The sequence below is a fragment of the Bradyrhizobium sp. 157 genome (assembly GCF_023073815.1).
Classification (GTDB): Bacteria; Pseudomonadota; Alphaproteobacteria; order Rhizobiales; family Xanthobacteraceae; genus Bradyrhizobium.
Genome location: NZ_JADPKF010000015.1, coordinates 1 through 54,168, shown reverse-complemented (window position 1 = coordinate 54,168; position 54,168 = coordinate 1). Strand labels below are relative to the sequence as shown.

Annotated in this window: 60 protein-coding genes and 2 pseudogenes (1 of these 62 only partly in view); 24 read left to right on the top strand and 38 right to left on the bottom strand. The window is 62.6% G+C overall.

Translation table 11 applies throughout. The features are described from left to right. The 4 genes in view from IVA95_RS02935 to IVA95_RS02920 are tightly spaced (at most 14 nt apart) and all read right to left on the bottom strand, a layout consistent with a single transcriptional unit that may run on beyond the window. Positions 1–260: the 5' portion of an SMP-30/gluconolactonase/LRE family protein gene (locus IVA95_RS02935; RefSeq protein ID WP_247509185.1), read on the bottom strand. 625 nt of this gene lie to the left of the window's left edge; 260 of the gene's 885 nt are visible here — the first part of the coding sequence; its start codon is at positions 258–260; its stop codon lies beyond the left edge, outside the window. Positions 261–274: 14 nt separating this feature from the next. Then, entirely contained in the window at positions 275–1,414 is a 1,140-nt protein-coding gene (locus IVA95_RS02930; protein ID WP_247509131.1) for an aldose epimerase family protein, read from the bottom strand. Next, positions 1,411–2,343 (bottom strand): Gfo/Idh/MocA family oxidoreductase, encoded by a 933-nt coding sequence (locus IVA95_RS02925; RefSeq protein WP_247509130.1) that lies wholly within the window; start codon positions 2,341–2,343, stop codon positions 1,411–1,413. Before IVA95_RS02925 ends, IVA95_RS02930 begins: the two co-directional genes overlap by 4 nt. Beyond that, positions 2,340–3,119, bottom strand: coding sequence for a FadR/GntR family transcriptional regulator (locus tag IVA95_RS02920; RefSeq protein WP_247509129.1), 780 nt, complete (start codon positions 3,117–3,119; stop codon positions 2,340–2,342). Before IVA95_RS02920 ends, IVA95_RS02925 begins: the two co-directional genes overlap by 4 nt. A gap of 280 nt (positions 3,120–3,399) precedes the next feature. Between IVA95_RS02920 and garD the strand changes: the two genes are divergently transcribed. Then, positions 3,400–4,935: a galactarate dehydratase gene (gene garD, locus IVA95_RS02915; RefSeq protein WP_247509128.1), complete on the top strand. Its 1,536-nt coding sequence runs from the start codon at positions 3,400–3,402 to the stop codon at positions 4,933–4,935. Between the two features lie 60 nt (positions 4,936–4,995). Here the strand turns inward: garD and IVA95_RS02910 are convergent, their stop codons facing one another. After that, positions 4,996–5,451, bottom strand: a complete 456-nt coding sequence (locus IVA95_RS02910; protein WP_213252352.1) for a host attachment family protein — start codon at positions 5,449–5,451, stop codon at positions 4,996–4,998. A 184-nt stretch (positions 5,452–5,635) separates the two neighbouring features. Next, positions 5,636–6,181, bottom strand: coding sequence for a DUF1236 domain-containing protein (locus IVA95_RS38955; protein ID WP_247509127.1), 546 nt, complete (start codon positions 6,179–6,181; stop codon positions 5,636–5,638). An 803-nt stretch (positions 6,182–6,984) separates the two neighbouring features. Here IVA95_RS38955 and IVA95_RS02900 point away from each other — a divergent pair. Then, positions 6,985–7,320 carry a hypothetical protein gene (locus IVA95_RS02900; RefSeq protein WP_247509126.1) on the top strand — a complete coding sequence of 112 codons (336 nt, stop codon included), beginning with the start codon at positions 6,985–6,987 and terminating at the stop codon, positions 7,318–7,320. Positions 7,321–7,458: 138 nt separating this feature from the next. Then, on the top strand, positions 7,459–7,890 hold the full coding sequence (locus tag IVA95_RS02895; protein WP_213252355.1) for a CBS domain-containing protein: 432 nt from the start codon (positions 7,459–7,461) through the stop codon (positions 7,888–7,890). Between the two features lie 512 nt (positions 7,891–8,402). On the opposite strand, the gene IVA95_RS02890 is transcribed toward IVA95_RS02895, so the two are convergent. After that, a complete protein-coding gene (locus IVA95_RS02890) occupies positions 8,403–8,645 on the bottom strand; it encodes a DUF6496 domain-containing protein (protein WP_213252356.1) in 243 nt (80 codons plus the stop codon). 746 nt (positions 8,646–9,391) lie between these two features. Here IVA95_RS02890 and IVA95_RS02885 point away from each other — a divergent pair. The 3 genes from IVA95_RS02885 (at position 9,392) to IVA95_RS02875 (ending at position 12,279) form a co-directional block, all read left to right on the top strand. Beyond that, the gene (locus IVA95_RS02885) at positions 9,392–9,703 is read left to right on the top strand and encodes a hypothetical protein (protein WP_213252357.1); all 312 of its coding nucleotides are present in this window, start codon (positions 9,392–9,394) and stop codon (positions 9,701–9,703) included. Positions 9,704–9,938: 235 nt separating this feature from the next. After that, a complete protein-coding gene (locus IVA95_RS02880; RefSeq protein WP_247509125.1) occupies positions 9,939–10,661 on the top strand; it encodes a DUF72 domain-containing protein in 723 nt (240 codons plus the stop codon). Between the two features lie 79 nt (positions 10,662–10,740). Beyond that, positions 10,741–12,279 (top strand): FAD-dependent oxidoreductase, encoded by a 1,539-nt coding sequence (locus tag IVA95_RS02875; RefSeq protein WP_247509124.1) that lies wholly within the window; start codon positions 10,741–10,743, stop codon positions 12,277–12,279. A 15-nt stretch (positions 12,280–12,294) separates the two neighbouring features. On the opposite strand, the gene IVA95_RS02870 is transcribed toward IVA95_RS02875, so the two are convergent. Next, positions 12,295–13,413, bottom strand: a complete 1,119-nt coding sequence (locus IVA95_RS02870; RefSeq protein ID WP_247509123.1) for an NAD(P)/FAD-dependent oxidoreductase — start codon at positions 13,411–13,413, stop codon at positions 12,295–12,297. 4 nt (positions 13,414–13,417) lie between these two features. Here IVA95_RS02870 and IVA95_RS38710 point away from each other — a divergent pair, with 4 nt between their 5' ends. Both IVA95_RS38710 and IVA95_RS02865 read left to right on the top strand, forming a co-directional pair. Continuing rightward, positions 13,418–13,546, top strand: a complete 129-nt coding sequence (locus IVA95_RS38710) for a hypothetical protein (RefSeq protein ID WP_256470142.1) — start codon at positions 13,418–13,420, stop codon at positions 13,544–13,546. 50 nt (positions 13,547–13,596) lie between these two features. Next, the gene (locus IVA95_RS02865) at positions 13,597–14,454 is read left to right on the top strand and encodes an SDR family oxidoreductase (protein ID WP_247509122.1); all 858 of its coding nucleotides are present in this window, start codon (positions 13,597–13,599) and stop codon (positions 14,452–14,454) included. Positions 14,455–14,493: 39 nt separating this feature from the next. Here IVA95_RS02865 and IVA95_RS02860 read toward each other — a convergent pair whose 3' ends face one another. Next, on the bottom strand, positions 14,494–15,084 hold the full coding sequence (locus IVA95_RS02860) for an NUDIX domain-containing protein (RefSeq protein WP_247509121.1): 591 nt from the start codon (positions 15,082–15,084) through the stop codon (positions 14,494–14,496). 158 nt (positions 15,085–15,242) lie between these two features. Here IVA95_RS02860 and IVA95_RS02855 point away from each other — a divergent pair, with 158 nt between their 5' ends. Further along, a complete protein-coding gene (locus tag IVA95_RS02855; RefSeq protein ID WP_247509120.1) occupies positions 15,243–15,413 on the top strand; it encodes a hypothetical protein in 171 nt (56 codons plus the stop codon). Between the two features lie 417 nt (positions 15,414–15,830). Here IVA95_RS02855 and IVA95_RS02850 read toward each other — a convergent pair whose 3' ends face one another. From IVA95_RS02850 to IVA95_RS02840, 3 genes are all read right to left on the bottom strand, one after another. Beyond that, on the bottom strand, positions 15,831–16,067 hold the full coding sequence (locus IVA95_RS02850) for a hypothetical protein (RefSeq protein ID WP_057847844.1): 237 nt from the start codon (positions 16,065–16,067) through the stop codon (positions 15,831–15,833). A gap of 81 nt (positions 16,068–16,148) precedes the next feature. Continuing rightward, on the bottom strand, positions 16,149–16,334 hold the full coding sequence (locus tag IVA95_RS02845; RefSeq protein WP_213252411.1) for a hypothetical protein: 186 nt from the start codon (positions 16,332–16,334) through the stop codon (positions 16,149–16,151). A gap of 49 nt (positions 16,335–16,383) precedes the next feature. Beyond that, positions 16,384–16,539 carry a hypothetical protein gene (locus tag IVA95_RS02840; protein WP_213252365.1) on the bottom strand — a complete coding sequence of 52 codons (156 nt, stop codon included), beginning with the start codon at positions 16,537–16,539 and terminating at the stop codon, positions 16,384–16,386. Between the two features lie 438 nt (positions 16,540–16,977). Here IVA95_RS02840 and IVA95_RS02835 point away from each other — a divergent pair, with 438 nt between their 5' ends. Beyond that, positions 16,978–17,205: a DUF2188 domain-containing protein gene (locus IVA95_RS02835; protein WP_213252366.1), complete on the top strand. Its 228-nt coding sequence runs from the start codon at positions 16,978–16,980 to the stop codon at positions 17,203–17,205. 181 nt (positions 17,206–17,386) lie between these two features. Here the strand turns inward: IVA95_RS02835 and IVA95_RS02830 are convergent, their stop codons facing one another. Both IVA95_RS02830 and IVA95_RS02825 read right to left on the bottom strand, forming a co-directional pair. Next, on the bottom strand, positions 17,387–17,536 hold the full coding sequence (locus tag IVA95_RS02830) for a hypothetical protein (protein WP_213252367.1): 150 nt from the start codon (positions 17,534–17,536) through the stop codon (positions 17,387–17,389). 28 nt (positions 17,537–17,564) lie between these two features. Then, entirely contained in the window at positions 17,565–17,909 is a 345-nt protein-coding gene (locus IVA95_RS02825) for a cupin domain-containing protein (protein WP_247509119.1), read from the bottom strand. Between the two features lie 160 nt (positions 17,910–18,069). Here IVA95_RS02825 and IVA95_RS02820 point away from each other — a divergent pair, with 160 nt between their 5' ends. Together IVA95_RS02820 and IVA95_RS02815 are read left to right on the top strand one after the other, a co-directional pair. Next, positions 18,070–18,297: a hypothetical protein gene (locus IVA95_RS02820; RefSeq protein WP_213252369.1), complete on the top strand. Its 228-nt coding sequence runs from the start codon at positions 18,070–18,072 to the stop codon at positions 18,295–18,297. A 200-nt stretch (positions 18,298–18,497) separates the two neighbouring features. After that, on the top strand, positions 18,498–18,710 hold the full coding sequence (locus IVA95_RS02815) for a hypothetical protein (protein ID WP_247509118.1): 213 nt from the start codon (positions 18,498–18,500) through the stop codon (positions 18,708–18,710). A gap of 30 nt (positions 18,711–18,740) precedes the next feature. On the opposite strand, the gene IVA95_RS02810 is transcribed toward IVA95_RS02815, so the two are convergent. The 13 genes from IVA95_RS02810 to IVA95_RS02750 all read right to left on the bottom strand — a co-directional run bounded on the left by IVA95_RS02810 (position 18,741) and on the right by IVA95_RS02750 (position 30,094). Next, positions 18,741–20,075 (bottom strand): c-type cytochrome, encoded by a 1,335-nt coding sequence (locus IVA95_RS02810; RefSeq protein WP_247509117.1) that lies wholly within the window; start codon positions 20,073–20,075, stop codon positions 18,741–18,743. Positions 20,076–20,088: 13 nt separating this feature from the next. Then, positions 20,089–20,475, bottom strand: coding sequence for a DUF971 domain-containing protein (locus IVA95_RS02805; protein WP_213252372.1), 387 nt, complete (start codon positions 20,473–20,475; stop codon positions 20,089–20,091). Positions 20,476–20,483: 8 nt separating this feature from the next. Further along, the gene (locus IVA95_RS02800; protein ID WP_247509116.1) at positions 20,484–20,639 is read right to left on the bottom strand and encodes a hypothetical protein; all 156 of its coding nucleotides are present in this window, start codon (positions 20,637–20,639) and stop codon (positions 20,484–20,486) included. A 35-nt stretch (positions 20,640–20,674) separates the two neighbouring features. Continuing rightward, the gene (locus IVA95_RS02795) at positions 20,675–21,700 is read right to left on the bottom strand and encodes a formate dehydrogenase subunit gamma (RefSeq protein WP_247509115.1); all 1,026 of its coding nucleotides are present in this window, start codon (positions 21,698–21,700) and stop codon (positions 20,675–20,677) included. A gap of 67 nt (positions 21,701–21,767) precedes the next feature. Further along, a complete protein-coding gene (gene fdh3B, locus IVA95_RS02790; protein ID WP_028348819.1) occupies positions 21,768–22,364 on the bottom strand; it encodes a formate dehydrogenase FDH3 subunit beta in 597 nt (198 codons plus the stop codon). A gap of 14 nt (positions 22,365–22,378) precedes the next feature. After that, positions 22,379–25,345, bottom strand: coding sequence for a formate dehydrogenase subunit alpha (locus IVA95_RS02785; RefSeq protein WP_247509114.1), 2,967 nt, complete (start codon positions 25,343–25,345; stop codon positions 22,379–22,381). A gap of 13 nt (positions 25,346–25,358) precedes the next feature. Beyond that, positions 25,359–25,568, bottom strand: a complete 210-nt coding sequence (locus tag IVA95_RS02780) for a hypothetical protein (protein WP_213252375.1) — start codon at positions 25,566–25,568, stop codon at positions 25,359–25,361. 34 nt (positions 25,569–25,602) lie between these two features. Next, the gene (locus tag IVA95_RS02775) at positions 25,603–26,391 is read right to left on the bottom strand and encodes a Cro/CI family transcriptional regulator (protein WP_247509113.1); all 789 of its coding nucleotides are present in this window, start codon (positions 26,389–26,391) and stop codon (positions 25,603–25,605) included. A gap of 125 nt (positions 26,392–26,516) precedes the next feature. Continuing rightward, positions 26,517–27,221, bottom strand: a complete 705-nt coding sequence (locus tag IVA95_RS02770; protein ID WP_247509112.1) for a DUF3306 domain-containing protein — start codon at positions 27,219–27,221, stop codon at positions 26,517–26,519. Beyond that, a complete protein-coding gene (locus tag IVA95_RS02765) occupies positions 27,218–27,736 on the bottom strand; it encodes a DUF3305 domain-containing protein (protein WP_247509111.1) in 519 nt (172 codons plus the stop codon). Before IVA95_RS02765 ends, IVA95_RS02770 begins: the two co-directional genes overlap by 4 nt. A gap of 21 nt (positions 27,737–27,757) precedes the next feature. Further along, positions 27,758–28,780: a DUF6352 family protein gene (locus IVA95_RS02760; RefSeq protein WP_247509110.1), complete on the bottom strand. Its 1,023-nt coding sequence runs from the start codon at positions 28,778–28,780 to the stop codon at positions 27,758–27,760. Beyond that, the gene (locus IVA95_RS02755; RefSeq protein WP_247509109.1) at positions 28,777–29,352 is read right to left on the bottom strand and encodes a DUF6505 family protein; all 576 of its coding nucleotides are present in this window, start codon (positions 29,350–29,352) and stop codon (positions 28,777–28,779) included. Before IVA95_RS02755 ends, IVA95_RS02760 begins: the two co-directional genes overlap by 4 nt. Before the next feature lie 7 nt (positions 29,353–29,359). Then, complete coding sequence (locus IVA95_RS02750) at positions 29,360–30,094, bottom strand: biotin/lipoate--protein ligase family protein (RefSeq protein WP_247509184.1); 735 nt, start codon at positions 30,092–30,094, stop codon at positions 29,360–29,362. Positions 30,095–30,329: 235 nt separating this feature from the next. Between IVA95_RS02750 and IVA95_RS02745 the strand changes: the two genes are divergently transcribed. Next, positions 30,330–32,321, top strand: a complete 1,992-nt coding sequence (locus tag IVA95_RS02745) for a 4Fe-4S binding protein (protein WP_247509108.1) — start codon at positions 30,330–30,332, stop codon at positions 32,319–32,321. 61 nt (positions 32,322–32,382) lie between these two features. Beyond that, a pseudogene (locus tag IVA95_RS02740) lies at positions 32,383–33,180 on the top strand (Mrp/NBP35 family ATP-binding protein); the annotation flags it as partial. A gap of 27 nt (positions 33,181–33,207) precedes the next feature. Here IVA95_RS02740 and IVA95_RS02735 read toward each other — a convergent pair. Together IVA95_RS02735 and IVA95_RS02730 are read right to left on the bottom strand one after the other, a co-directional pair. Continuing rightward, positions 33,208–34,233 carry a histone deacetylase family protein gene (locus tag IVA95_RS02735; protein ID WP_247509107.1) on the bottom strand — a complete coding sequence of 342 codons (1,026 nt, stop codon included), beginning with the start codon at positions 34,231–34,233 and terminating at the stop codon, positions 33,208–33,210. Beyond that, positions 34,230–34,967 (bottom strand): GntR family transcriptional regulator, encoded by a 738-nt coding sequence (locus tag IVA95_RS02730; protein WP_247509106.1) that lies wholly within the window; start codon positions 34,965–34,967, stop codon positions 34,230–34,232. The genes IVA95_RS02735 and IVA95_RS02730 overlap by 4 nt, the downstream gene beginning before the upstream one ends. A 127-nt stretch (positions 34,968–35,094) precedes the next feature. Between IVA95_RS02730 and IVA95_RS02725 the strand changes: the two genes are divergently transcribed. The 6 genes from IVA95_RS02725 to IVA95_RS02700 all read left to right on the top strand — a co-directional run bounded on the left by IVA95_RS02725 (position 35,095) and on the right by IVA95_RS02700 (position 41,937). Next, the gene (locus IVA95_RS02725) at positions 35,095–35,883 is read left to right on the top strand and encodes a class II aldolase/adducin family protein (protein ID WP_247509105.1); all 789 of its coding nucleotides are present in this window, start codon (positions 35,095–35,097) and stop codon (positions 35,881–35,883) included. 59 nt (positions 35,884–35,942) lie between these two features. Further along, positions 35,943–37,496 (top strand): ABC transporter substrate-binding protein, encoded by a 1,554-nt coding sequence (locus tag IVA95_RS02720; RefSeq protein WP_247509104.1) that lies wholly within the window; start codon positions 35,943–35,945, stop codon positions 37,494–37,496. A 72-nt stretch (positions 37,497–37,568) separates the two neighbouring features. Further along, positions 37,569–38,540 carry an ABC transporter permease gene (locus tag IVA95_RS02715; RefSeq protein WP_247509103.1) on the top strand — a complete coding sequence of 324 codons (972 nt, stop codon included), beginning with the start codon at positions 37,569–37,571 and terminating at the stop codon, positions 38,538–38,540. Further along, on the top strand, positions 38,537–39,376 hold the full coding sequence (locus IVA95_RS02710; protein ID WP_247509102.1) for an ABC transporter permease: 840 nt from the start codon (positions 38,537–38,539) through the stop codon (positions 39,374–39,376). Before IVA95_RS02715 ends, IVA95_RS02710 begins: the two co-directional genes overlap by 4 nt. Before the next feature lie 2 nt (positions 39,377–39,378). Then, positions 39,379–40,986: an ABC transporter ATP-binding protein gene (locus IVA95_RS02705; protein ID WP_247509101.1), complete on the top strand. Its 1,608-nt coding sequence runs from the start codon at positions 39,379–39,381 to the stop codon at positions 40,984–40,986. Between the two features lie 15 nt (positions 40,987–41,001). Further along, on the top strand, positions 41,002–41,937 hold the full coding sequence (locus tag IVA95_RS02700) for a glyoxylate/hydroxypyruvate reductase A (RefSeq protein ID WP_247509100.1): 936 nt from the start codon (positions 41,002–41,004) through the stop codon (positions 41,935–41,937). A 479-nt stretch (positions 41,938–42,416) separates the two neighbouring features. On the opposite strand, the gene IVA95_RS02695 is transcribed toward IVA95_RS02700, so the two are convergent. Both IVA95_RS02695 and IVA95_RS02690 read right to left on the bottom strand, forming a co-directional pair. After that, positions 42,417–43,289 carry an alpha/beta hydrolase gene (locus tag IVA95_RS02695; protein WP_247509099.1) on the bottom strand — a complete coding sequence of 291 codons (873 nt, stop codon included), beginning with the start codon at positions 43,287–43,289 and terminating at the stop codon, positions 42,417–42,419. A gap of 31 nt (positions 43,290–43,320) precedes the next feature. Continuing rightward, positions 43,321–44,370 carry a hydroxyacid dehydrogenase gene (locus tag IVA95_RS02690; protein ID WP_247509098.1) on the bottom strand — a complete coding sequence of 350 codons (1,050 nt, stop codon included), beginning with the start codon at positions 44,368–44,370 and terminating at the stop codon, positions 43,321–43,323. Between the two features lie 342 nt (positions 44,371–44,712). On the opposite strand from IVA95_RS02690, the gene IVA95_RS02685 reads away from it, so the two are divergent. From IVA95_RS02685 to IVA95_RS02675, 3 genes are all read left to right on the top strand, one after another. Then, on the top strand, positions 44,713–45,267 hold the full coding sequence (locus IVA95_RS02685; protein WP_247509097.1) for a thiamine pyrophosphate-binding protein: 555 nt from the start codon (positions 44,713–44,715) through the stop codon (positions 45,265–45,267). An 8-nt stretch (positions 45,268–45,275) separates the two neighbouring features. Beyond that, positions 45,276–45,884, top strand: coding sequence for a thiamine pyrophosphate-dependent enzyme (locus IVA95_RS02680; protein ID WP_247509096.1), 609 nt, complete (start codon positions 45,276–45,278; stop codon positions 45,882–45,884). Between the two features lie 75 nt (positions 45,885–45,959). Continuing rightward, complete coding sequence (locus IVA95_RS02675; RefSeq protein WP_247509095.1) at positions 45,960–46,313, top strand: VanZ family protein; 354 nt, start codon at positions 45,960–45,962, stop codon at positions 46,311–46,313. A gap of 160 nt (positions 46,314–46,473) precedes the next feature. Here the strand turns inward: IVA95_RS02675 and IVA95_RS02670 are convergent, their stop codons facing one another. The 5 genes from IVA95_RS02670 to IVA95_RS02650 form a co-directional block, all read right to left on the bottom strand. Further along, positions 46,474–46,857, bottom strand: coding sequence for a DUF1236 domain-containing protein (locus IVA95_RS02670; RefSeq protein WP_247509094.1), 384 nt, complete (start codon positions 46,855–46,857; stop codon positions 46,474–46,476). A gap of 129 nt (positions 46,858–46,986) precedes the next feature. Then, the gene (locus tag IVA95_RS02665) at positions 46,987–47,874 is read right to left on the bottom strand and encodes a 2-hydroxy-3-oxopropionate reductase (protein WP_247509093.1); all 888 of its coding nucleotides are present in this window, start codon (positions 47,872–47,874) and stop codon (positions 46,987–46,989) included. A 27-nt stretch (positions 47,875–47,901) separates the two neighbouring features. After that, positions 47,902–48,687: a hydroxypyruvate isomerase gene (gene hyi, locus IVA95_RS02660; protein WP_247509092.1), complete on the bottom strand. Its 786-nt coding sequence runs from the start codon at positions 48,685–48,687 to the stop codon at positions 47,902–47,904. A 15-nt stretch (positions 48,688–48,702) separates the two neighbouring features. Beyond that, positions 48,703–50,502 (bottom strand): glyoxylate carboligase, encoded by a 1,800-nt coding sequence (gcl, locus tag IVA95_RS02655; RefSeq protein ID WP_247509091.1) that lies wholly within the window; start codon positions 50,500–50,502, stop codon positions 48,703–48,705. 192 nt (positions 50,503–50,694) lie between these two features. Beyond that, a complete protein-coding gene (locus IVA95_RS02650) occupies positions 50,695–51,024 on the bottom strand; it encodes a PepSY domain-containing protein (RefSeq protein WP_247509090.1) in 330 nt (109 codons plus the stop codon). Between the two features lie 90 nt (positions 51,025–51,114). Here IVA95_RS02650 and IVA95_RS02645 point away from each other — a divergent pair, with 90 nt between their 5' ends. Beyond that, complete coding sequence (locus IVA95_RS02645; RefSeq protein ID WP_247509089.1) at positions 51,115–52,530, top strand: APC family permease; 1,416 nt, start codon at positions 51,115–51,117, stop codon at positions 52,528–52,530. A 106-nt stretch (positions 52,531–52,636) separates the two neighbouring features. Here IVA95_RS02645 and IVA95_RS02640 read toward each other — a convergent pair whose 3' ends face one another. Together IVA95_RS02640 and IVA95_RS02635 are read right to left on the bottom strand one after the other, a co-directional pair. Then, complete coding sequence (locus IVA95_RS02640) at positions 52,637–53,698, bottom strand: 2-dehydropantoate 2-reductase (RefSeq protein ID WP_247509088.1); 1,062 nt, start codon at positions 53,696–53,698, stop codon at positions 52,637–52,639. 261 nt (positions 53,699–53,959) lie between these two features. Next, a pseudogene (locus IVA95_RS02635) lies at positions 53,960–54,168 on the bottom strand (hypothetical protein); the annotation flags it as partial.

Here is a 54,168-nt window from a genome sequence, read left to right as displayed (position 1 = left end):
ATTCGCCCATCCGCGGTATCGCGGACATAGAGACCGTCATCCGCGACGAGCAACTGCCGATGCGCATCGATCCGTCCAAGCGCGCTGCCCATCACACGGAGGGAATGGATGGTGGTCCGCCTGGTGTCGAGCCGCGCCTCGAACAGCCGGCGTTCGACGATATCGAACCACCAGGCGGTATCGGTGGCGGCGTCGTAGGTCGACCCCTCGCCAAGATGGCACCGCTCGCTGCAGAGAACGGTGGTCGGCACCTCCTCCATCTTGTGACCACCGATCATCGCCCGCTCTCCCCGGGCAACTCTACCGCGGATTGTGTCCCGATTGCGCCGGGGATCGCATGCGTGAAGTGATACAGCGTGGAGTGGCGATAGATCTCGCCCGGCGAAAGCCGTGCCGTCGGGAAGTCCGGCCGATTGGGCGTATTGGGCCACGCGTGCGGCTCGAGGCAGATGGCATCGGACTGGCGATAGAGGCGGCCACCCTTTCCAGCTGTCGAGCCGTCGAGAAAGTTTCCGGAATAGACCTGCAGGCCCGGCTGGTTGGTGAGCAGTTCGAGCACGCGGCCGGACGTTGGCGCTGCGAGCCGCGCGGCGAAGCGAGGCTCGCCGCTTGGCGGCGCGAGGCAGAAATTGTGATCGTAGCCGCGGCCCACGCGCAGTTGCGGATGGTCGTTGCGGATCCGCGCCCCGATCTCGACACCGGCGCGGAAATCGAACGGCGTACCCTCCACCGCACAAGGCGGCTCGGGCAGCGGGATCGCCTCCGCATCGATGGCGAGGAAATGATCCGCCGCCACGGTGAGGTGATGATCAAGAATGTTCCGGCCGGAGCACGCACCGGACAGATTGAAAAAGCTGTGATTGGTGAGATTGACCATGGTGGGACGATCGGTCCGCGCCGTCATGTCGAGAGAGAGTTCCATCGGCCTGGTGAGACGCCAGGTCACCTCTACGCCGAGCGCGCCGGGATATCCCTCCTCACCATCGGCGCTGGTGTAGGCGAGCGTCACGGCCGGACAGTCTCCCTCCTCGATCCCAACAATCCGCCAGTTGCGACGATCGAAGCCCTCAAGTCCGCCATGCAACGCATTGGGGCCATTGTTGGCCGCGAGCTGCACCTCAGTGCCATCGAGCACAAAGCGCGCGCCGGCGATACGGTTGGCGTACCGCCCGACAGTGGCGCCGAAGAACTGCCGCCGGGCGAGATATCCCTCGAAGGCGTCATGACCGAGCACGATGTCGTCGCGTCGTCCGGAGACATCCGGCACCAGCAAGGCCTGCAGGCTTGCACCATAGGTAATGATGCGTGCTTCCAGTCCATCCGCCGCCTGCAAGACGACGCGCTCGACTTCGCTGCCGTCAGGCAGGACTCCGAAGCGGGAGCGCGCCACGCGCGGGGCGGACGGCGTGTTCATGTCTCGTCCTCGAATGGCTCAACCGTGCGGCGGCGCCCCAGCAAGAACGCGTCGGCGACGAGTTGCAGCGGCGCAAGATCGACGTCGCAGTCGCCGGTTGCAGCGAGTTCGCGAAAGCGATGATAGAGGCCAGCATATTCGGCGTCCGCGGCATCGACGAGTTGTTTGCCCCCTTCCCTTAACCTTGCCCCGCCCATGGACAAGGTGACGGAACCGCCGTCGGTATCGAGATCAATGTCCCAGCTTTGCGGGCCAGTCTGGCGGAAGTCGAATTCGGCCGTGATCTTCAGCCCCTGCGCGTCACTGAGCGCAAGGGTCGCAGCGATCGGGGCGTCGCGATTGGCGGGGAACGCCAGATCGGCCGAGGTCACGAACAATGGCTGCGGCAAAATACGCGTCAGGATCGAAAGCGCGTTGATGCCGGGATCGAACACGCCGAGCCCACCTGGCTCAAAGATCCAGGCCTGTCCGGGATGCCAGACCCGCACGTCTTCCTTCCAGGTAATTTTGACAGCAGTGATCTTCCGGCCGGCCAGCAATTGCCGCGCTGGCTCGACCGCCGGAGCGAAGCGCGAATGCCACGTGGCGAACAGCGTGCGTTGCACGGTCCTCGCGGCGGTCACGAGCGGATTGATTTCAGCCACCGTGGCGCCCGGTGGCTTTTCCAGCATCACATGCTTGCCCGCCGCCAGCGCCGTCGCGGCCTGCGCGTGACGAACCTGCGGCGGGGTGCACAGCGCCACCGCGTCGATTGCTGGACCGTCGCGCAACAACTCATCGAGCGTCGCCGCATGCGGCACGCCGGGAAGCGAGGCATTGCGGCTGGCGACGGCAACCAGCTCCACGCCGGCGGTTGCAGCAATCGCCGGCACGTGCTGGTCGCGCGCGATCTTGCCGAAGCCGACGATGGCGACGCGAAGCGGGTTCATGATTGCTCCCCAGGCTCGACCGCTGCGGGAATCGCAGGCGCGGCGCCGGACAATGGCGAAAAGCCCTCATGACGGCGCAATCCGTTGTGGATCACCTCGGTCATGGCCGCGGTGGCCGCCTCGGCATCGCCGGTGGCGATCGCATCGACGATGCGCTGATGCCACAGCAGCACCGTCTCGCGGTCCTGCGTTTCGACCGGGGCGCTGAGCAGGAACGAAGCGCGCAACGCCGCCTCGATGACGTTGCCGATCGAGCGCATGAACAAATTGCCGGAAGCGTTGGCGACAGCGAGATGCAGGGCAAGATCGCCGTCGGCAAAGCCGACGGAGTCGGAGGCTTCACGCCGCATCCGCTCCATGCTCCGATTGAGTTCGGCGATGTCGGCCTCCGAGCGGCGGCTAGCGGCGAGCGCAGCCGCCCGCGGCTCAACCGCAAGCCGGATCTCGGCGAGATCGTTGAGAAAGCGCCGATCGATGCCGGCATCGAGATGCCAGGCCAGCACGTCGGCATCGAACATATTCCAGGCGCCGCGCTCACGCACCACCGTGCCGACCCGCGCCTTGGTGGTGAGCAGCCCCTTCGCGACCAGGGTCTTGACGCTCTCGCGCAACACCGGCCGGGAAACCCCGAACATCGCCGTGAGCTCGGCGTCACCCGGCAGGCGGCCGCCTTCGGCGTAGCGTCCGGCGATGATGTCGACGCCGATGCTGCGGGCGACCTCGGCGTGATTGGAATGCGCGCGCCGCGTCGGGATGACGACAAGACGGGACGTCATGGTTTGAGGACTCCTGACTTGGAGATTGGTATCAAGGCACCTTTCACCCTTCAATTGACCTGCGAGGCTGGTAATAATTCCACGGATCGGCCTCCCTGACTAGTAATATTATTTTACTATTGGTTTCTAAGTGCGACCGGCGCCGGCTTCTGCATATGCCCAAGCGCCGGCTTATTTTTCTGATGGCAGCTTGATCGCTTGGGCGGCTTTGACCTTGATTGCCTCAGTCATGCGGCGCAGTTACGCGTCGCCTGATGCCGCCCGAGAACAAGGATTCCATATGCAGCCCGCCACCGCGAAACCGCTCTACATCCGCATGCACGCGGACGATAATGTCGCGATCGTCGCGAACCGCGGAGGTCTGCATCCGGGCGCTGAGTTCTCGTGCGGTTTGCGGCTGATCGAACAGATCCCGCAAGGCCACAAGGTTGCCCTCGCCGATATCGGAGAAGGCGAAGCCATTCGCCGCTACGGCGAGGTCATCGGCCATGCCGCAGCGCCCATCGCCCGGGGCAGCTGGGTCAAGGAATCGCTGGTACAGATGCCCGACGCGCCCTCGTTCGACAACCTGCCTAAGCCGAACGGCGGCGCGATCCGGCTGCCGCCGCTGGAAGGGTACACGTTCGAAGGCTATCGCAATGCCGACGGTTCGGTCGGCACCCGCAACATCCTCGCGATCTCGACCAGCGTGCAATGCGTCGCCGGCACGGTCGAGTTCGCACTGCAGCGGATTCGCAAGGAGCTGTTGCCGAAATATCCCAACGTCGACGACGTGGTGGCGGTCACGCATGCCTATGGCTGCGGAGTCGCGATCAACGCGCCGGGCGCCGCGGTGCCGATCCGCACGCTGCAGAACCTGGCGCGCAATCCCAATTTCGGCGGCGAGGTGATGATCGTTGGCCTCGGCTGCGAGAAGCTGCAGCCCGAACTGCTGCTGCCCGAGGGGATGAGCGCCGACGACGAAATCATGCGCATGCAGGACGAAGGCCTCACCGGTTTCGGCGAGATCGTCGAGGACATCGTGCAGATGGCCGATGCACGCCTCAAGATTTTGAACCGGCGCCGCCGTGAAACCTGCCCCGCTTCAGCGCTGGTGGTCGGCATGCAATGCGGCGGCAGCGATGCCTTCTCGGGTGTCACTGCCAATCCTGCGCTGGGTTTTGCTGCGGACCTGCTGGTGCGCGCCGGCGCCACCGTGATGTTTTCCGAAGTGACGGAGGTGCGCGATGCGATCCATCTCTTGACGCCGCGCGCAGCGAACCAGGATGTAGCCGACGCGCTGGTGCGCGAGATGGCCTGGTACGACCGCTATCTCGCCGGCGGCGAAGCCGACCGCAGCGCCAATACCACGCCGGGCAACAAGAAGGGCGGTCTCTCCAACATCGTCGAGAAGGCGATGGGCTCGGTAATCAAGTCCGGCACCAGCCCGATCGCGGGCGTGCTGGCGCCGGGCGAACGTGTCAGCCAAAAAGGACTGATTTTTGCGGCGACACCGGCAAGCGATTTTGTCTGCGGTACGCTGCAATTGGCGTCGGGCATGACGCTGCACATCTTCACCACCGGCCGCGGCACGCCCTATGGACTTGCCGCCGTGCCGGTCATCAAGGTGTCGACGCGCAGCGAGCTGAAGCAGCGCTGGCACGACTTGATCGACGTCGACGCCGGCAGCATCGCAACCGGCGATGCGACGATCGAAGACGTCGGCTGGGAGATATTCCGCCTGATCCTCGACGTGGCGAGCGGCCGCGAGACCTGGGCTGAGCACTGGAAGCTGACCAACGCGCTCGCCCTGTTCAATCCCGGTCCCGTGACCTGACCAGATGCAAGGCAAGATGCCTGAACTGCGGCCGCCGCGAGATGCGGCGACTGTGAGCGGCTAAGCCGCCATCAGCCTTTCGATGTCGGGGATCGGATGGGAAGTTAATTGCTTCGGAATCTCGCCTACGATCCGCTCTGCCACTTCAGCATGATAAGCCTGTCGCAGATTGCCCAGAACTTTCGCGGGCGCAACTACAACCAATTTGTCGAAGCGATTGCCGTGGGCAAGACGATAGAGCGCATCCGCAATGGTGCCAGCGAACCGCTCTTCGGCGATATAATGCCAGTCGGCTTGCTCCATTGCGCTTCGCGCCGTGCCGACACTCTGGATGGACCGCCCGGGACGATCGGTTCCCTGCTCGCGCGTCGCCGGATTTTCCTGCTCGAGCACGTGCTCCACCTCCAGACTGAGCTGCTGCGGGGTGCCTTTGTTGCGTAGAAAGAGGGCCTTTTGGCCGTCGCCGATGAGAACGAGCGTGTTGTGAGGAATGCGGGGTTTGGTTTCGGTGGCCATTTATCGTTGCTCCATGTGGGCCAACGCACGAGCCGCCGTGAGGTTGCCTGCGGAGCAATGAAACCTCGCAGCCGGCCTGGTGGGTCCCACGTTACACTCACATCGAAAGTCAGGAAAAGCACCATGATCGTTCGCGGCGATATGCGACGGAGAGGCGGCCTTCGGACCGCCTCCCCCTTAGATATCAGTCTTCGATTTCCTCGATGATCAGGCGCTCGCCGGGCTCGATGATATACATCCGATCATCTCGCTCAATGTAGCGATACTCACGCAGCCGCGGAGATTCCCGATATACCTCGTCCGGGAACGATCTTATCTCGACCGAGTCCGGCAGGCGGTCGCCGACGCGCACGCGCGTGGAAGCGGCGCTGCCCGTGGTGCGCTGCTCGGTTCTGGTCGAACGCTGCTCCGTCCTCGACGAACGCGCGTGTTTGCGGATAACCGCCCTGTCGCTGTCCGAGAAGGTCTGCTTGCGCGGTGCCGGGGCCGCCGCGGTCGATTGGCCGCCCCGCGGCAGCACGTCGACAATCTTGTAGGTCGCGGGATCGACGATCACGATGTCCTCGCGAACCAGGATGAAGTTATAGCCGCGGTATTGCGGCATCACTTCGACAACTTCAGCCGGTAGCGGCTCGAAATGCACATCACGGGGGACGACGGTGCCCACCGACAATGAGAAATTCGCATTGGTCACCGGCTTGACGTTCAGCCGGCTGATTGACGTGCTCACGCGGGTACGCTGACTTTCCGATAGATTGGCCGAGACGTTGACGTTTGTCTGCGACTGCGCGGTGTTGGTCTGCGTGTTCGAAGGCTGAGCCGCCGTATTGGTCGAAGGCTGCGCAGTCCCGCTCTTCGTCGCATCGTTAGACGTATTGGCCGGACCGGTCGATCGTTGCGTGCTTGTCGACTGGTCGTTGGCCGGCGGCGCTGTGTTGGTCTGCGCCTGCGAGGGCTGCTGTGAAGACGAGCCCGGTTGCTGGGCGGATTGCGCCTGTGATGGCTGCTGCGATGGTTGCTGAGCCTGCTGTTGCTGCTGCGCAGGCGGATTGGCTGAACTGCCATCGGATCTCGCCTGAGACGCCGCGCCCGACTGATTCTGAGACGCCGCGCCAGGCTGGTTTGACTGGGCCTGCGGACGTGGCGAGTCTGCTGTGGCATTGGTCGGCGGTTTCTGCGCGTCCGACCTGTCGCTTTGGTTGTTCTGAGGTGTCGCGGGTGATGGCGCCGCCCTGGGAGACTGGCTTTGCGCCGCCGGCGGGTTTGTTCTCTGCTGATCACTTGGCGATTGCGCGAATGCGCTTGTGCCCAGCATTAGTGCGGCGATGGCGCCGCCTAACAGGCTTTGTTTCATGTTCCGCTCCTTGTTCCGTTCTTGGAAGATTGTGTGTTTTTAACGAATAACTCTGCATGGCTACGCGCTGTTCCGGCCGACGGGTCTACCGGAACTTGCTCCTCATTGATTTAGCTCCCGGAACCAAAGTGGATGCGACGCTTTGAGCCCGCGGGCAGCATTCGAACGAGGAGGAACTTATGAGGAAGATTGCGATCGGCCTGTTGGCCGGCGCGGGCGCGCTCCTGGCCGGCAGCGCAAATGCGTCTGACATCTACACTGAGAACGAATATTCGAACTCCGACCTGATACAGCAGGTCCGCATGGTCTGTGACGATGATGGGCGCTGCTATCGCACCCGCCGCGGCAGCCGCGTGATCGTTCGCGATTCATATGCCTATGCGCCGCGCGAGCGATATATCGAGCGTCGACACTACTATCGCGATCGCGATTGGGACGACGGGCCGCGTGCCGGCGTTGGTTTCCGGGCACCTGGCGTAAGCGTGGGCGTCGGCGTGGACAGCCACCGCTGGTAGGACAAACGAGGAGAGACGAGGAGAGACTTCGGGCTCGTCTGAGGTCTCTCCACCGCTGTTGGAATTTCATGCACCTACTGGAACGGCGATCCGACATACCTGTTAGCGGGTGAAGAACCGGCAAGCGGAGAGGTTCACATGAAAGTTTCCGATGTGATGACACCCGAGGTTCAACTCTGCACTCCCGATGACACGTTAAGAGACGCCTCGCAGGCCATGGCGGCACTCGGTGTCGGGTTGCTCCCGGTAACGGACAATGAACGCCTTGTCGGCATGATCTCCGACCGCGATATCGCGATCCGCGGGATCGGCATGGGCCGAGGCCCGGAGGCGCGGGTCGGTGACGTGATGACGGCCGACGTCAAGTATTGCTACGAAGACCAGGATCTCGACGAGGTGTGCGCCAACATGGGTGACATCCAGGTCCGTCGCCTGCCCGTGCTCAATCGCGACAAGCGGCTCGTCGGCATCATTGCGCTGGGCGATATTGCGCTGGTGCAAGGCGGCAACGGGACGGGCGCGGCGTTAAGCCGAATTTCACGTCCCGGCGGGCAGCACGCGCAGGTTTGATCTGCGGGCCATTCCGTAGACGAGGGGACCGCTCTTGAAAAGAAGGCCGCCTCGTGACACCGGCTCGTGACACCGGTACGGCTCCGGAATCGGCGAGGCCATCGCGCGCTCCTGACTAGGATCGGGATAACGACCGACGTCATGGAGGCGAGGAGCTCTTGACCAAGTCGCAGGAACAAATTCCGCTCGGAATGGTAGCCGTCGCGTTCCCGCCTCCAACGGTCAGCTGCCGCTGGCGTGGCGCCGCTGTCTGTTTTTATGAGATCGCAGGAACCCCGCTCAGCCGCTCGCCGTTCTAAAGCTCATCATTCGGGGCCGGGAAACGCCGGCGGAGCGGCGATGAGCGATGACACTGATATCCAGACCAACCTTCCCGCGGTACCGCAAGATCTCGCCGCCTCGAAATCTTGAGCGTTATCGATTTCGCGCGCTCGACGACTCCGGAGATGAATGGCTTGACGACTGGATGGTGGCCTATCCGGCCGCCGATCTAGCCCGGTCGGACTGAGCCCTCAGGACTTCCGCCCGCGCTTCTTAGAACTCTTGCTCGAACGCTTCTTGCTCGACTTCTTGGGCACCTTGGCGCCCTCCCTTCGGGCTTCGGAGAGGCCGATTGCGATCGCCTGTTTCCTGCTCTTTACCTTCTTGCCCGATCGGCCGCTCTTCAACGTACCGGATTTGCGCTTCTTCATGGCGCGGCCGACTTTCTTCGATGCGCCCTTTGAATATTTTCGCTTCTTCGCTTTCTTCGCCATCTTGCTAGTCCTCGCTATTCAACAGTACGCACGGGACGCCGCGCTACCGGCGCTCCGTGCGACTCATGTCGGCAATCGACCTTCTAACTAATGCTTCCCGACGGTCGTTCCTGCTGCCATATCCCGCGCCATTTCGAGATGATGGCGCAGTGTCGGAAGCATCCCGTCCGCCCACTCCTTCAATTTTCGGATGACCCGTGACCTTCGAGCAGCGAGCACTTTGTTTCTGTTGCCGGCTCGCCGCAACAGCTCCGTATCAATCAGCGATACTCCCTCTGGTTCCATTGCACCCTGCTTCGATCGCCACGGCAGGTTTGGTCGCGTTTCGCACTGCAGGAGATTCTCCTGCGTTTCGCGCCGCGTTGCCGCAAAATATATGTCAGGGATCCGACAGACGATAACTCGTCGGCAGGTTAATCTTCGCAACGAGGTTAGCCAGATGCTCGCCGCCCTCCTACCCATCGAATGTCCGCGTTGCGTCAGATGTCTGACTCGAATGCGATTGGCCAACGTTGTCTCCGGCGCCGACCGTTCCGAAAAGCGAACCTTCGAATGCGCAAAATGTAACGCCACCGAAATCAGGTTCGTTGCAGATCCGCTCGATTCAGAAGAACTGAACCGCCTGACAGACAACATCAGGCCGCCGGCATGAACCTGAGGCGGATTGTGATGCGGATCGGAGTGTCCTGCGCACTTGTGGCCTTCAGTGCGGTCGGCCTCTTGATCAGACATATGGCTTGAAGTGAATGACGTTGCTGCCCGCGATTTTTACCCTGGACATCGGCGGAAGACCCACCCTCGCTTTCGAAGCCAAGAACTTGCGGGAATCCCAGCAGCTTTGTCATGAGCATTGGCTGCGTGAGGACATAGCCGGCCTGATGTCGAACGGTGCACCTCTATGGGATGGCAAGGCGCGGCTCCGGGCCCGACGCTCGACCGAGAACGAAATCGCCATGTACCGGGAAGCCGCACGGGATGCCGCGCAGCCGCAGGAAGAATTGCTGCTGGCCTTTCTCGTGGAGCTGGACGACCTAGAAGAGGCGCCGGACCGCGCCTGATATTCACTCAGGTCTCATTTTCGAATGGCTGCAGCCACTCCTCTGCAGTTACCTCTGCCGTCCTGTTCCTCACGCTGATCAGATGCCGGAACAACTCAGCCTCGCCGATCATTCTCATCATCAACTGATGCGGAGGGGTTTGGAATGAAAGCGCTGGCGCGGCATCGCAACGGCGACGTTTGCTGCGAGCACGAGAAGGACGGCTGCACCAAGGTCGTCCTGAAGCCGTGATGCCATGCCGCGCGTCCTGATCGGCACGTCGGGTTGGCACTACGATTCCTGGCGCGGACCGTTTTTTCCCAAGGGACTGCCGCTCAAGGAGCAATTGAAATTCTACGCCGGTCAATTCCCGACGACCGAATTGAACGGGGTGTTTTACCGGACGCCGACGCCGGAGGCGGTAAAGGGCTGGCGCGCGCAGACGGGAAGCGATTTTGTATTCGCCTGGAAGGCATCCAAATTCATCACGCATTGGAAGCGGCTCTCGGAGAATTCGGTCAACAGCCTCGAGCTGCTCGAAAGCCGCCTCTCCCTGCTCGGCAGGAAGGCGGGACCGGTGCTGTTTCAGCTACCACCGAATTTCCAGGCCAACGCCGACCGGCTTGCCTCGTTCTTCAAGCTGCTCTCGAAGAAACGCCGGTACAGCTTCGAATTCAGGCATCCGAGCTGGTACGAGCCCAGGATCACCCGGCTGCTGCGCGAGCAAAACATCTCGCTTTGCATTTCCGACCATCATGACGCGCCGGCACCATGGAAGCGCACCGCCGATTTCGTCTACGTCCGCGGGCATGGGCCCGGAGGCCGCTACAAGGACCACTATAGCGGTGCCGCGCTTGCCGATTGGGCCCGTCGCATCAGGTCCTGGAAAAGACAGGGCTGCGACGTCTTCGTCTATTTCGACAATGACCAGAAGAGCGCCGCGCCGGCCGATGCCCGGCGCCTGATCGAGCTAATGTGACACGCCTGATCGCGGCGAAACCGGGGAACCAAGGCGTTCATCTATCGTTGGCCCTTAGAACTATTTATCGGGTTTTCGGATGAGCCATTTCGCCGATCGCCGCAGCAAGTCGCTGTGGATGAACGTTGCGGTCGCCTCCCATGCAGCACCGCTGCAGGGCGACAGGGAATGCGACGTCGTCGTCATCGGCGCAGGCATCGCAGGAATCTCCACCGCATACGAACTCGCGATCGAAGGCTCACGCGTCGTGGTGATCGATCGCGGTGATATCGCCGGCGGCATGACGGCGCGAACCACGGCGCATCTCGGCTCACCGTGCGACGATCTGATCTCAGCGATGATCAGACTCCGCGGCGAAGAAGTTTCGCGTCTGTTCAATGAAAGCCAGGCGGCTGCGATCGATCGCATCGAAGAGGTGCAGAACAAGGAATCCATCGATTGCGATTTCCGTCGGCTCGACGGCTATCTCTTTCAGGCGCTCAATACCGATTCGAAAATCATCGAGGACGAACTTGAAGCGGCCCGCAAGGTTGGCGTGCCCGCCCATCGGCTGGTCGGCGTCCCCTTCTCTCACTGCGAGCAACAACACGTGTTGCGCTACCCGCGGCAGGGCACGTTTCATCCTCTCAAATATCTGAAGGGGCTTGCCGCGATCATCGAAGCGAAGGGCGGGACGTTCCACGCCGGCACGGTGGTCGAGTCCATCGACGAGCGTGACGATGGCAAGGTGGTCGTCTCAACCGCCGGCGGCAAAGTCGTTGCCGGCGCGGCGGTCGTGGCGACGAACTCACCGATCGTGGATCGATTTGCCCTGCACACCAAGATGGCGCCCTATCGCACCTATGCAATGGCATTCTCGATCCGGAAGGGAACGGTCCCGGACGCGCTGTATTGGGACACGCTGGATCCCTATCATTATGTGCGGCTGCAGCCGGGCGAGGAGCAGACCGACTACCTCATCGTCGGCGGTGAAGATCACAAGAGTGGTGAAGCCGACGATGCCGAGATGCGCTTTCAGGCCCTCGAAGCCTGGACGCGCAACCTTATCCCTGCGGCCCAGGAGGCTACCCACCGCTGGTCAGGGCAAGTTCTCGAGACCATCGACTATGCGGGTTTCATCGGCAAGAATCCGGGGAACGAGAATATCTACGTGCACACCGGCGATTCCGGCCAAGGCATGACGCACGGGGTGGTGGGCGCCCTGATCAATGCGGCATTGATCATGGGTCGCGACGCCAAATGGACCGAGGTCTACCAACCTTCGCGCAAGACCCCTGCCGCCATCGGCAATTTCCTGAAAGAGAACCTGACCCCGGTGAAGAATTTCGCCGAATATCTCGCGCCGGGCGAATTAAACACGGTGAGCGACTTAAAGGCCGGACACGGCGCCATCATACGGCACGCCCTCAGCAAGATCGCCGCCTATCGCGATTCCTCTGGCAAACTGTATACCCGCTCGGCAGCTTGCACGCATATCGGCTGCCACCTGCACTGGAATTCGTTCGAGACATGCTGGGACTGCCCGTGCCACGGATCTCACTTCGCATTCGATGGGACACCACTCAACGCTCCCGCGGTAAGCCCGCTGCCCGCGCACGACATAGAGGATAAGCCGTAGCTTCCATAGCGACCGTCAGCGGAAGTTGCGCGGCAAACTGTTATGGATATCGGTGGCGGCGACGGCCGCGTGACCGGTTGCGACCGCGATCTGGTGCAGGTCTGAAACGGCATCTCCGACGGCGTACAATCCCGGCACATTCGTGCGTTGATGTGCATCGACTTCGAGACAGCCGGTATCGTTGTGGCGGGCACCGAGTTTCCGTCCCAACTCGGAGCGCACTTCACAGCCCAAGACCGGATAGATCACATCGAACGCTTCGACCGTTCCATCGCTCAGCGACACGATCATTTGCTTGTCCTGCCTGCGGAAGCCTACCGCGTGGGCCTCGGGCAAGCGAATGCCTGCTTCCGACAACTCGCGGGAGAATGGCTCGCCGCAGTCCTTGCCGTCCAGCGTCAGCAGCGTGACCTGTCTCGAATAGGTGCGCAGAAACAGCGCTTTTGTGCCCGCGTCGTCGGCGCTTCCCAACACGCCGATACGCAGGTCAGATGCCTCGAACCCGTCGCATATCGGACAGTATCGAACCAGCCCATAGCCGACGGCCTCTCGCAGATCGGGATCGCCGAGATCGCGGTCGACCAATCCGCTTGCCATCACGGCTCGCCTTGCTCCGATGATTCCCCGAGAATATCTCGCCTCGAAGCCGCCCTCAACGCGTTGCAGTTCCGCAATCCAGTCACCGATGATCTCGACGCCGTAGGTCTTTGCCTGGGAGGTGAGCGCCTCAAGCAGGCTTGTGCCGGCAATTCCATCCGCGAAGCCCGGGTAGTTATGCGTCTCCGGAATCAGCGCTGCCCGGCTTTTCCCGCTATCGACGACGACGACTTTGCGCCGATACCGCGCCAGATATGTCGCGCAGGTCAACCCCGCCGGTCCACCGCCGATGATCAGCGCATCAAGATCTCCGGGTTCAACTCCTGGCATCACCTTCACCGCTCTCCCTGGCGAACCAAGCGCGATGAGTATCGCAACGTTCCTATGCGCCGGCTGCGATGGGGACATCGGCATAGCTGTGGGCACAGGAACGAAGGCGGCGGTCGGACATTGACTTGGAGCAGACCCCACCACAGCGCAGGTCGCGATTATGGGTACCATTAAACGGACGACCCGCCGAGTTGCGGGGAAGACCAAGGAAGTGATCGCCGAAGTCGTCGGCGACGGTAAGTTGCAAGAGGAAGCTAAGGCGGAACAGCGCAAGAGCGAGGATGAGGATAAGGAACCCAGCGAGCTCAATCCGTTCGGAAACCTCCACCGCCTCACCTAGCCGCAGCACCAAGGCTGCAGGGCCGGCGCCGCTTTTAGGAGAGAGATACAATGCTGCACTATCCGCGGCCACCTTTTCCCAGCCAGTACCAGCCGATGCCGGGCACGACCGGCGCGATGAATCCGCTGCCTGATCATGGCGAAACTTCCTACAAGGGCAGCGGCCGGCTCAACGGCAAGAAGGCGGTTATCACCGGGGGTGATAGCGGCATCGGCCGCGCGGTCGCTATCGCGTTCGCCAGGGAGGGAGCCGATGTGCTGATCTCCTATCTGGATGAGCACGATGACGCCCGGGACACCGAACGGCTGGTCACCGAAGCAGGCCGCAAGGCCGTTCTTGTTTCGGGCGACATCCAGCACCCCGATCACTGCCGCGCCGTGATTGCAAATGCTGTCTCCGAGCTCGGCGGCATCGACATCCTCGTCAACAACGCCGCACATCAGGCCAGCTTCAAATCGATCGAGGATATCAGCGACGAGGAATGGGAGTTGACCTTCAAGGTCAACATCCATGCGATGTTCTATCTCACCAAGGCGGCCGTACCCCTTATGAAACCGGGAAGCTGCATCATCAACACCGCATCGATCAATTCGGATGTGCCCAACCCTAGCCTGCTGGCCTATGCGACGACCAAGGGAGCGATCCACAATTTCACGGCAGGGCTGGCGCAGATGCTGGCCGAGAAGGGCATCCGCGCCAATGCGGTCGCGCCCGGGCCGATCTGGACGCCGCTCATTCCCTCTACCCTGCCGGAAGAGTCCGTGGAGAACTTCGGCAAACAGGTTCCAATGCAGCGGCCCGGCCAGCCCGTCGAACTGGCTACCGCCTACGTCATGCTGGCCGATCCGCTGTCCAGCTACGTCTCCGGCGCGACGATTGCGGTTACCGGTGGAAAGCCGTTCCTGTAACCAACGAACGCCTGCCGACTGCGGCAGCCGATGCCGGGACTAGCTGCGAGTGGCAGCTTGCATGCGACCACGCAGATACTGAACGAGAACGACCGTCTTTGCGTCGACGATTTCCCCATTTGCGACCATCGCAGCAGCCTGCTCCAGGGTGATCTCGACCACCTCAATATCTTCCCCCTCCTCCTTGAGCCCGCCACCGCCGGACACCTTGTCTGCCGGCGAATAGGCGCAGGTAAAGAACACGATCTGTTCCATGATCGCGGCCGGGCTCACGTAGAGCTCCAACAGCCGTTCCAGCTTCGATACCTTGTAGCCGAGCTCCTCCCGCACCTCTTTCTCAATGCGCCGTTCGGCCTCCTCGCCATCGAGCTTGCCGGCGCACGCCTCTACGGTTCGCTCCGTGCCGTCCTGCAAAAATATCGGCAGCCGCAATTGCCGGGTGAGCAGCACAGTCTTGCGATCGGGATCGTAGGGCAGAATGACGGCTGAATTGCCGTTGTCGTAAACTTCGCGCTGGCGCTGTTGTCGTTCGCCGTCACGCCTGCGCTGTTCGTAGCTCACGCGGATCAGCTTGCCCTTGCCCTGAGCAATGGTCTTGACCTCACATATGCGCACGGTCTCGCCGTCCATTTTCATGAGCTCTAAACGCCGGTGATCAAGCTTCGATCCCTTCGGGTAAGCGAACAGCAGCTACTCCGCGGCGATTATTGCCAACGCACTCCCCATCCCCATGCACGGACCGGAACGCGCCTCCATCCTTCACGTTAGTCAAGGAAAAGGAGGTCGCCATGGTCCTGAATGCGCATACTGATCCGATGACGGAGGAGCAGAGGAAGGAAATCAAGCGCCTCTGCGACGCCGCTGACATTCCCGACAAGTCCGGTGAATTGCTGACTCGGTCGGGGGCCCAGCAGATGATCGAGGAGCTTCGGCGGAAAGCCGCAGAGCAGCGGGCATGATATGAGGATCGAGCCTGCCGGCTATGTTACGCACGGACCAGACAAATGCCGCTATCCGCGGATAACGGCATTCGTAAGGGACTAACGGCCGCCGGGTTGCGGGCCGGTAACGTTGCTGGTGCCAGGTCCGACATTTCCCATGCTGGACGGGGCGCTGCTCGACGAGCTTCTGGCCCTTATTTTGCCGGTAGCCGTCCCCGTCGTCATTCCCTTTTTCGTGTTGGTGTGTTTGGTCGTGCTCTTGGTAGCGCCGGGGCCAACGTTGCCTTGGCTTGATGCGCCAGGGGCCGGCTGCATTTGCGCGAACGCGCCGCCCGTCGATAGCAACAAGGCGCATGTGCAAGCCAGGATCGCTTTCTTCATCGAAGCGACTCTTCAACTGGCGCTTGCGCAAAGCGTTCCGATACGAACGCGCCATCAGGCCGAGGCAAGCACCGGATGTTCGGACTGCTGCCTCCTGAATTGCTGATAGGCCGCGATTGCCTTGTTGGCCAGCATCAGCCGCCGCCGCTCGCCACGCCGCACCATCAATTCTATCGTGTCGCTGAGGAAGCGGCCGGCCACCATCGCATCGCCCAGCTCTCCCGTACGCTCGAGATAGTCCCAGGCGATTTCGATCGAACTCTCTATCAACAGAGGCAGCGGTTCCGTCATCTTCGCGTCCAAGCATTTTTGGGAGAACGCCCGGCTGCAATCTCCGTTCCTGCAGTAGCGGAGGCGGCCGTCGCGGATGCGTCACGGTCCTCCGGCAACAGCTCCCGCAATCACCATCGTCAGGTCGTCCAGATCGATCTTGCCCTTGACGACGAGGCCTTCGGAGTCATCGATGCTCAGCGACTGCGGATTATTCGCCGCTTGCCGTTTCAGCTCAGCAACGATCGCTTCCCTCAATTTCTCTTCAAGCATCTGCCGCATCTCCATCCATCCCGTAGCGCGTCGCTAATTCTACGGCGTCATAGGCGCAGTAAGGCTAATGGGTGTTGGTCTCACGCCATTTTTCCAGGTCTACTTTCGATGACGACCGTTGCTCCTTCTCCGGCTTCTCCTTCCACGGTTTGTCGGTCTGCTTGTGCGATCCCCAGTCGGTCTGCTGGCGCGGATCATCGGTGGGCTTTTCCTTGCTCATTGGGACACCTCCAGAATTGGAAGCGGAAAGCACGGGACTTAGTTCCGATAAATCGGTGAACTCTGGGTTCCAACGTCCAGAACCGTGCAGACAGGTAAGGTTCCCGCCTCCTAATCTTTCCAAATGGACAGGAAAAAGATCGAAGATCGGCCCCAGCCGGACCTGCATATCGAAGCGCTGACAGCGCTGGAGCAAGCGCGGGCCATGCCTCATGGTCCTGCACGAAGCGAAGCTTTGAAGCGCGCAGGTCTCTTACAAAACGCGGCCGACATGCAGGGACTGACATTTGCCAAGCGTGGACGTCCCCCGAAAGACTGACGGATCCTTCACAGCAGGATCCCCCCGAGACCCGGCACACAGCGCACGTGACGCCCTGCTAAGCGATCGGAACCGGGCAACGGTCTCCACGTTGGCCTTGCGAACAGCAAGGAGGCTCCGATGGGATTGGCTGAATACATGATCGTCTCCGAGCCGGACGGGTGGACGGTCCTCCATGACGGGAATGCGCCGCATAGATACGACACGAAGGAAGCAGCCTTCGAAGCGGCCGTCGCCGCGGCGTCGCTGGCGATGCGCCAGGGGCACGAGATTCATATCGGCGTCCCCGGTCGCGACGGCGGCTACAAGGCCCCACTCGGCGCCGAGGACTCGCAAGGCGTGCAGTGAATGCGGTCCCCCGCCCAGCGCAGGCGGATGTAGAGTTGTAGCGGATGGGCGAAGCGACATCCGGGACCCGTGCCCGAGACAACCCGGATGTCGCGGAGCTTGTCATCGGGCGTGTATTCGCGCGCCCTGTTGGCCCATCCAGCTACGAAGATACTCTGTTAGAGCATCGAATTTTTCGGCTTCAGCCCTGGTTTTCCCGATACCGCTGCTTCACGATTTCATCGCCGGCCCGCGTCGCGGCCCTGTTGCGATAATGATAACTCAGCGTCCCATAGATCAGCGCGGTGAGAAGTACGAACGCTCCGATGAAATAGACGGCTTCGAGTCCCATCACGTTCTCCCAAAAACTTGTTGTATGACTACGCTTTTACTTCGTCGCGGCCATGCACTTGCGCGGGCGGCGCGGTCGCCTCCACGGCCGTAAATGGCTCAAGAATGCGATAGCTGTGTTCAGCATGCGCGGGCACCAGCCAAGAGTCGCCTGGCTCCAGCCTTATCGTCTGGCCCTCGACAACAAGTTCAGCACGTCCATTCACAACATAGCCCACGGTTTCGTAATCTCTCGGTTCGGACACGTCGGTTTTCGGCTGCTCGTTTTCCCATAATCGCATCGAGAGGCGTTTGCCGGAAACGAGGTAGGTTTGACCCATCGTCCCCTTGGGTGCGGTTTTGCTGGATACCTTCTTGACGGTGCTGTCGCTCATCTGCCGCTCCATCTCGCTTCACCTGGAGTCAATTGGGCGTGGCACTGCCGGTTCCACTTAATGCTTCAATTTAACGGCGCCTCCTGACGGGCGCAGGAGGAACCTGGTTCTCCGGTCCGCGTTTCCGGACGTGCGGATCGATGGAAGTCGGGAGGATTTTGTGGACGACTTCAGGGACATTCAACACGGCGTCAACGATCCCGTTGGTGGCCTCGACGTAAAGCGAAAGTTCAAGGACAATCAGACCGAGCACGAACGCGCCCAAACCGCGGCGGACGTTCGCGCCAGCGCCGTTGCCGCTCCGGACGAAAAATTCCTGCCGGAAGCCCTGAGGCGCCGGCCAACGGGTCCGCTCAACCCGCGGACCGGTCGTCGTCCTGCTCCGTAAGCAGATTCCACTCCATCTGGGTAGTTCGCCGACCGAAACGTCAGCAAATGCGGGGGCGCATTTCGTTACGGAGCAAGGGAACCGGCCCGATCGTCAAAAACAAGATCGTGATAGGTGACGTAGACCACATGCGCGCGTGACCGTTGGCCGTAATGCGGTGGTGGCAAGCCACACTGCATATCGAGCCAACGGAGTTTTCCATGAAGCATTTGTTGATTTCCGGATTCGTGGCAGTCGCCCTGCTCGCTGCCGCAACCACGTTGCGTTCATACTCAATTTCCAACGACCGTTCTGACTTAACCACCGGCGTAGCACCGTCGAAGAAGACGGCGGCCGCCGCAGGCGTCAACAAGCTTCCCATCGAGGATTTCGAGGATATGTCGCTGGTGTTTTCGGCGCCCGCGAAGCATTGACGACATCGCGAGAGCGCCGCGTCGAGCGCGCTATCGCTTTGTCGCCCGCTCGAGGAATTGCACCAGCGCGGCGCGGTCCTGCTCCGAGCCGATGCGCTGCTCCGGCATCTTGGTGCCGGGCGTGTAGGCCTGCGGCCCGACCTCGAACAGTTTCGAAACCGTCTCCGGCGTCCAGACGATATCAAGGCGCTTAAGCGCTTCGGAAAAATGATATCCGGGCGCGGTTGCAATTCGTCGGCCGAAGATGCCGGCGAGCGTCGGCCCTGCACGGTTGGCCTGATCGGCGCCGAGCGTATGGCAGGCGACGCAAGCGCGGAAGATTTCCGCGCCGCGATCGCCGGCATAGGCGGCGAGCGGATCTCCTGCCGTTTCCACGAGGAGCGGATCGACCGGCTCGCCTGTCGCGGCGTTCCAGCGGCGGATGATGTTATCAGCGCCGCCCGTGAGCAGCGTACGGCTGTCGGGTGCGAATACGACCGACCAGACCGGCAAGCCCGGGCCGACCAGCGTGCGCGCGAGCGTACGCGCCTTGCGGTCGATCACGGCGACCGTGCCGCCGATGCCCGCGGCGGCCACATGCGCGCCATCAGGTGAAATCGCAATCGAGATCACCGGCCTTGGCCCTGCCGCGAGTTCGCCGGCGCGCGCGCCGCCGGCGGTCAGGAAGTAAACCTTGCCGTCGGCACCGCCGACCGCGATTTCACCGTCACGGCCCGCCGCCACGGCGTTGAGCGGTGTCGGCATCGGAACGACGGTCGGCGCCTGCGCGCCCGACAGCGGCCAGATGCGAACGCTGAGATCGTAGCTGACGCTGACCAGCGTGCGGCCGTCGGCCGTAAACGCCACGCCATTGACGTTCTGCGTATGCTCATCAAATACCCGCGGCGCACCGCCTGCGAGCGGCCAGAGCCGCACCGTGTGATCCCACGACGCCGACGCGAGCGTCGCGCCATCAGGCGACACGGCGAGCGCTACGATCGGCGCCGTGTGGCCTTCGAACACCGCGTCGGGCTCTGCCTTGCCAAAGGTCCAGATGGCGATGCGACCGTCAGCGCCGGCGGTCGCTGCGCGTCCCTCCCCGAGCAGCACGACCGCGTTGATTGCGTCGGAATGGAAACGAAGCACCTGCTCGGCCGCATTGCGCGTCAGCGACCAGCGGATCGCAGTTGAATCGAAACTGCCGGAGATCGCGCTTTGACCATCGGCCGAGATCGCCAGCGCCCGAACCGGCCCGCCATGCCCGCGCAGTTGCGCGAGGGCAGCCGTTGCGCCGATCGGCAGCGCGATCAGCACGGCCGCAAGCGCCAGAAGCGTCGACCGGCCTGCCTTGCGACGTGAAGCTTTCGCCGAATCGCTGGATGCCATTCCCGCCGGCCCTTTAGCGTACGCCCGGCCTGTCGCGGTCGAGCCCCTTGGCTTGCAGGTCGTCGAGGTAGTCCTGAAAGCGCCGCTCGGCATTCTCACCGAGATCGCGCAAGAACGTCCAGGAGTAGATGCCGGTCGCGTGCATATCGTCGAACCCTATTCTGACGGCATAATTGCCGACAGGATCGACCGAAAGAATGGTGACATTGCGTTTGCCGCCGACGGTCTTGCGCTCCGCCTCGGAATGCCCCTGCACTTCGGCCGACGGGCTGGTGACCCTGAGCAATTCGGCGGAGAGATCGAATGTGCGCCCATCGTCGAAGGTAACGCGCAAGCTGCGGCGATCCTTCGGCAGGCGGATTTCGACCGGCCACGCCAGCGTGACGTCAGGCGCGCCCACCGCCGGCGTCAGCTCGGGCCGATCAGATTATGGCCGGGATCGCCGACCCTGGCGCCCGTGGTCGTAAAGGCGACGGAGCTCGACTCCTGAAAGTTGTTGAGCACCATCGCAACGCCGACAGCAGCAAAGACTGCGAATGCCACCGCCGCAACAAAAGATTTCATGTCACTTCCCCACGTTTTGCTTGGGTCCAACCGGACTATTCGGCCGGCACTGCGCGGGCCGTACCGTCCGATGGAGCTTCGCCCTTTGCCTGCTGTTCCTTGACCCAGAGCGCATGATGTTCCTTGGCCCAGTTGAGATCAACCTCGCCGGTTCCCATCGCGTCGAACGCCCCCTCCATGCCGATCGAGCCGATATAGATGTGCGCCAGCATGACGGCGATGAAGAGCATCGCGACCACGGCATGGATCACCGTCCAGAACTGGAGCGCCGTGACGTTGCCGGGCAGATACGGGAACAGCAGGAACCAGCCGGACACCGACATCAGCACGCCGCCGATGATCACGATCCAGAAAATGCCCTTCTGGCCCGCATTGAAGCGCTTGGCCGGCGGATGCTTGTCGTCAGACAGAAGCCCTCCGCCCTGCTTGATCCACTCCAGGTCCAGCTTGCTGGGGATGTTATCCTTGATCCAGATCAGGAACATGATCGCAAGACCCAGCATGAACGGGAATGCCAGGTAGTTGTGCGCAAGCTTGGCCCAGGCTGACATAGTCGCAAAAGCGTCGGGGCCGAACAGCGGCAAGATCAGGGTGCGTCCGAAGCTGACGTTCAGGCCCGAGAGCGCCAGGATGATGAAGCAGCTTGCCGTGAGCCAGTGTGTAAACCGCTCGAAACTGGCGAAGCGCAGCATCGTCTTCCCTGAGAACCCCTCATGCACGCGAATCCGGCCGCGCACCATCAGGAAGATCGCGAGCACAGCCAGCATGCCGACGATGGAAATGCCGCCGATCCACGGCAGCTTGCTACGCTGGAAGTCGCGCCAGTCGCGCCCGGCGGGCTGGATCAAGCTGGCAGCCATCCCGTCGGGGATCGATACGCGCCCGGTGATCTTGTCACCCTCCTTCAGCGCGTTCAGGAGCTTGTCTTCCTGAACGGCCTCGGCGGTCGGCTTGAACGAAATCTGTGCAGCCGCGGGCTGTGCGAGAACGAACAGCAAAGCGAATGCCGCGAACAGCGGTTTGAACACCGCGAATCTGAGAATTGAAAGTGAGCCTGGCATTTGCCAACGCCTTTCGGTTATCGGAATTACCCTGATGCCGCCGCGCCAAAACGCGGCGGCCGTTGCATCAGCCGGTCGGCGAATCGCTGTAGGCGGTCTTCCAGCCCCACATGCCCGAGCCGTAGCCGCGCTTCATCACCCGCTCCTTGTAGATCTCGGCGATGATGGCGCCGTCGCCGGCGAGCAGCGACTTGGTCGAGCACATCTCGGCACAGATCGGGAGCTTGCCTTCGGCCAGACGGTTGGCGCCGTATTTGGCGTATTCGGCCGGCGTCGAGTCGGCTTCCGGTCCGCCCGCGCAGTAGGTGCACTTGTCCATCTTGCCGCGCGATCCGAAGTTGCCGACCTTCGGATATTGCGGCGCGCCGAACGGACAAGCGTAGAAGCAGTAGCCGCAGCCGATGCACAGATCCTTGGAGTGCAGCACCACGCCGTCGGCGGTGGTGTAGAAGCACGACACCGGGCACACCGCGGCGCACGGCGCATCCGTGCAGTGCATGCAAGCCATGGAGACCGAGCGTTCGCCGGGCTTGCCATCATTGATGGTGACGACCCGGCGGCGATTGATGCCCCACGGCACTTCATGTTCGTTCTTGCAGGCCGTCACGCAGGCGTTGCACTCGATGCAACGGTCGGCATCACAAAGAAATTTGACGCGAGCCATGATCTATTCTCCTCTCACGCCGCTTGGATCTGGCACAGGGTCACCTTACCCTCGTGCATGCCGGTAACGGGGTCATAGCCGTAGGACGTGATCGTGTTGACGCTTTCGCCCAGCACGATCGGATCTGCGCCCTTCGGATATTTGCTGCGCTGGTCGACGCCCTGGAACCAGCCGGAGAAGTGGAAAGGCATGAAGGCCACGCCCTTCCCCACTCGGTCGGTGACCAGCGCCTTGACGCGGGCCTTCGAGTTGTTTTCCGGGCCGTACACCCAAACCCAGCCGCCATCCTTGATGCCGCGCTCGGCGGCATCCGAGGTGTTGACCTCGACGAACATGTCCTGCTGCAATTCCGCGAGCCATTTGTTCGACCGCGTTTCCTCGCCGCCGCCTTCGTACTCCACGAGGCGTCCCGAGGTCAGGATGATCGGGAATTGCTTGGCAAGCCCCTTCTCCACCGCCGCCTTCTGAATCGAGAAGCCGAGATTGGCCATGCGGAACTGCCGCCCGTCCGGACGCGTCGGGTACTTCGCGACGAGATCGGGCCGCGCGGTGTAGATCGGCTCGCGATGCACCGGCACGGGATCCGGCAGATTCCACGCCACCGCGCGGGCCTTGCCGTTGCCATACGCCATCACGCCGTGCTCCAGCGTGACGCGAATGATGCCGCCGGACAGGTCAACCGCCCAACCGACGCCGTCGGGATTGTTGCCGCCGATCTTGTTGATGGTGGCCAGCTCTTCCGCGGTGAGATCCTTGTCCCAGCCGAGCTTCTTGAGCACGCCGTAGGTGAACTCGGGATAGCCGTCGGTCAGCTCCGAACCCTTGCTGTAAGAGCCTTCAGACAGCAGGTTGACGTTTTTCACCGAGCCGTCCGGCTGCTTCTCTTCATAGACCACGCCGAAGCGGGCGCGGAACGTGCCGCCGCCATCCTTGGCATGCAGGTTGGTGTTGTAGAGCGTATGCGTTCCTGGATGCCGGATCTGCGGCGTGCCCCAGCACGGCCATGGCAGGCCGTAATAGTCGCCGCCGATCTCGGGCTCGTCCGCCTTGGCGCGCAGCGTCACCAGGTCGAACTTGCCCTGGTTCTTCATGTGCGCCTTCAGCCGCTCCGGCGATTGGCCGGAATAGCCGGTCGAGAAGCCGCCGCGGTTGATTTCGCGGAGCAGGTCCTCAGGCACCGGTCGCTTGTTCTCGACCTTGATGTTCTTGAACATCTTGTCGGCGAATCCGAGCTTCTCTGACAGCAGATAGATGATCTCGTAGTCGTCCTTCGATTCGAAGATCGGCTTGACGATCTGCTCGCCCCACTGCAGCGAGCGGTTGGACGCCGTACGCGAGCCCGAGGTCTCGAACTGGGTACAGGCCGGCAGCAGATAGGTACCGTTCTTCCGATCGGAGATCGCGGCAAAGGTCGTCGGATGCGGATCGGCGACCACGAGCAGTTCGAGCTTTTCGAGACCCTTCACCATCTCCGTCATGCGCGGCACGGTATTGCCGCCGTGGCCCATGATGACCACGCCCTTCACGGCATCGCGCTGATCGACATCGTCGGGATTGGACAGCGTCGCATCGAACCAGCGGGTCCACGGGATGCCCGGCAGCTCCATGTTCTGCTTGCGGGTGCGTGCCGGACGGCCCGCCTTCGCCGGGACTTCGTCGAAGCGCGACTGCAGGTAATCGTATTCGACCTCCCAGACGCGGGCCCAATGCTTCCACGCGCCTTCGACCAGACCGTAATAGAGCGGCAGCGTCACGATATCGAGCCCGATATCGGTCGCGCCCTGCACGTTGCAGTGGCCGCGGAAGATGTTGGCGCCCGAGCCGAAGGACCCGACGTTGCCCGTCGCGAGCAACAGGTTGCAATAAGCGCGGACATTGGCGGTGCCGACGGTGTGCTGGGTGCCGCCCATGCACCAGACAATGGTCGATGGCTTTTGCTTTGCGAAGGTCTCGGCAACTTTCTTCAGTTGCTCGCCGGGAATTCCCGTAACGCGTTCGACCTCTTCCGGCGTCCACTTCGCAACTTCGGCGCGGATCTGGTCCATGCCGTAGACGCGTTGCTTGATGAATTCCTTGTCTTCCCAGCCATTGTTAAAGATGTGGTGCAACATGCCCCAGATCACGGCAATATCGGTGCCGCCGCGGAACCTCACATATTCGGTGGCATGCGCCGCGGTGCGGGTGAAGCGCGGATCGAGCACGAACACGTTGGCGCGGTTCAGCTCCTTGCCGGAGAGGATGTGCTGCAACGACACTGGATGCGCTTCGGCGGCGTTCGAGCCCATGAAGACAATCGTCTTCGAGTTGCGCATGTCGTTGTAGGAATTCGTCATTGCGCCGTAGCCCCAGGTATTGGCGACGCCGGCAACAGTGGTCGAATGGCAGATGCGGGCCTGGTGGTCGATCGAGTTGGTACCCCAGAACGCCGCGAACTTGCGGAACAGGTAGCCGCCCTCGTTGGAGAATTTCGCGGAGCCGAGCAGATAGACGGAATCGGCGCCTGACTTGGCGCGGATCTCGAGCATCTTGTCGCCGATCTCGTTGATGGCCTGATCCCACGAGATCTTCTGCCACTCGCCGTTGACCAGCTTCATCGGGTATTTCAGCCGGCGGTCGCCATGGACGAGTTCGCGCACCGCCGCGCCCTTGGCGCAATGCGAGCCGCGGTTGATCGGGCTGTCCCAGGCCGGCTCCTGGCCGACCCAGACGCCGTTCTGCACTTCGGCGATCACGGTGCAACCGACCGAGCAATGCGTGCAGATGTTCTTCCTGATTTCGGTCGGTGCGCCGACCTTCTCAGGACCGGCCTGCGCCTTGCGCACAGAGCCGAGCGGCATCAGGCCGATCGCGGCGCCCGCACCGGCCGCCAGACCGGACCGACGCAAGAACGTACGGCGGTCGAGAACTCCCGACGCGAGGCCGGCGGCGATACCTTGCAAACGCGCCTTGCCCGCGGATCCGTCTCTTCGCTTCATCAACATGTGCGTCGTCCCATCAATAGCGGTTTACGCGATAGAAATTCTTGACGTGATCGCTTTCCTTGTAGCGCGCCTTGACGCGCTCGGCCTGCGACTCATCCGCAGCCGCCTCGCTGCCCGCAAGCGGCACAACGGCTGCTGCAGCGACCGCCGAACCGCCCATCAGAAACAGGCTGCGCCGATCCACCACTGTGGCCCGTGACTTATTGTCAGATGGCTTGCTCATTGCATTCTCCCCTTGTCACGTTGCCTCATCGCCGTCACTCGGACAGCGTGAAGGCCTCAGATTCCAATTCCATGAAGACACGGCCGGTGCGGCCGACGGCGCGGTAGAAGCGCGCCGATTGCGATATTTCCAGATCGGCGAACATCCGCGCCGCCCACGGCTTGAGATGACGCTCGAAAAAGCGCGCCTGCTCGGCGAACTCGGCCTCGAAGTCGCCGCGTGCGAGCCCAGCCATGACTTCGAGCAGAATCGCGATGTGATCTTCCGGCTCACGCGAGGTGCCTGCGCGCTCGATTCCAAGCGCACGCAGATCCTCGCGCACCCGCGCCAGCGGGCGCTCGTGAAGAAAGCCGGTGAGATAATAGGAGGCATAGGGCAGCAACTCGCCGCGGCCGAGCCCGATGAAGAGATCGAAGAACTCCTTGCTGACGGCGCGGTCGTCCGTCGCCGCAGCGGCGGACGCGAGTTCGACATGCGCCATGCCGAGATCTGATCCGTCACCCTTCAGCGTGGCAACCCGTTGCAGCGTTTCCGCATCCGGCGCCTTGCCAAGCAGCAACGACAACAGGCCGTATTCAGCGGCACGCAGTTGGTCGATCTCGTCGATTTCGGATTTCGATGTCACCTGATCCTCGGACGATCCGTAGAGATCGGGACGCAGGGCGAGACGGTCCACCTGCGTCAGCGCCTCGACCGCGAGAACCCGCTCGGCAGGAATACGCGACCATGCGGAAACGGAGGGCTGCGCAATGCCTAACCCCCGCGCCAGCGATCCGACGCCACCTACTGCCTTAATTGCTAGTTCCAGTCCGGCATCACGCATGGTGCTACCGATATCTCCCCGCCCGCGCCCGCGTGCCTCTTATTCAGGCACACACTTTAGAACTGGAATTATTCCAGGAAGAAATTTGTAGCATAGGCCCCGCCTATGTCCGCAAATACTTTTGTCTAAACAATCGGTTTTGCGGTGCCATGGCGTCGCACTCGTTGCTGCGGTGCAACACATTTCGCTGCCTCGGATTCGCGCAGCGACGCAGGTTCCTCTGTGTCCCGTTTCGCCTCTGAAACGAGTTCCGTTTCCGTCGAGGGTTCATCAGGCTGTCGCAAAGACCCCTCAGAAAGGTCTTCCTGCGATTTTGCCGAGAGTTGACGTTCAGCAGGCTGCGGCGAAGGACCTGCCACCTCAGTTCCGGAATTTGCGACGGAATTCGTTGTTTCAGCCGTGGGCTCGCCCATGATTTGTGCAACCAGCCGTGCCACATCGACGCCCGTGCCGAGTTCGCCGCCACCCGGCACACCGCCCGGCGCGTTCCAGTCATAGGCATATTCAAGTGCCGGACTGACGTAGTTGCGAATCGCGGGATCCAGAGCCCAGGACTTACGCAAAGCTGCATTCCGCAAATGGTCGGGAACGCCTTTGCGAAGAAAAGCGGTGATATCGGTGGTCTCCGTCAGCTCCTCGAGCTTGGGCAGCGTCGAGAGATCGAACTCCGGCTCGACCGCTTCGGCTTGCGCTGGGGATGGAGCCGGCGAATCGCCGCTTTCGGCAGCCGGTGTGTCCCGCTTCGGCTCAGCCTGTTTTGCTTCCTGCTTGCGCTGCGACCATCGCGCCAGAAAGCCCTTCTCCCGATCGGCCTCGTCCGGACCACTCATTTGCGACCCATCCTCTCGTCCGGCCCGCCGCCCGGCACGCGCGGCCGATCGCCGCTGGCGCGATCCCGCTTGCGCTTGTGGAACACGCGCTCGACATGGAATCGATCGACGAAGGCCGCAATCCATGACGCGATCTCGGGCGGCATCGGCACGGTGCCGATCACGTCGCAGCCGCTTTCGAACATCGCCTCCCCTTCGGTCGGGTCGGCGGTCACTTTCGTCAGCTCCAGTTCATGGCCACCGTCCTGACGCCGCAACGCGACCCAGATCCGCGGCTCGCCGTCGGCAAGGTTGTCGCGATAGTTCGCCGTTTCCGAGCTGAACAGATCGATGCTGGCCGAGCCCGCGTAATAAGTCGTCGCATCGGCTTCGGTGGACAGCGCAGTCCACGGTGCGGTCGCGGGCACTTCGTCCAGAATCATCGCCGGCGACCACAATTGGTCGATCCAGGGATTGTCGATCGAACGGCGCCGCACCACCACGCCGACCTCGCGGGATACTTCAGTCATTGCCATGTCGCACCTCCATTCGGTGGATCATGTGACATTCGCGGCGGCGGCCAGCGGCAAGCCCGCGATCAGATTTTGCGGCTTTAGTCTCACGACCTTGTCCGCGCCCATGGCGAGGATGAGGTAGACCGGCTTGTCGCCGACCCGCTCATCCACCAGCCGCATATCTTCGAAAGTCAGGCGCATCAAGGCTACAATCCGTTCAGCAACGGCATTCTCCAGCCGCTCGCCGCGCCACAGCGCGTTGCCGATCCGCGTCGCCTCGCTGTCAAGGCCGATGAACCAGCGCCAGTCGCGATCCTCGATCGCGGCAATGGTTTCGACGCTGACGGTAACGCCCAGCAGATGAGCGATCCACCGCTCGATGACCCTGCATAGTCCGGCGCGCGCTTTTTTGTTGCCGCCGATATTCATCACCATCGCATGCGCATCCGATCGCGACCAGTAGGTCCAGGCGTTTTCGTCGTCCATCACATCCATCTCGCCGAAGGACTTCGGCTGCTGCAGCATGGCTGTCAGCGGCGATGAATGCAGGTCGTGCTGGGCATGCTGCTCCGCTTCGATGACTTCCGCATCGGCCAGCAGCAGCGTACCTTCGTGGATGGCCGCGAGTTGGCTGCGATAGAACAATTCGGCCGCCCGCAAAATATAAGGATCGTCGCAGCCTTCGAGCACGTTGCGCAGGATCAGGTGGCACAATTGCGACAGAAAGATCGGCGGCAGATCGCCGGCACCCTTGCGGGCGAGCGCGACATAGACCGCCTCCAGCGACGGGGCCGCCATCAACCGGTCGCGGAAATTCATCATGAAGGACCAGTTTTCCCGCGCGTCGGCGTCGGCCAGCGCGGCGATATCAGCGCTCGAGACTGGGCGCAGCGGATCGGCCATCAGGCTCGCATGGAGATGGCGCTCGGCCTCGCAGGCATCGGCCGGCGGCATCAATTCGGGCCGCGCCAGATAGGCCATGATGAGTTCGGGCGTCGCGACCAGCCCGCCATGATCGGCGCGGCGCGTGAGGTGATGGCCCGAGGCGACCCAAAATTCTCTCATGTACGATCCGTCGTCTTGGCGTCGGTCCTGATCAGCCCGAGAAGATCGACCTCTTCGGCAGGTTCAACATCGCCTTCGACTTCATGGAAGGTAAAGGCGCTGGCATGGGCGTGCAACCGGTCGGCATCCGCGGCAGCCGGGCGCGCCTTGAGGGTACGAAAGCGTTCGCGGATTTCGCCGTTTTCGATACTGCGCTGCACGGCGAGCAGCGTCTGCGGCGGGTGTTCGCACAAGGAAGCTGCGAACGCGATCTCTTCCTCGGCGGCAAGACGCGCGGCATCCGCATCGGGCGCTCCGAATTTCTCCATCAACTGCCCCGTGAGGCGTTCGATCATCGCCTGCCGCTCCGCTTCGCTCGCTTCGGTGACAATGGCAAGCGTCGACCATCCAAGGCTGTCGATGCCGAGAAAGCCGGAACGCAGCGCCACGCGCTGCTTCTGGCCGAGCGTGGCTGGATCCCGGTTCCAAAAAACGAACGCGCCGGAAACCGCCCATTCGCCGGGTTCCGCCGCCCGTTCGAAGACAAAGGTATCTGACGGGTCCAGCCTGATGGTTCGCGGAAATTTCAGCATGTCCGCCTCATCCGAATTTCGGACCGCGCGCCTGCGGATCATACCAACTGGCTCTTGCAAGCGCATCCACAAGACGGTTCCGCTCCGGCTCTCGGCCGCCGGCCGGCATGCTGACCAGGAGATCGCCGTTAACGTCGATGCCCCGGCGCTCACCAGCCTTGCTCTTGGGAAGCCGTTCCAGATAGTCCCGCGCGATCGCCTCGAAACCGCGCTCCTTCCAGCGGTCGAACGCAGTCATCAGGTGCCTGGTGAAGCTTTCGATGATGGCGTCAGTATCGACCATCTCGAAACCTTCGCTCAGCAGGGACACGCCCGACGCCGCCTGCACCTCTGGAACATGCGCCATGGCGGCAGCGCGCAGGATAACGCCGAAAACGAGCCATGCCGGCACCTCGTCCTCGGCGCAATCTGCGGGCCAGGCAAGCCGTCCGCCGCCGAGCAGTCCGGCGTCGAACCTGATGCCGTCAGGCCAGTCGAACTCAACCTCCCGCTCCGGCGGACAATGGGCGGCAATCGCATCCGCCAGCGCGTTCATGCCGGCAAAGAACGCCCGCCGCGCCGACCTGAGCGGCTCGTCGGGTTCAAGGACCACCGCGAACTCGACCAGATCGTAGCGGCGTACCCACACCAGCGTTCCGGCCCCCGCCTCGGCCGCGATCTCGCGAGCATGGGCAAAGGCGTCGCCGAGCTCGCGCAACGCGACCAAAGTATAACCGGGTGGCAAATCGAGCGTCTGCTCCATATCTGTTGGACGAACGATCACGAGCGGTTATCCCTAATTGCTCCACGGGCCGCTTGTGTATGCTATTACGCGCAAGTTGGCCACGCGAGCGGCCTTTGTATCTTGCAGATATCCGTCCGAGCGGTTACCGCAGAACCGTAGGATGAAGCAACAACCCGTTGATCCTCCGGGTTCAAGGTATTTCAAAATGAGTGCGGAGACGTCTCGCCTCCTGATCTGCAGTTGCGAGAAGACCATGCCGCTCGATGCGGAAGCGATCGGTCGTGGCTGCACGGGCAAGGTCACGCAGGCAAACCAGCTCTGCGGGCTCGAACTCGACCGCTTCAAGGAAGCGCTCGCCGAAGGAGCGCCGATTACGGTTGCCTGCACCCAGGAAGCGCCGCTGTTTCGGGAAGTCGCGGAGAACGCCCCGCAAGCCCAGCTCACCTTCGTCAACATCCGCGAGACCGGCGGCTGGTCGAAGGACGCCGCGGCGGCCGGTCCGAAAGCAGCCGCGCTGATTGCTGCGGCGGGCGAAGACATGCCCCCGCTCTCGCTGGTGACGCTCGAGAGCAGCGGCGTTGCGCTGGTCTACGGCCGCGACGAGATTGCCATTGAGGCGGCGCAGCGTCTCGCCGATCGTTTGGACATTACCGTACTTCTGACCAAACCCGGCGACGTGGCCCCGCGCCGGACCAACGAATTTCCCGTGCTCAAAGGCACGATCCGCAACGCTCGCGGCCATCTCGGCCAGTTCGAGCTTTCGATCGATGATTACGCGCTGCCGTCCCCGTCCTCGCGCGCCAAGCTCGTGTTCGGATCCTCGCGCAATGGCGCGACATCGACCTGCGATCTGATCCTCGATCTCTCCGGCGGCACACCGCTGTTCCCCGCGCATGAACTGCGTCCCGGCTATTTGCGCGCCGATCCGCGCGACAAGGCCGCCGTCGAGCGCGCGATCGCGGATGCCGGTGGCCTGGTCGGCACTTTCGACAAGCCGCGCTTTGTCAATTTCGAGCCGTCGCTCTGCGCACATTCCCGCTCGTCCATTACCGGCTGCACGCGCTGTCTTGACCTCTGTCCGACCGGTGCAATCACGCCGAACGGGAACGCGGTTGCGATCGACGCCAACGTCTGTGCCGGCTGCGGCTCCTGCGCGTCAGTGTGCCCGACCGGCGCTGCCTCTTATGCGCTGCCAAGCGCAGATGCCCTGATGCGGCGGCTGCGCACGCTGCTGCAGACCTACCGCAAGGCCGGTGGCAGCGACGCCGTGGTGTTGTTTCACGACGGCGAGCATGGCGAGGACATCATCGATGCGTTGGCACGGTTCGGCGAGGGCTTGCCGGCCAATGTACTGCCGCTGCGCGTCAACGAAGTGACCCAGGTGGGACCGGAGATCATCGCGTCCGTCTTCGCCTATGGCGGCTGCGGCGCCGCGCTGCTGACGCGCGCAAAACCCCGCCACGACATTGCGGCGCTTCGCCGCGCGGCCGAGACGTCGGACCGGATCGTTAGCGCGCTGGGCTTCGGCGCCGGCATCATCCAGATCATCGAAACCGACGATCCGGACCAACTGCGCGCCATGCTCGATGCCGCCCCTCGCGGGGTCGACACACAAAAGCCCGCCGGCTTTGTGCCGCGCGGTGCGAAGCGCGGCGTACTCGAAACGACGTTTCGCGAGCTGCATCTCGCGGCACCGACGCCCGTCGATGTCGTGCCGCTCGCGCCGGGCGCTCCCTTCGGCACCGTGAACCTGAATGTCGAAGGTTGCACGCTCTGCCATGCCTGCGTCACCGCCTGCCCAACCGGCGCGCTGTCCGACAACCCCGACCGCGCGATGCTGCGGTTCACCGAAAGCCTTTGCGTGCAGTGCGGGCTTTGCCAGTCCACCTGCCCCGAGAAGGTCATCAGCATCGAACCGCGTCTCGACTTCCAGGCCTGGAACACGCCGCAACGCGTGCTGAAGGAAGAAGAGCCGTTCAACTGCATCGCCTGCGGCAAACCGTTCGGCACCAAGAGCTCGATCGAACGCGTGCTGGCCAAACTCGGCGGCGAGAGGCACTGGATGTTCCAGGGTGCCAACGCCAAGCGCCTCGACGTCATCAAGATGTGCGCGGACTGCCGCGTCGAAGCGGTTATTAACGAAAGCTTCGACCCGCATGCGGTGCCGCAGCGCCCGCCGGTCATGTCGACCGAAGATTATTTACGCGCGCGCGAAGCGAAGAAGGACGATCCGCTTGGATCGTGAGCAGCCTGTGCCCGCCACCTCTCCAGATCTCAAGGCCCGCGCGACGTCGAAGGCCGCCGGCATTCCCGGCGTCAAGCACGTCATCGCCGTCGCCTCCGGCAAGGGCGGCGTCGGAAAGTCCACCACCTCTTGCAACCTCGCGCTCGGCTTCGCCGCGCTTGGACTGAAAACTGGCATTCTCGATGCCGACATCTACGGTCCGTCGCAACAAAAACTGTTCGGACTGCGCGGCAAGCCGCGCCAGCTCGGCCCGCGCATGCTGGAGCCGCTGGAGCGCTTTGGCGTCAAGGTGATGTCGATCGGCTTTCTGGTCGAGGAAGACAACGCCATGATCTGGCGCGGGCCGATGGTGATCTCGGCCATTACGCAGATGCTGCGCGAGGTGGCATGGGACGACCTCGATATTCTCGTCGTCGATCTGCCGCCCGGCACCGGCGATGCGCAGCTCACCATGGCGCAACAGGCGCCGCTCGCCGGCGCGATCATCGTCTCGACGCCGCAGGACATCGCGCTGATCGACGCGCGGCGTGGCATCGCGATGTTTCAAAAGGTGAGCATTCCGATCCTGGGCGTGATCGAGAATATGTCGAGCTTCTGCTGCCCGACCTGCAACCATGTGACGCCGATCTTCGGCCACGGCGGCGCGCGGATGGAAGCCGAACGCCGCGGCATTCCCTATCTCGGTGAGATCCCGCTCGACATGCAGATCCGGAAAACTTCGGACGAGGGCCGCCCCATCGTCGCGATCGAGCCCGACGGTGTCCACGCAAAGCATTACATCAGCATTGCCCGTGAAATCTGGACCGCGATCGTAACCGGCGCAGCGCACCGGCCGCCGCCGCGCATCGTCATCGAGTAGCCGCGGCACAGCGTATCGGCGGACCCGCTAACGCGCCTCTTCGAAGCCGCCGAGCACGGCCGTGAGATTGGCGCCGAGAATATCCGAGAGATAACCGCCCTCCTGAACGAAAACGGTTGGAAGGCCCAGCCGCGCGATGGCGGCGCCGATGCGGCGGAAGCCGGCCGTTGTCACCGCAAGCCCGGCGAGCGGATCGTGCTCTGAGGCGTCGAGACCGAGCGCCACCACCAGGGCGCCGGGCGCAAACGCGCGGATGGTTTTTTCGGCGTCGCCGAGCGCCATGATGTAATCGTCATCCCCGGTGCCCTTCGGCAACGGGATATTCAGATTAGCGCCGAGGCCGGGACCGGCGCCGCGCTCGTGTGCGTACCCCCACACGAAGGGATAGAAGAACACGGGATCGGCGTGAATCGACACCGTCAGTACGTCGGAGCGCTCGTAGAAGATGCCCTGCGTCCCGTTGCCGTGATGCACGTCGACATCGAGGATTGCGACGCGCTCATGCTGCAGCCGAAGCTGCGCCGCTGCCACCGCGCTGTTATTGAAGAAACAGAAGCCGCCCGACATGTCGGCATAGGCGTGATGGCCCGGCGGTCGGCACAGCGCATACACAGCGTCTTCGCCGTCCATGACGAGTTGCGCCGCAGTCGCAGCGACATCGGTGGCGGCACAGGCGGCGGCGTAAGTGCCCTTGCCGATCGGAGCCGCCGTATCCGCCGCGTGCCAGCCAAGGCGGCCGACGATATGGGTTGGGTATGTCGCACCGTAGCGAACGGGGTGGATGTTGGCGATCATCTCCGAGCCGGAGTCACCGAGCGCGACCCAGGCGTCCCAGGCTTCCTCCATAAAACGCAGATACTCCGCGCTGTGAACGCGCGCCCGCGGGCCCTGCCCGAACACCGTCGGCTCGACGAGGCTGTGCTTGCCGGCCTTCAACCCGGCCAGCAGCCGATCGGCGCGTTCGGGCTGCTCGGTGGTGCGCTTGATGACGCCGCGCACCAGGAAGAATTGCGGATCGTGGCTTCGATGCAGTTCGGTGTAGACGGCCTTCACACGGATACTCCGTTGCTTGGGAACAGGATACCGCTCGGTTCAGTGGCATTGCCGAGCGGCGGCGTAAGCTCTCGCACCAGCCTGCCGACTTCGCGCCAGGCGTGGCCGATATGGTAGTCGACATGCGCGGTGATGCGCTCGGGATGACCGGCTTCGATCGCCGCCAGCAGCGGCTCGTGCGTCCTCGCGATCTCATGCGGGTCATCGTAGAGGCGGCCGATCAGGCCGATGACCATACGCAGTTCTGCTGCGAGATCATCGAACAGCCGCAGCAGGCGGCGGTTGTCTGCGATTTCAAAAATCAGCCGGTGAAAGCGATAGTCCTCTTCCACCTGCCGGGCGGGATCATCGAGATCGGCAGTCCTGTGCAGCACATCGATTTGCCGCCGCAGCGCGTCGCGCGACTCCGGCGTGAGCCGCTGCGCCGCCAGCACGCCGGCGTGCCGTTCGATGCACAGACGCAGATCGTAGATTTCGTCGATGTTCCTGATCTCGAGTTTGCGGACGAAAAAGCCGCGTCGTGGGCTCGCGACCAGCAGCCCCTGTTTCTCCAGAAGGCGCGCGGCCTCGCGCACCGGAGCACGGCTGACGCCTAATTCTCGGGCAACCCCCGCCTCCACCACCTTGGAGCCCGGGGGCAGCCGCCCCTGAACAATGGCCTGCATCAGGATCCGGGCGATCTGGCCGACCAGATCGCTGTCCGCAAGTGCCGGTAGTCCAACCGGAAGAGACATAGGCCGCATCGGCTAAACCCGCGCCAGTCCGTGGTTATTTTTTAATCGTCGATTGTCGACACTTTAATCTTGCCCAGATGCTGCGCCGCACGCAAGCTGAAAAAGTTGAAAATGAGTGAAGGCCGAAATGACAAGCGCAGCTCACCACACCGCGAAGGCCTGGCCCGCGGTGAATGACCAGACCCTGCAAATCCGAATCGACCTCGCGGCGGCTTACCGGCTGATTCACCGGCTCCGTCTCGACGACAGCATCTACACCCACATCTCCGTCCGCCTTCCGGGCCGACAGGACCGCTTTCTCATCAATCCCTACGGCCTGCGTTTCGAGGAAGTCACGGCATCCAACCTGGTGACGGTCGACCTCGACGGAAACGTCATCGACGATCCTATGGGGCTCGGCATCAATCCGGCAGGTTTTACGATTCACAGTGCGATCCATGCCGCGCGGCATGACGCGATCTGCGTTCTGCACACCCACACGGTCGCGGGCATCGCCGTCGCCTGCCAGAGGCAGGGACTGCTGCCGCTCAATCAATGGTCGCTGCAGTTTACCGACCGCCTCGCCTATCACGACTATGAGGGCATCGCGCTCGATCTCGACGAGCGCTCACGCCTGGTCGCCGATCTCGGCGACAAGTTCGTGATGGTGTTGCGCAATCACGGCATGCTGACCTGCGGACGCTCGGTCGCCGAGGCCTTCAAGCTGATGCACAATCTGGAACGCTCGTGCCGCGCCCAGCTTGCCGTCCAGTCGTCGGGAGCGGAAATCGTCGAACTATCCGCAGCCGTGGCCCGCAAGACGGCCGGCCAATACGCCAGCTTCTATGACGCGATCGAAACCAACGGCGTGCCCGACAGCGAATGGGCTGCCTTCAAGCGGATGCTCGAGCGGACCGATCCCGATTTCGCGAACTGACAAGCGCGCCCTCCACCGTTTGAGAGCGCCGAAACCCTTTTGTTTAAACGAGGTATGCGATGTCCAAGCGTATGATTTTGATGAGCGTTGCTGCGATATGCATGCTGAGCACCGCGGCAATGGCCCAGGGGCCGAAAGCAGGCGGCGTCATCAATGCCGTGATCCAGCCCGAGCCGCCGAGCCTGATGATGGGTCTAGTGCAGAACGGCCCGACGCAGATGGTGGCCGGCAACATCTATGAAGGCTTGCTACGCTACAGCCCCAAGCTCGAGCCCCTCCCCGGCCTCGCCGAAAGCTGGTCTGTCAGCGAGGACGGCAAAGTCTACACCTTCAAACTGGTGAAAAGCGTGACCTGGCATGACGGCAAGCCGTTCACCTCAGCGGACGTCCTGTTCTCGATCGAGTTCCTGAAGCAGACCCATGCGCGTGCACGCGGCAATCTGGTTCAGCTCGACAACGTGCAGGCGCCGGACGAATCCACCGTCGTCTTCACGCTGAAACAGCCGTTCGGCCCCTTCATTGGCATCTTCGAAGTCGGCTCGCTGCCGATGATCCCCAAGCACATTTATGAGGGTACCGATTTCAAGGCCAACCCCGCCAACAACACGCCTGTTGGCACCGGTCCTTTCATGTTCAAGGAATGGCAGAAGGGCTCGTTCATCCGCCTCGTCAAGAATCCGAGCTACCACGTCAAGGGCAAGCCGAACCTCGACGAGATCTATTGGCACGTGATCCCGGACGCCGCCGCGCGTTCGGTCGCCTATGAGACCGGCAAGGTTGACGTGCTGCCCGGCGGCTCGGTGGAAAATTTTGACGTACCGCGCTTGAGCAAGCTGAAAAACACCTGCGTCACCGGCGCGGGCTGGGAATTCTTCAGCCCGCATTCCTGGCTCTGGCTCAACAACCGCTCGGGTCCCACGGCGAACAAGAAATTCCGCCAGGCGCTGATGTTTGCGATTGATCGTAACATGGCCAAGGACGTGGTCTGGAATGGTCTCGGCAAGATCGCGACCGGTCCGTCGGGGTCGGCAATCAAGTACTACACGAGCGCGGTGCCGAAATACGACTACGATCCCGCCAAGGCGAAGGCGCTGCTCAAGGAAGCCGGCTACAAGGGCGAGAAAGTCCGCATGCTGCCCCTGCCCTATGGCGAGACATGGCAGCGCTGGGCCGAGATGGTTCGCCAGAACCTGCAGGACGTCGGAATCAACGTCGAGATGATTGCAACCGACGTGCCCGGCTGGAATCAGAAGGTCAGTGAGTGGGACTACGACATCGCCTTTACCTATCTCTATCAGTACGGCGACCCCGCGCTCGGCGTCGGCCGCAACTATGTCTCCAGCCAGATCGCAAAGGGCTCACCGTTCAATAACGTCGAAGGCTATTCGAATCCCGAGATCGACAAGCTGTTCGCCGACGGCGCGGTCGCCTTCCCCGATGCGGCGCGCGAAGAGATCTACGCCAAGGCGCAGAAGATCCTGGTCGAGGACGTGCCGGTGGCATGGATGCTCGAACTGCAGTTCCCGACCATCACCCGCTGCAGCGTCAAGAACCTGATCACGACCGGCATCGGCGTGAACGACGGTTTCCGCGACGCCTGGATCGAGAAGTAACCGCCTATTCGTGCGGCGTCGGGCTCCGGCCCGACGCCCGGCTACCCGCGCCTCCAACCCTAGCGACAGCCCATGATCTCTTTCATCGCCCAGCGGATCGCGAAGGCCATCGTCGTCCTTCTCGCGCTTGTCGTCATGAACTTCTTCCTGATCCGGATGGCGCCGGGCGATCCAGCGGTGGTGATGGCGGGTGAAGCCGGCGCCGGTGACCAGCTCTTCATCGCCCAGCTACGCGAGAAGTTCGGCCTCGACAAGCCACTGCCGGCGCAACTGTTCCTCTATGTCAAAGGCATCGTCAGCCTCGATCTCGGATTTTCGTTTCGCCAGCAGATGCCGGTCTCGAAGCTGATTCTCGATCGCCTGCCGGCGACGCTGTTGCTGACGGGCACTGCATTTGCCATCTCGCTCGCCTTCGGCATCCTGTTCGGCGCGTTGGCGGCGCGCTTTGCCGGCACCTGGGCCGACACTGCGATTACGGTCGCGGCGCTGATCTTCTACGCCACCCCGCTGTTCTGGGTCGCGCTGATGGCGATCCTGTTGTTTTCGGTCACGATGGATTGGCTGCCGAGTTTTGGGTACGAGACGGTCGGCGCAGGCTACACCGGCCTTGCCCATGTGCTCGACGTCGCCGCCCATCTGATCTTGCCGGCGACGACCATCGGGCTGTTCTTCATGGCCACCTACGCCCGCATGACCCGCGCCTCGATGCTCGAGGTCAACAGACTCGACTTCGTCAAGACGGCGCGCGCCAAGGGCCTGTCGGACTCCTTGATTCAGCGCCGCCACGTGCTGCGCAATGCCTTGTTGCCGGTTGTCACCTTGGCCGGCTTGCAGGCCGGCACACTGGTCGGCGGCGCGGTACTGACCGAAACCGTGTTCGCGTGGCCGGGGATCGGCCGCCTGATGTACGAGGCGCTGCTGCAGCGGGACTACAATCTGCTGCTTGGCGTCTTCGTCGTCTGCTCGGCCATGGTGCTGGCGTTCAACCTGATCACGGACCTCGTCTATCGCTCCGTCGATCCCCGCATCGAGTTTGCATCATGAGACAGGTTTCGCGAGTGCTGTTGCGCAACCCCGGCGGCATGATCGGCATCGCGATCCTTTTCATCGCGGTGATCGTCGCCCTGATTGGCCCGCTGCTGTTTCCGACCTCGCCCTGGCGCATGGTGCAACGGCCGTTCCTGCCGCCGTTCACGCTTGCCAGCTTTCCGCTCGGCACCGATGCGCTGGGCCGCGATGTGATGGCCGGCATCATCTATGGCGCGCGCGTCTCGCTGCTGGTCGGCCTCATCTCGACGCTGGCCTCGCTGGCGGTCGGCATTCCGCTCGGCGCCACGGCGGGATATTTCGGCGGCAAGATCGATGATGCCCTGATGCGGTTCACCGAGTTTTTCCAGACGGTCCCAAGTTTTGCACTGGCCATCGTGCTCGTCGCGATCATGCAACCGTCCATCGTATCGATTGTGGCGGCGATAGCCATCGTGAGTTGGCCGCCGGTGGCGCGGCTGGTCCGCGGCGAAGTTTTGTCCCTGCGCACGCGCGAATATGTCCAGGCGGCGGTGGTGACCGGCCAGACCAACTGGTGGATCATCTGGCGCGAGATCCTGCCGAACGCGCTTTCTCCCGTCATCGTGCTGGCCTCGCTGATGGTCGCGACCGCGATCCTGCTGGAATCCTCGCTGTCCTTTCTCGGCCTCGGCGATCCCAACCTGATGTCATGGGGCTACATGGTGGGCGCCGGCCGCACCGTGATCCGTCAGGCCTGGTGGATCACGGTCTTTCCCGGCATCGCCATCCTCGTTTCGGTGCTGGCGCTGAACCTGATCGGCGAAGGCCTCAACGACGCGCTCAACCCTCGCCTCGCCAAGGGAGGGCGCTGAGCATGACCGTCGTCATCAAGAACCTGAAGCTGGCGCTGCCGCCCGGTGGCGACCGCGCCCATGCCGTGGATGACGTTTCGTTCGAACTAGCAGCCGGAAAAATTCTCTGCGTGGTCGGTGAATCCGGCTCCGGCAAATCGATGTGTGCCCATGCGCTGATGGGGCTGCTGCCGGATACGGTGACGGCTGAATCCGGCGAGATCCTGCTCGAGGGAAAGAACCTGCTGACGCTCAGCCCGGCGGAATGGCTGGCGCTGCGCGGCCGCGGCATCGCGATGGTGTTCCAGGAGCCGATGACGGCGCTCAATCCCTTGATGCGGATCGGCGACCAGATCGCCGAGATGTTCGAGGCGCATGATCTGTTGGCGCCGAAGGAGCGGCAGCAGAAAGCCCTCGCCTTGATCCGCGAGGTCGGCCTGCCCGATCCCGAGCGCGCGGTGCGCGCCTATCCCCATCAACTGTCCGGTGGCCAGCGCCAGCGCGCCATGATCGCCATGGCGCTGGCGCTCGAACCGGCCGTGCTGGTCGCCGACGAACCGACCACCGCACTCGACGTCACCACGCAGGCGCAGATCCTTAAACTGATCCGTGACCTGCAGCGCCGCCGCAACATGGCGGTCATGTTCATCACCCACGATTTCGGCGTCGTCGCCGAGATCGCCGATCGCGTGGTCGTGCTCCAGCACGGCAAGGTGGTCGAGCAAGGCACCGCCGACGACGTGCTGCTCCGCGCGCAACATCCGTATACCCGCGCCTTGCTGGCGGCCGTTCCCACGCTGCAGCCACCGCAGCGGTCGCCTCTGCCCGATCGCAGCAAGGCGGTGGAAGTGATCGGGCTCGGCAAGACCTATGTCAGCGGCGGCGGATGGTTCCGCAGCGAGCGCCGCGTGGAGGCGACCAAGAACGTCAGCTTCGATATTTTTCGCGGCGAGACGCTCGGTCTGGTCGGCGAATCCGGTTCCGGAAAATCGTCCGTCGCCCGCCTCGTCATGCGCCTGATCGAACCCGATGCCGGCACCGTGCGTATCGGCGATGTCGATCTCACCCGGATCGGCGGCAAGGCGCTGCGCGAACAGCGCCGCCGCATCCAGATGGTGTTTCAGGACCCGTTCGCTTCGCTCAATCCACGCCGCAAGGTCGGCAACATCATCACCGATGGACCGATCGCGCACGGCGTCGATCCGGCGGCGGCGCGAAAGCGTGCCGGCGAGCTGCTCAGCCTCGTCGGCCTCAATGCCGGCGCGATGGAGCGTTTTCCGCACGAATTCTCCGGCGGGCAGCGACAGCGCATCGGAATTGCGCGGGCACTGGCGCTCGATCCGGAAATCCTGGTCGCCGACGAAGCCGTCTCCGCGCTCGACGTCTCCGTCCAGGCACAGGTCCTGGAGTTGCTGGAAGATTTGAAGGCGCGACTGGGCCTGTCGATGCTGTTCATCACCCACGATTTGCGTGTGGCTGCGCAAATCTGCGACCGCATCGCCGTGATGCAGCACGGCTCAATCGTCGAGCTCAAATCTGCCTCGCTCCTGTTCGCCGCACCCGAGCACGCTTACACCCGCGAGTTGCTCTCCGCCGTACCCGGCCAAACCTCGTCGTCCAAAGCGGCATGAACGAGACCATGAACGATGCGCTGCGTCCTGGTTAGCAAGAGCCTCGATCTTCGCGGATATCTCGGCCCGCAATTCATGCGTGCTGCCGACCGTATCGAAATCGTCAGCCATCCCCATGACGGTCCGGCAACGGACGTCCGGCTGGCAGTGGCCTGGCACCCGCCGGATGACGCCTTCGAACGCTATCCCAATCTGCAGGCGGTCTGCTCGATCGGCGCCGGCGTCGACAATATTCTGGCGTGTCCCAGCCTGCGGCCCGATGTCGATGTGATCCGTGTCGTCGATCCGGCGCAGGCGCAGATGATGTCGGGCTTTGTCGCCTGGCACGTCATCGGACATCAGCGGCGCTTTGCGACCTATCAGGCGCAGCAGCGCGAGGAACGCTGGCAGCGTCTCGGCCAGCGCCGGCCGCAGGACGTGCCGGTCGGCATTCTCGGCTTTGGCGAGATCGGCCGCCGCGTCGCCACCGACCTCGCTCTGCTTGGTTTCCCCGTCATGGCGTGGAGCCGGACCGCAAAGCCGACGCCGCAAGGCATAAGCGGTTTCGATGGCGCGGCAGGCCTCGACACCATGCTCGGCCAGACGGAAATCCTCGTGAACCTGCTGCCGCTGACGCCGGAAACCCGGGGCATCCTCAACCGCAAGACGTTCGCCCGAATGTATCGCGGCGGCTACCTGATCCAGGTCGGCCGCGGCGAGCACCTGGTCGAAGCCGATCTGCTTGCCGCGCTGGAGGATGGGCAACTGGCCGGTGCTGCGCTCGATGTCTTCGCAACCGAGCCGCTGGCGCCGCGCCATCCGTTCTGGCGGCACCCGCGCATCCTCGTCACACCGCACGACGCCTGCGAAGTGAGCGTCGAAGCGATCGGGGCGACGTTCCGTGCGACCGCGGAAGCGGTCCGGGCCGGCCGGCGCCCACCGCACAGCATCGACCGCGGACGGGGCTATTGAACGATATCTGGAAGCACGCGGACCTGCTCGTCCGGGCCTCGATCAGGCGCTGATAGAGTTGGACGTAATGTCGGAGCAGTGAAGGACCCGCGCCTTAGGCGCCCGCGGCCGGCAGGCTGGCGGCGGCGATGGCCACGATCTGAGAAAGCCTGCGGCCGATCCGGGAGGAGGCGCTGCTCAGCAGTGAACGAACCTGTCGCATCTCTTGATCTTCCATGTGCGCCGGGGGGCAAGGCGCACAGGGAAAATGGTCTCAAGCCGGTAGCTAGTCGAGATGTCAGAGAAAATAGCAACGCCCGCTTCGTCCCGATGCCGGCTGGCAGTGGAATTATTGCCGCAATCAGCCCGGTCGCGGATGAAATTTTCTCCGCGGATTCTGGCCTCAGAGCCCGGTGATTCCGGTTCGGAGCGCTGCGAACGACGAGATGAACACGGGCTTAGCTGGCGGACATCGCGAATCTTGTCTGATATTTCCTGCCTCACTTCGCGGCTTGCGCAGCTCGTGGTGCCCCGAGAAACCGTCGCAGCGACGCCAGAACGACATCGAGCCGGTCATGGTGCAACCAGTGTCCGGCGCCCGCGATCTTCTCCAGCTCGGCTCTCTTGAAGTGCGCAAGCAGGCCGGCGGGATCAGGGAGAAAGCTTTCGTCGCCCCACATCAACAGGGTTGGACAGGTGATGCGCGACCACAGGGCGATATAATCTTCCGGCGATAGCCGGTATGGTGCCCTCGCCCGCTGATAATGATCGAATTTCCAGCGATAGAGGCCGTCGACACCTTTCCGAACGCCGTGGCTGGCAAGATGAAGCGCCATCGCCGGCGTCAGCCGCTTGTTGCGCGCGGACAACCGTTTCGCCGCCTCCTCGATCGTCTGGAACGTGCTCTCTTTGTGCTCCGAGATTCGGTCGAGTTGGTTGATCCAGCGCGCCATCTGCTCGGCGATCGGTGCGGGCTGCGAGCCCGACAGGAACGCGCCATCCAGCACGACGAGGCGCGACATCCTTTCCGGATAGGTACCGGCATAGGCCAACGCGACCATGCCTCCCATCGAGTGGCCGACAATCGCGGCGTCCTGCAGCGCCGCAAACCGCATCAGCCGGGTGAGATCATAGACGTTGTCGGTGAGGCTGTAGCTGCTTCCCTTCGCCCACTCGGAATCGCCGTGGCCGCGCAGGTCCGGCGCCATGATATGGAAATGCGGCTGCAACTCTCGCGCTATCGCATCCCAGTTGCGGCAATGGTCGAGCCCGCCGTGGACCAGGATCAACGGCGGCGCGGTTTCGTTGCCCCAGTCGACATAGTGTAACCGCAGCCCTTGGGACTCGTAGAAGCGATCTGCCGGTTCGGCCATCGTGGATCGTCTTTCTCGCGGAGGTGATGGCCTATTTCGGCGCGAACCCAAACGTCCGCTCGAAGCGCTTGGCGTAGTCGGGCCACACCTCCGGATTGACGATGCGCGGCGGCCGCTTGCCGTCGAGCGCGTCGAGAATCTGCTCGGCGGCGATCCTGCCCATATTGATGCGCGCTTCCTTGGTCACGCCGGCCGTGTGCGGGCTCGCCAGCACATTGTCGAACTGCAGCAGCGGATGTTCGGGCGACGGCGGCTCCTTGTCCCAGACGTCAAGGCCGGCTCCCGCAATGCGTTTGTCGCGCAATGCCTCGTACAGCGCTTCCTCATCGTGAATGAAGCCGCGCGCCGTGGTGATGAAGAAGGCGTGCGGCTGCATCAGCGCGAACTCGCGGGCGCCGATCATGCGGCGATTGTCCTTGGTCAGCGGGCAGGAAATCGAGACGAAATCCGAACGGCGCATCAGATCGTGAAGCTCGACCTTTTCGCCGCCGCGGGCGGCGATTTCTTCCGCAGTCAGATAGGGATCGTAGGCAATCACCTTCATATGTAATAGGCCGTTGCAGAGCTCGGCGATACGGCGGCCGACATTGCCGATCCCGACGATGCCGACCGTCTTGCCCTGCACCTCGTTACCGATCAGCGCGTTGCGGTTGACGTTGGCCTGGCGGCGCAGCGCGCGGTCGGATTCAAGGATGCGCTTGGACAGCGTCAGCATCATCCCCAGCGCATGCTCGGCCACCGAATTGGCATTGCCGCCGGACTGGTTGACGACGAGCACGCCGGCCGCCGTGCAGGCATCGACGTCCACGGGATCGAAGCCCGCCCCGTTCGAGGACACGATCAGGAGGTTCGGCGCCCGCCGCAACAAATCCTGATCGACGTGAAAATGCTTGGCGATCTCGTCACGCGCCGCGCCGACCTGGTAAGCATGCGCCGCCGACAGGATCGGCGCTGCGATTGTATCGGGACTGTCGTTCTCCAGCCGGTCGAGCCGCACGTCGGCGCGGCTTTTCAGGATATCGACATAGATCTCGTGGGCGAGATATTTGACATAGAACACGCGCTTGTTGTTGACGGTCATTTTCCTTGGCAACTTTCAGTTTCGGAATATCGTAGGGCGTGGCCGGACGGAAACATGGAAGCTTGCGACCGCGGTCAAGAGGCAGGTCTCGACGGAAATGCAGGCGGCGCGGAAGTGGGGCCTGGGGCGGCAGCAAGCGGCGCCACCATTCCGAACCCGTCTCGCCATTACCCCTCCCCCGACATTGATCTTGTTATCGCACATCGTCGCATGCCGAGTGTAGCGCCGCGGAGCGCAGAGCCGGATACGGTCGGGACATGTTGACAATCCCGCCGATGGCGTCAAGTTTCGCCGCTCCAGGGACGAGCGCGAACGAAGACGTCGCGGGTTAAGGAGAGCAAAATGGCGGTTACGGAGGACAAAGGCTCGCCCGAAGCTTCCGAGAAGAGCTGGCACGGCATCGTGCTGCAAAGTCTCAAGCGCAACGATATCCGTCTCGTCCCCTACGTGCCGGACCGCGTTCTAACGACGCTGATCAGGAACTTGCACGCCGATCCCTTCTTCACGACCTTCCCCGCGGCACGCGAAGAGGAAGCGGTCGGTATCGTCTCCGGCGCCTGGATGGGCGGCATGCGCGGCGCGGTTCTGATGCAGACTTCCGGATTCGCAACGCTGGCCAACGTGCTGGCGTCGCTGGCAATCCCCTATCAGATCCCGTTGATCATGTTCGTGTCCGAGCGCGGCACGCTCGGCGAATTCAACTACGGCCAGTCGCTGGTCTGCCGCACCATGCGCCCCGTGCTGGATTCGCTGGCGATGGAGCATCACACCATCACCCGACTGGATGAACTCGAATTCATCGTCGACCGCTCTATCAAGCAGGCCATCACAACGCAGGCGCCGGTGGCGCTGATCCTCTCGCCGCTTCTGACCGGCGGCAAAGTCTTCGACAAGTGAGCGATGCAATGAACAGCGACACCCCTGTCCGCAATACCAAGGTCATGAACCGCTTCGATCTCACCTCGCGGCTGGTCGCGAAGCTGAAGAACGAGGAAGCCGTGATCGGCGGCATCGGCAACACCAATTTCGACCTGTGGGCCGCCGGCCACCGGCCGCAGAATTTCTACATGCTCGGCAGCATGGGCCTCGCCTTCCCGATCGCACTCGGTGTCGCGCTCGCGCAGCCGAACCGCCGCGTTTTCGCACTTGAAGGCGACGGCTCGCTGTTGATGCAACTGGGGTCGCTTTCGACGATCGCGACGCTCAAGCCGAAAAATCTCACCATGGTGGTGATGGACAACGGCATCTACCAGATCACCGGCGCGCAGCCGACGCCGGGGGCAGCCGCTGCCGACATTGTCGCCATCGCGGTCGCGAGCGGCCTCACCAACAGCGCCTGGGCGGCGGACGAGGAGGATTTCGAACGCCTGGTCGAGAAGTCCATGTCGACCGCGGGCCCGACGCTGATCGGTGTCCGCATCGACGACAAGCCGGGCACGGGCACCACCCGCCGCGACCCCGTACAAATCCGGGAGCGCTTCATGCACGGTCTGGGCGTACGGGAGCCGCTCTGAGGCCAATTAACCACGGGTGTCGCCAATTTCGCGTGCATGGGCTGGCAGGCGCATAAATCATGCTATGCCGTCCCGATGACGATCATCCTTCGACTTATCGCCTGGGGCCTTGCCGCGGCAATCGCCTTCGCGACCCTCGGACCTGCGGAACAACGGCCGCACTCGAACCTGGGGCAGAACGGGGAGCATGCGCTTGCCTTTGTGCTGCTGGGAGTGGCCTTCGGACTGGCCTATGCGCGAGATCGGTCGCGCTCGGCGGCCTTCGTTATCGGCTTCACCGGCTTGGTCGAGATCCTGCAGTTCTGGGCGCCGGGCCGGCATGCCCGCCTGGAGGACTTTGTCGTCGACGCGCTGGCGGCATCCGTCGGGCTTGCGGCCGCTATGGTTCTCGACTGGAAGATCAGGCGATCTCGCCACAGCGCATCGTGACAAGAAAAATCCTCGCGGGACGATCGCCCGCGAGGATGGCTCAGTAAGAGCTGCGTTCGTTAGAGCGTTTTCCAGCGAAGTGGACACCGGTTCGCGTCAAGAAAACGCGTCAAAACAAAATCTAGAGCCCGGCTCTGATTCAATCAGAACCGAAAAGGCTCTAGTCGAGGATCCTGACGACCCTGCGAGTTCGCGGCTCAACGATCACGCGGCGATCGTTGACGACCGCGTAGCGGTATTCGGTGTGCTGCGGGACTGTACGCAATTCGACGGTCGGCGGTAGCGGCTCGCCGACCACCACACGCTCACGGACCACGACAGAACGGTCTCGTGGGACCGAATTGATCACGGCGTTCGGAATTTCTACGGCAGCACCGACTGCGGCACCCACAGTGCCGCCGACGATCGCGCCGATCGGGCCACCGACTTCAGCGCCCGCGGCAGCTCCGTCCGCGGCGCCCTGCGCAGTCGTCGATTGAGCGAATGCCGCGCCAGAGGTCAGCAACGAAGCAGCAATCAGTGAAACTGCCAAACGATTATTCATCTCATTCTCCAGTAAACTGATGATGTGTCTCAACCACGGGAGGCATGAGAAGGTTCCGGTTCCAATGCGGCAGCAAAAAGGGCCGCGCCGATATTTCGGCGCGGTTCCAGTCACAGGGAGAAACAGAGATCAGGTTTTAGCGACTTCGTGGCTCGCCATCATTTCGAGCGCGCGCACCATTCCCGAATGGTCCCATGCCTTGCCGCCATGCGCGGTGCAGGCGCTGAACAATTGCTGGGCCAGCGCCGTGCTCGGCAAGGAAAGGCCAAGCGCACGTGCGCCCTCCAGCGCCAGATTGAGATCCTTCTGGTGCAGCTCGATGCGAAAGCCCGGCTCGAAGTTGCGCTTCACCATGCGCTCGCCATGCACTTCGAGAATCCGCGACGATGCAAAGCCGCCCATCAGCGCCTTACGCACCAGCGCCGGATCCGCGCCGGCTTTGGATGCAAACAACAGCGCCTCGCCCACCGCCTCGATCGTCAGCGCCACGATGATCTGGTTGGCGACTTTTGTCGTTTGCCCGTCGCCATTGGCACCGACTAGGGTGACGTTCTTGCCCATCTTGTCGAACACGGGCTTCATCGCGTTGAACGCGCGCTCCGGTCCGCCGACCATGATGGTGAGGCTCGCCGCCTTGGCGCCGACCTCGCCGCCGGATACCGGCGCGTCGAGATAATCGGCGCCGAGCGCCTCGACTTTCTTCGCAAACTCCTTGGTGGCGAGCGGCGAGATCGAGCTCATGTCGACAACGATCTGCCCCTTCGAGAGCCCCTCGGCGACGCCGCCCGGCCCGAACAAGACCGCCTCGACGTGCGGCGTATCAGGCACCATGATGATAACGACGTCGGCCTGCTCGGCGACCTCCTTGCCGGATTTGCAGACAACACCTCCCGCCGCAACGAGCTCCGGTGCAATCGGCGCGACATCGTGCAGAAACAGGCGGTGGCCTGCCGTCTGGAGATGGCCCGCCATCGGGCGCCCCATGGTGCCGAGGCCGATAAAGCCGATATCGATCATTTCAACTCCCCTTACTTCGTTTCTTGTTCAGGTATCGGCCGTCAGCGCCGCGTGCCAACCGAGGCCCTCGACCGTCGTCGTCCTCGGCTTGTATTCGCAGCCGATCCAGCCGCGATAACCAATAGCGTCGAGATGCCTGAACAGGAAGGGATAGTTGATCTCGCCGGTGCCCGGCTCGTTGCGGCCGGGATTGTCGGCGAGTTGCACATGGGCAATACGCGGCAGATGCTTTTGCAAGCTTCGGGCAATGTCACCCTCCATCACCTGCATGTGGTAGATGTCGTACTGCACGAACAGATTGCTGGAGCGAACATCCGCAATGATCTGAAGCGCCTGTGCGGTCTTGTTCAGGAAGAAGCCGGGGATGTCGATGGTGTTGATCGGCTCGATCAGGAGCTTGATCTGCTCCTTGGCGAGCGTATCTGCCGCGAAGCGAAGATTGCCGATCAATGTCTCGTTGAGATCAGTCGCATCAGCACCGTCAGGCGCGATGCCGACCAGGCAGTTGAGCTGGCGGCAATCGAGCGCATTGGCGTAATCGATGGCGCGCGCGACGCCATCACGAAATTCGTCGACCCGGTCAGGCAGGATGGCGATGCCGCGCTCGCCGGCCGCCCAGTTGCCGGCGGGGAGATTGTGCAGCACCTGGGTCAGGCCGTGCTGGTGCAACTGCTCGCGCAGGTCGGCCTTATCGAAATCGTACGGGAATAGATATTCGACCCCGTTAAATCCCGCGGCCTTGGCGGCGGCAAAGCGATCGAGGAACGGCTGCTCGCCGAACAGCATGGTGAGATTGGCGGCAAATTTCGGCACGATCAGATTCTCCCCTTATGCCGGCAACAGCTTGCCGGATTGCGGCGCGGTCGATTTGGCCGGCGTGTCGTCCAGCGGCAGGTCCAACACCTCCTCGAATTCGATGATGTTGTCGATCTCGGTACCCATAGGGATGTTGGTGACGCGTTCGAGAATGAACTCGACGACGACAGGCACCTTGAATTCCGCCATCCATTCGCGCGCGGTCGCGAACGCCGCTTGCGCGTGGTTCGGATCGGTGACGCGGATTGCCTTGCAGCCGAGCCCTTCAGCCACTGCAACGTGATCGACGCCATAAACACCGAGCTCGGGCGCATTGATGTTCTCGAAGGAAAGCTGGACGTGGTAGTCCATGTCGAAGCCGCGCTGCGCCTGGCGGATCAGTCCGAGATAGGAGTTGTTCACGACGACGTGGATGTAGGGCAGCTTGAACTGGGCGCCTACCGCAAGCTCCTCGATCAGGAACTGGAAATCGTAATCGCCCGACAGCGCGACGATCTCGCGGCTCGGATCGGCCGCGCGCACGCCGAGCGCGGCGGGAAGCGTCCAGCCGAGCGGCCCGGCCTGCCCCGCATTGATCCAGTTGCGCGGTCCGTAGACACCGAGGAATTGCGCGCCGGCGATCTGCGACAATCCGATCACGCTGACATAGCAGGTGTCGCGTCCGAACGCCCTGCTCATCTCTTCATAGACGCGCTGCGGCTTGATCGGTATGTCGTCGAAATGGCTCTTGCGCAGCATCGTGCGCTTGCGGTCCTGGCACGCCGCCGGCCATGCCTGCCTCTCCCTCAGCTTGCCGGCCTTGCGCCACTCCCTGGCGACCGAGACGAACAATTCCAGTGCCGCCTTGGCGTCGGAGACGATGCCGAAATCGGGATTGAACACGCGTCCGATCTGCGTCGGCTCGATATCGACATGCACAAATTTGCGGCCCTTGGTGTAGGTCTCGATCGAGCCGGTGTGCCGGTTGGCCCAGCGGTTGCCGATGCCGAGCACGAAGTCGGATTGCAGCATGGTCGCGTTGCCGTAGCGGTGGCTGGTCTGCAAGCCGACCATGCCTGCCATCAGCACGTGATCGTCGGGGATAGCGCCCCACCCCATCAGCGTCGGCACCACCGGAACGTTGACGGTCTCGGCGAACTGCACCAGCAGCTCCGACGCGTCGGCATTGATGACGCCGCCGCCCGCCACGATCAGCGGCCGCTCCGCGGCATTGAGCATCTCGAGCGCCTTCTCGATCTGCTTGCGGGTCGCCGCGGGCTTGTAGACCGGCAGCGACTCATAGGTCTCGTCGTCGAATTCGATCTCCGCAAGCTGGACGTCGAGCGGCAAGTCGATCAGCACCGGCCCCGGACGCCCGGAACGCATGATGTGGAACGCCTGGCTGAACACGCGCGGCACCAGCGCCGGCTCGCGCACGGTCACCGCCCATTTCGTCACGGGCTTGGCAATGGATTCGATATCGATGGCCTGAAAGTCTTCCTTGTAGAGCCGCGCGCGCGGCGCCTGCCCGGTGATGCACAGGATCGGGATCGAATCCGCGATCGCCGAGTAAAGGCCGGTGATCATGTCGGTACCGGCCGGGCCCGAGGTACCGATGCAGACGCCGATATTGCCTGATTTGGCGCGGGTATAGCCCTCGGCCATGTGCGAAGCGCCCTCGACATGGCGCGCCAAAATGTGCCCGATCGAGCCGCGCTTCTTCAGTGCCGAGTAAAGCGGATTGATCGCGGCGCCCGGCACGCCAAAGGCGATGGTCACGCCTTCCTTCTCCAGGATCCGCACAGCCGCATCGATCGCCCGCATCTTCGCCATGTAGCGCCTCGCTCAACAGGGTTGGTTCTGGCGGCGATCTTCGTGGCGGTGCGGCGCGATCTCAACGCGGGTGATTTTATTTCCCGCGGTGTGGGAGGAAGTTAGAAAATGCGCGACATATCAGGCGCTTGGTTCACGAACGTGATGGAAATCCTGTGAGGACGCCGTTGCGAGGAGGATTTGCGCCGGAACTCAATCCAGGTTCTTTCGCTTGATACGCATTTGCATATCAAACTTGAGGTCGTACTTCTTGCCGTCCGCGCAGACGGCGTCATCGACCTCAAACTGCTGGTCGTCTTCATCCATCTCGAGCTTGCCGCCTGAGCATCCCTCGGCCTGAACCGCAGCGACAAGCTTTGCGCGCTCGTCTTCAGTGACTGCGCGATCAGCGAGCGCAGGAAGCACCGATAGGACCAGTATCGCAGTTGATGTGATCAATCGCATATCCAGTCCTCCTGATATCCGCTTCGAGCCAGCCAATTGAATGCCGGCGATTGGCAATGGTTCCGGATTTTCAGCCAATTCGCACTGCCGAACCCCAGGCAGAATTATTGCACAAGGCCTTCAACTACCGGTAGACTGCGCTTGCGCCACCGATAAAAAGGACGTGCGATGACCGATGTCCCGATGAACGCCGGTGCTCAATCACTCGCCGCTGAACCGAGCCTTCGTAGGGTCATGGGCCCCTGGCTGCTCCTGCTGTTCATCGTCGGCGATATTCTCGGCACCGGAATCTATGCGCTCACAGGCCAGGTGGCGAAGCAAGTCGGCGGTGTCGTGTGGCTGCCTTTTGTGATTGCGTTTGTGGTCGCCCTTGTGACCGCGTTCAGCTATCTCGAACTGGTCACGAAATATCCGAAAGCAGCCGGCGCGGCTCTCTACACCCACAAGGCTTTTGGTATCCATTTCGTCACGTTCATCGTTGCATTTGCGGTGATGTGCTCAGGTATCACCTCGGCATCGACCGCTTCCCGGGCTTTCGCCGCGAACATGTCGGGCGCAATGGGCCTCAACCTATCGGCCTTTGCCATCACGATTACCGGTCTCGTTTTCATGGCACTCGTTGCTGCAGTCAATTTCCGCGGTGTTGGCGAAAGTCTGAAAGCTAACGTCGTTCTCACCTGTGTGGAGCTGACGGGGCTGCTGATTATCATTGTTATCGGCCTTTGGGCGATCGGGTTGGGCCAAGGCGATGTCTCGCGTGCCATTCAGTTTCGTTCGACCGCTGACGGCGGCATGTTCTGGCCAGTGATTGCCGCGACCACGCTCGCATTCTTTGCCATGGTAGGCTTCGAGGATTCGGTCAACATGGCCGAGGAATGCAAGGATCCAAGCCGTGACTTTCCAAAGGTGCTGCTTGCAGGCCTTGTGATTACCTGTCTCATCTATGTTCTTGTCTCGGTCTCGGCAATCACGCTGGTGGCGCCGGAGCAATTGGAAGGCGAAACACCCCTTCTGAAGGTCGTCCAACAGGGCGCGCCAAATTTTCCGATTTGGATCTTTGGATTCATCACCATGTTTGCCGTGGCCAATACCGCCCTCATCAATATGCTCATGGCCAGTCGCCTTGTGTATGGCATGAGCCGCGAGCATGTGCTTCCGCCAGCTCTCGGGAGAGTACATAGGACGCGGCGGACGCCTTATGTCGCTATCGGCTTCACGACCTTGCTGGCGTTTGCCTTGATCACATTCGTCGGTGAGGTGCCGGCACTCGGAGGCACCACCGCGCTCCTGTTGTTATGCGTTTTCACGGTGGTTAACGTTGCGGTGCTGGTGCTTCGGCGCGATTCTGTAAGTCATCAGCATTTTCGCACGCCGACCATTCTGCCGATCCTGGGCGCCATGTTTTGCGCTTTCCTCGCTAGTCCCTGGACCGGCCGTGACCCCGTTCAGTACCGGGTCGCCGGGGTCCTGATCGGGGTGGGCATCGTTCTTTGGCTCATCACGATCATGGTCAACCGGATGACCGGGATAACGAGACTCGAGCCAGATATGGAACATTTAGGTCGCGGCGGGCCCGTCAACTAGACGAGGCGCAGGCAGAGCGGAGCAATCCAAGTCTTCGCACTTGGCGAGATCGATTGCTTTGTCACGGCGTGGCCTTGCGCAAACGCAGTTAGTAACGCGAGGCGGATCAGTTCATCCGCAGTTCCGTGATGTGCCGCGGATCCGGGCTCAGCTCGCCACGCTCGACGCGCTTGACGATATCCGTCAGCGCGGCGTTTGCAGTGCAGGCGATGCCGAGCTTCTCGCCCTCGCGCACGACAAAACCGTTGAGGAACTCGATCTCCGTGCGGCGGCCTTTCTGCATGTCCTGAGCCATCGAGGGGCGCTGCTGGGAAGACGTGCGCTTTGAGTCCTTGAAACGCTGCTCGTCGCAGGTGAGCATGGCTTCCTCGTCGCCCTCGCCGGCACGCGCGATCGTCTCCGGTGACAGATGCAAAATCTCTTCCAGTTGATAGCCGTGCGCCTGTCCGACCCGGATCGCTTCGCTGCCGAGCCGCGTGGAGAAACGGCGCAGCGGCTCGCTTTGCAGGATTTCTGCGCCCGGCAGTCCGGTGCAGGCGGAGAGCCCGTTGCCCATGACGTTGGCGACCAGCTTCGACCAACGCTCGCCCCAGAGATTCCCCGTCACCTTGGCGCTATCGGAGTAGCCGACCAGGCGGCAGACCTCTTCCGCCCGCGGCGTGATACGGCCGTGTACTTCGCCGGCGCGAAATACCGTGTGCGCCGCCCCGCCCTTGCCGGCGCCGCGGTGGATATGGCCGGGCTCCGGCAGGTTCACCGTGATGCTGCTGGCAATGCAGCCCAGCGTCTTGCCCCAGCCGACGATGCCGGCGATCGTCTCCTCGTTCATGCAGTTCTGCAGCGACACGACATAGCCGTCCGGCGCTAGATATTGCTGGATCAGCATGGTGGCCCAGGCGGTGTCGTAGGATTTCATGCAGACGAAGGCGATGTCGACCGGCTTTTCCTTGGCGAGCCGCTGCGCGTCCGTGACGTGGAGCGCGCGCACGGGCACCGAGAATTCCGCGATATCCATCGCGTGGGTGACGCGCAGCCCATGCTTCCTCATATGCTCGACATGGTCGGGCCAGGGATCGATGAACGTGACGTCCTCGCCCGCCTGCACCATATGGGCACCTGCATACCCGCCGACGGCACCCGCTCCGACGATCGCGATCTTCCGCCCCATGCTTCCCCCCCTGCATCTTCTTACAGCAGACGACTTCTTGCGGCAGACGATGCAGCCCCGTCCGCTCATCCGTTGCGGGACACTCTAGCGGATCGAGAGGCCCTGCCAACCGTCCGCTTTGCGCCAGAAGCGGTCATTCCGAAGAGGGGAGCTTTTGACCATCAACGGACATCGAAAGTGGTCGGGAGCGGCCAAAGAGTTTGAAATTTGGACGGGGTTGGCGGTCCTGGAACGACGCCGAGATAGTCAAATCTGATGTTCCTAATCGGGTATTAGATCAGTTTCTGCCAACGAAAGCTCATACAGATAGAACGCTTCTACCCAAATTGAGCGCTTTGCAATCTGCTTCGAGCTAAGGCCGGCTGAACGGATCAGGCGATCCATCAAAGCGAGGTTGCTGTCTGATGAAAGTAGGAGATACATTCTTCCGTTCGGGTGCAACCTCTGAGCGGACTGCTTGAACAGAGGCA

What these genes read in the sequence shown, in the direction of transcription:
- IVA95_RS02930 (WP_247509131.1), bottom strand. Translation starts at nt 1,414, where the DNA reads ATGAACACGCCGTCCGCCCCGCGCGTGGCGCGCTCCCGCTTCGGAGTC.
- IVA95_RS02925 (WP_247509130.1), bottom strand. Translation starts at nt 2,343, where the DNA reads ATGAACCCGCTTCGCGTCGCCATCGTCGGCTTCGGCAAGATCGCGCGC.
- IVA95_RS02920 (WP_247509129.1), bottom strand. Translation starts at nt 3,119, where the DNA reads ATGACGTCCCGTCTTGTCGTCATCCCGACGCGGCGCGCGCATTCCAAT.
- garD (WP_247509128.1), top strand. Translation starts at nt 3,400, where the DNA reads ATGCAGCCCGCCACCGCGAAACCGCTCTACATCCGCATGCACGCGGAC.
- IVA95_RS02910 (WP_213252352.1), bottom strand. Translation starts at nt 5,451, where the DNA reads ATGGCCACCGAAACCAAACCCCGCATTCCTCACAACACGCTCGTTCTC.
- IVA95_RS02900 (WP_247509126.1), top strand. Translation starts at nt 6,985, where the DNA reads ATGAGGAAGATTGCGATCGGCCTGTTGGCCGGCGCGGGCGCGCTCCTG.
- IVA95_RS02895 (WP_213252355.1), top strand. Translation starts at nt 7,459, where the DNA reads ATGAAAGTTTCCGATGTGATGACACCCGAGGTTCAACTCTGCACTCCC.
- IVA95_RS02890 (WP_213252356.1), bottom strand. Translation starts at nt 8,645, where the DNA reads ATGGCGAAGAAAGCGAAGAAGCGAAAATATTCAAAGGGCGCATCGAAG.
- IVA95_RS02885 (WP_213252357.1), top strand. Translation starts at nt 9,392, where the DNA reads ATGACGTTGCTGCCCGCGATTTTTACCCTGGACATCGGCGGAAGACCC.
- IVA95_RS02880 (WP_247509125.1), top strand. Translation starts at nt 9,939, where the DNA reads ATGCCGCGCGTCCTGATCGGCACGTCGGGTTGGCACTACGATTCCTGG.
- IVA95_RS02875 (WP_247509124.1), top strand. Translation starts at nt 10,741, where the DNA reads ATGAGCCATTTCGCCGATCGCCGCAGCAAGTCGCTGTGGATGAACGTT.
- IVA95_RS02865 (WP_247509122.1), top strand. Translation starts at nt 13,597, where the DNA reads ATGCTGCACTATCCGCGGCCACCTTTTCCCAGCCAGTACCAGCCGATG.
- IVA95_RS02860 (WP_247509121.1), bottom strand. Translation starts at nt 15,084, where the DNA reads ATGGACGGCGAGACCGTGCGCATATGTGAGGTCAAGACCATTGCTCAG.
- IVA95_RS02855 (WP_247509120.1), top strand. Translation starts at nt 15,243, where the DNA reads ATGGTCCTGAATGCGCATACTGATCCGATGACGGAGGAGCAGAGGAAG.
- IVA95_RS02850 (WP_057847844.1), bottom strand. Translation starts at nt 16,067, where the DNA reads ATGACGGAACCGCTGCCTCTGTTGATAGAGAGTTCGATCGAAATCGCC.
- IVA95_RS02845 (WP_213252411.1), bottom strand. Translation starts at nt 16,334, where the DNA reads ATGGAGATGCGGCAGATGCTTGAAGAGAAATTGAGGGAAGCGATCGTT.
- IVA95_RS02840 (WP_213252365.1), bottom strand. Translation starts at nt 16,539, where the DNA reads ATGAGCAAGGAAAAGCCCACCGATGATCCGCGCCAGCAGACCGACTGG.
- IVA95_RS02835 (WP_213252366.1), top strand. Translation starts at nt 16,978, where the DNA reads ATGGGATTGGCTGAATACATGATCGTCTCCGAGCCGGACGGGTGGACG.
- IVA95_RS02830 (WP_213252367.1), bottom strand. Translation starts at nt 17,536, where the DNA reads ATGGGACTCGAAGCCGTCTATTTCATCGGAGCGTTCGTACTTCTCACC.
- IVA95_RS02825 (WP_247509119.1), bottom strand. Translation starts at nt 17,909, where the DNA reads ATGAGCGACAGCACCGTCAAGAAGGTATCCAGCAAAACCGCACCCAAG.
- IVA95_RS02815 (WP_247509118.1), top strand. Translation starts at nt 18,498, where the DNA reads ATGAAGCATTTGTTGATTTCCGGATTCGTGGCAGTCGCCCTGCTCGCT.
- IVA95_RS02810 (WP_247509117.1), bottom strand. Translation starts at nt 20,075, where the DNA reads ATGGCATCCAGCGATTCGGCGAAAGCTTCACGTCGCAAGGCAGGCCGG.
- IVA95_RS02800 (WP_247509116.1), bottom strand. Translation starts at nt 20,639, where the DNA reads ATGAAATCTTTTGTTGCGGCGGTGGCATTCGCAGTCTTTGCTGCTGTC.
- IVA95_RS02795 (WP_247509115.1), bottom strand. Translation starts at nt 21,700, where the DNA reads ATGCCAGGCTCACTTTCAATTCTCAGATTCGCGGTGTTCAAACCGCTG.
- fdh3B (WP_028348819.1), bottom strand. Translation starts at nt 22,364, where the DNA reads ATGGCTCGCGTCAAATTTCTTTGTGATGCCGACCGTTGCATCGAGTGC.
- IVA95_RS02785 (WP_247509114.1), bottom strand. Translation starts at nt 25,345, where the DNA reads ATGTTGATGAAGCGAAGAGACGGATCCGCGGGCAAGGCGCGTTTGCAA.
- IVA95_RS02780 (WP_213252375.1), bottom strand. Translation starts at nt 25,568, where the DNA reads ATGAGCAAGCCATCTGACAATAAGTCACGGGCCACAGTGGTGGATCGG.
- IVA95_RS02775 (WP_247509113.1), bottom strand. Translation starts at nt 26,391, where the DNA reads ATGCGTGATGCCGGACTGGAACTAGCAATTAAGGCAGTAGGTGGCGTC.
- IVA95_RS02770 (WP_247509112.1), bottom strand. Translation starts at nt 27,221, where the DNA reads ATGAGTGGTCCGGACGAGGCCGATCGGGAGAAGGGCTTTCTGGCGCGA.
- IVA95_RS02765 (WP_247509111.1), bottom strand. Translation starts at nt 27,736, where the DNA reads ATGGCAATGACTGAAGTATCCCGCGAGGTCGGCGTGGTGGTGCGGCGC.
- IVA95_RS02760 (WP_247509110.1), bottom strand. Translation starts at nt 28,780, where the DNA reads ATGAGAGAATTTTGGGTCGCCTCGGGCCATCACCTCACGCGCCGCGCC.
- IVA95_RS02755 (WP_247509109.1), bottom strand. Translation starts at nt 29,352, where the DNA reads ATGCTGAAATTTCCGCGAACCATCAGGCTGGACCCGTCAGATACCTTT.
- IVA95_RS02750 (WP_247509184.1), bottom strand. Translation starts at nt 30,094, where the DNA reads ATGGAGCAGACGCTCGATTTGCCACCCGGTTATACTTTGGTCGCGTTG.
- IVA95_RS02745 (WP_247509108.1), top strand. Translation starts at nt 30,330, where the DNA reads ATGCCGCTCGATGCGGAAGCGATCGGTCGTGGCTGCACGGGCAAGGTC.
- IVA95_RS02730 (WP_247509106.1), bottom strand. Translation starts at nt 34,967, where the DNA reads ATGTCTCTTCCGGTTGGACTACCGGCACTTGCGGACAGCGATCTGGTC.
- IVA95_RS02725 (WP_247509105.1), top strand. Translation starts at nt 35,095, where the DNA reads ATGACAAGCGCAGCTCACCACACCGCGAAGGCCTGGCCCGCGGTGAAT.
- IVA95_RS02720 (WP_247509104.1), top strand. Translation starts at nt 35,943, where the DNA reads ATGTCCAAGCGTATGATTTTGATGAGCGTTGCTGCGATATGCATGCTG.
- IVA95_RS02715 (WP_247509103.1), top strand. Translation starts at nt 37,569, where the DNA reads ATGATCTCTTTCATCGCCCAGCGGATCGCGAAGGCCATCGTCGTCCTT.
- IVA95_RS02710 (WP_247509102.1), top strand. Translation starts at nt 38,537, where the DNA reads ATGAGACAGGTTTCGCGAGTGCTGTTGCGCAACCCCGGCGGCATGATC.
- IVA95_RS02705 (WP_247509101.1), top strand. Translation starts at nt 39,379, where the DNA reads ATGACCGTCGTCATCAAGAACCTGAAGCTGGCGCTGCCGCCCGGTGGC.
- IVA95_RS02700 (WP_247509100.1), top strand. Translation starts at nt 41,002, where the DNA reads ATGCGCTGCGTCCTGGTTAGCAAGAGCCTCGATCTTCGCGGATATCTC.
- IVA95_RS02695 (WP_247509099.1), bottom strand. Translation starts at nt 43,289, where the DNA reads ATGGCCGAACCGGCAGATCGCTTCTACGAGTCCCAAGGGCTGCGGTTA.
- IVA95_RS02690 (WP_247509098.1), bottom strand. Translation starts at nt 44,370, where the DNA reads ATGACCGTCAACAACAAGCGCGTGTTCTATGTCAAATATCTCGCCCAC.
- IVA95_RS02685 (WP_247509097.1), top strand. Translation starts at nt 44,713, where the DNA reads ATGGCGGTTACGGAGGACAAAGGCTCGCCCGAAGCTTCCGAGAAGAGC.
- IVA95_RS02680 (WP_247509096.1), top strand. Translation starts at nt 45,276, where the DNA reads ATGAACAGCGACACCCCTGTCCGCAATACCAAGGTCATGAACCGCTTC.
- IVA95_RS02675 (WP_247509095.1), top strand. Translation starts at nt 45,960, where the DNA reads ATGACGATCATCCTTCGACTTATCGCCTGGGGCCTTGCCGCGGCAATC.
- IVA95_RS02670 (WP_247509094.1), bottom strand. Translation starts at nt 46,857, where the DNA reads ATGAATAATCGTTTGGCAGTTTCACTGATTGCTGCTTCGTTGCTGACC.
- IVA95_RS02665 (WP_247509093.1), bottom strand. Translation starts at nt 47,874, where the DNA reads ATGATCGATATCGGCTTTATCGGCCTCGGCACCATGGGGCGCCCGATG.
- gcl (WP_247509091.1), bottom strand. Translation starts at nt 50,502, where the DNA reads ATGGCGAAGATGCGGGCGATCGATGCGGCTGTGCGGATCCTGGAGAAG.
- IVA95_RS02645 (WP_247509089.1), top strand. Translation starts at nt 51,115, where the DNA reads ATGACCGATGTCCCGATGAACGCCGGTGCTCAATCACTCGCCGCTGAA.
- IVA95_RS02640 (WP_247509088.1), bottom strand. Translation starts at nt 53,698, where the DNA reads ATGGGGCGGAAGATCGCGATCGTCGGAGCGGGTGCCGTCGGCGGGTAT.